Source organism: Lysinibacillus sp. IITD104 (genome assembly GCF_036698265.2).
In the GTDB taxonomy this organism is placed as follows: Bacteria; Bacillota; Bacilli; order Bacillales_A; family Planococcaceae; genus Lysinibacillus; species Lysinibacillus boronitolerans.
On sequence record NZ_JBAHYH020000001.1, the window covers coordinates 2135532 to 2193202 of the forward strand.

Below are 57671 nucleotides of genomic sequence, written 5' to 3' on the forward strand. Positions count from 1 at the left end.
AGGTACATTCCTACTTGGCGTGAAAACTGTTATCGCACAATCTTACGAGCGTATCCACCGTTCTAACCTAGTAATGATGGGTGTTCTTCCACTTCAATTTATGCCAGGTGAATCTGCTGATACATTAGGCTTAACTGGTAAAGAAGAAATCTCTGTTAACATTACTGACAACGTAAAACCACGTGAAATCTTAACAGTAACTGCTAAATCTGAAGACGGCACAGTTAAAACTTTCCAAGCTTTAGCTCGTTTCGACTCAGAAGTAGAAGTAGACTACTACCGTCATGGTGGTATCCTACAAATGGTTCTACGCGCAAAAGCTGCTGAGTAATCATCATCATAAAAACCGATCTCTTAGGAGGTCGGTTTTTTTATTTGATTCATTAAAATGGTGGATAGACCAAACCAAATGACGGATATAATGGATAATTATAATTTAATTTCCAACTTACCTAGCATTTTCCCCGTTCTTTCGATAAAATTAATAGGCAAGCATTAAATTTACATAAACGGGGGACGATTGATTATGACAAAGAAGAAACATAAGCTTTATACAGCGGCTACAGCTGCAATGGCGGTTACTGCTGTGGCGGTAGTACCTGTTTCGGCGGCTAGTCCATTTTCAGATGTGAGTGAAGATTATGCGCATTTTAACAGTATTTCCACATTGCATGCAGCAGATATCATTAATGGTTTTCCAGATGGTACATTTAAGCCTTCAAAGGATGTAACACGTGGACAGGCAGCGAAGATGATAGCAAGTGCTTTTCATCTAACTACAACGGATATGACTGTCGAGAATCCGAATTTTAAGGATGTCGACTCATCTAGCCCATACTATAAAGCGATTGTTACATTAGTTAATCTTGGCGTTGTACAAGGCTATGAGGATGATACATTCCGTCCAAATGATACAATTACTCGTGGTCAAATGGCGGTAATGGTAGCTGAGGCTGCAGGTTTAACAGCGGAAGGTAAAAGTCCATTTACAGATGTACAGCAAAATAGTCCATTTGCAGATGCAGTAACAGCCCTGTATGAGGCAGGCATTGCGAAGGGTGTTACTGCCACAGAATTTGGTGTAGATAAAAATGTTACACGTGGTCAGTTAGCAACATTTATTGTGAACGCATTAGGTTTAGCTGAGGATACACAGCCTACAACGGAAGAAAAAGAGGAGCAAGTAACAGAAGAACAGCCTACTACATCAAAGGATAGTGCTTTGTTAGAGGAAGTATTTACGAAAACATTAGCCAAGCAAAAAGAGCTAAAAAGCATGAAGGCTACCATGACGATCTCTCAGACAGTAGAGGCAAACGATGGTAAGGAAACCATGAAAATGGAGTCTAAAGGCAACATGAAGATGGAAATTGTTACAGAGCCAATGCAATTCTTTGCTGATGGAACAATGGCTTTAACAGATCCAACAAGTGGTGAAGCGATTAATTTGCCGATTAAAATGTATATGACGGCTAAAGATGGTATGTATATGTATGAGGCAGAACAAAAGGCCTGGGTAAAGTTCCCGAAACAATTATTTGAGGATGTACTGAGCCAAACAGGGATGCAGCCAGATGCAACTGAACAATTGGAGATGCTACAAGCATTTGCCGAAGATTTCTCATTAGTAGAAACAGCAAACCGTTATGAATTAACATTAAAGGGCTCTGGCGAAAAATTCACAGAGCTAGTGAAGCAGCAGCTTGGCGCTATGGATTTAGGAATGGAAGCCGATTTAGAGGCGCAAATGGGTAATATTTCCTTTGATGGTCTCACATATAAATTATTGATTAATAAAGAAACATTCGATGTAGAAGAAATTGCTATGGACATGACATTAAAGATGCAAGTAGAAGGCAATTCGATCAAAACAAGACAGCAAACAACGATCAAATATCATGATTTCAATGCGGTAACGACAATTACGATTCCAAAAGATGTGCTAGACAATGCAAAGGAAATGGATTTGAGTGCATCAGAAACAGCACCAGTAAGTAAATAATACAAAAAGTAGGTTTATGCCAAGTATATTGGCGTAAACCTACTTTTTTATGCCTTAGTGGAAGCCCATTAATTCTTTTACTTTCGCTGTGTTTGAAGCGGATGTCAGTGTTTCTAGTAAGCGAAAGGCAACATCAAAGGCTGTTCCTGGATTGGAGGAGGTAATGATATGGTCAGTTTGCACAATGCGCTCGTTGATAATTGCCGCACCATAGCCTTTTAGCTGTGCTAAACGTTTACTTGTTGGATGATTATAGGTTGTTGCTTGACGATGCTGAAGAATTCCACTGTGGCCTAAAATAAGAGAAGCTACACAGATTGTTGCAATCGGTTTTTTCTGTTCATCAAAGTGACGAACGACTGCCTGAAATTCCTCGCTAAACGCATCCTCATAAAAACCGGCTTCCTCAAAGCCTCCAGGAATCGCTAATGCATCAAAATCCTCTAATACAATTTCATGGAGCAATTTTTCAGGAGTGACTTTAAAATTCCAGGTGCATTGCAGCTGTTCATGCAGGCCGACCGTAACCACATCTGTTGTACCATCACCTTCCCACTTATTCCAGCCGAGCACATCAGTAAAGACGCTTGCCTCCACCGCTTCAAAGCCATTTGCTAATAGTAACAATATTTTTTTCATAGTTGTTTTGCCTCCTTTATTGATATTATTGTAAACAAAAGGGAGAAAAGATTACATACGTTGTATAATGGATTTTAAGTAAAAAACCTTATTTGAAAAGGTATTATGTCATAAATAATTGATTTAGAAAGGTGATGGACCATGGATCATATTGATACACAAATTTTACAGCAGTTACAGCAAAATGCCAAAATCTCGATGAAGGAATTAGCTACTACCGTTCATTTATCCTCTCCTGCTGTTATTGAAAGAGTCAAAAAGCTGGAGGAGCAGGGTGTGATTGAAGGCTATCATGCAAAGGTAAATTTGAAAAAGATGGAGCGTACGATTGAAGCTATTATTTTATTTAAATCCATTGATTGTAAAAGTCTTTCTTCATTTTGTAATGCCCATCCTGATGTTTTGGCATGCTATCGGGTGGCAGGAGAAATTAGCTATATTGTTCAACTAGCAACCTATTCAGTAGAAACATTAGAACAATTTATTGATGCGGCTATGCCCTATGGCACACCCTCTACTAATATCGTGTTATCTTCAACGGAAAAACAGGTGATTACCCCATTTGCTGACAATGATTTGGGGTAAATGACAAAAAAAGCAAACCTCGAAACCGTGAGCACCGTTTATAGGGTAGAGAGGAGGAAGAATGTTGCTAATTCATGAACTGGAAAGAATAATGGAACAGCATACAGAGAGGCTTATTCGTCTTGCCTTTTACTATGTTAGAGATTTACAAAGCGCTGAAGATATCGTACAGGATGTCTTTATTAAATTCTATGATAATCAGCAAAACTATGAGGAACGTGGGGAGCTAAAGGCGTATTTATCGAAATTAGTTAGTAATCGAAGTAAAGATTATTTACGCAGCTGGACCTATGGGAAAATTCAAGTGCAACAGAAGATTTTTCCACAGCAAACCGTCATGAGAAGAGATATGCTTGTACAGCAAGATGAACGTACTTTGATTGAAAATGCGATTCTAGCTCTCCCCTTCAAGCAGCGAGAGGTCATTATACATTTTTATTTTGAAGAAATGCCTGTGGTGGACATTGCAGAGCTGTTAACGATTCCTGAAAGCACCGTCAAAACAAGGCTACGTCGTGGACGAGAGTTATTAAAGCTACAATTGCAGCATGTTGAATGGGAGGTGCTTCTGCATGAGTAAAATGGATGCTCGTGTAGTAAGGGATTTATCAGAAAGCAAAAAGCGTGTGATGACAAATGTGGTTCAGCATTTACACCAACGCCATGAAAAAAAACCTGCAAAACGCTGGCCATATGGTGTTTTGGCTATGATTTTAAGTGTCTGCATAGGGCTGTTTATATATCAGCAATATAATGAACAACAACAGCAAGCTTCTACTATTCCACCCGTATTAGATGAGAGGATCTTAGAGCTGTATTTACAACTTGATTCTTTTATGAACGGAAAGAATCGTTTATATAAGGCAAGCTTTGATAATTTTTTATATTTTGAATCGACCTTTGCTTATGCGCAATCGAAAAAACTAGTACCTACACAAGAGCAAATAGATAAGGCACTCGAACAGTTCATGCAAGAGTGGAGCTATGAAAACGATACTCGGCCAACTTATGAGAAGCTTCTGCAAATGTTGCAAGTCACAAACGAAGGGTTTATAGAGAACTATGGCAAGCCAATTGCCTATAAAATGGCTACATTTGACTTATTATGGGAGGCAAGCCAAGCCGATTATAAGGATGTAAGTAATCCCATTCGTACATGGCTTGTCGAGCAAAAAGCCATGAATTATTTAGAACAACATTATCATAAAGACATTGCCTCCTTACGAGAAAAATATAAAATCCCAGAAAAGGACAGCCAAATGAAGCTCATCAGAAGTGGAACGGTCTTAGCGATCAAGGAACATGAATTTTTAGTTGTCTCAGGCGTCTTAGATAGCGAGATTGGTCAAAAATCTGTAGATGAATTAGTGCAGAAACATAGAAATGGTACATGGTTCCCTCTAGTGGATGTCCCGAAAACACTATCAGTTGGTGACCGAGTAGAAGTCCAGTATAGGCAGTCGATTGGGAACGATGACGCTCAGCCATTCATTGATTATAAGGATATCGTAGAGATGAAAATAGTAAAGGAATTTCAATAACAAGAAGCTAGACATTCAATGATTTTAGAATGTCTAGCCTTTTCTTTAAAGTGGGAATCATATACAATAGTTGTAATATTTTTCTAAAATAGAGGTGTTGATTTGGTATTTGCTATATTAGATAATGCGACAGCGTTTTTCCTAAGCTTACCTCTTCTACTGATTTATTTAAAAAGTATGTCACAGGAAGAATCCTTTTGGCGTTGGTCAATGCCCTTATGGCTGTTGAATTACTTTTGCATTCGATATTTTGTCTCGGATGGAGAAATTTTTTGGGTTGTCCTCTTTTGGCAGCTACTATTTTTATGGCCAATTAGTCTAGCAATCTATATCCATTTATACAACAAGGAAAAGAAGTGGGCATTTTATATAGGCTTAAAGAAAAAGCATGTTGTGATTGTGGCAACATTGATGCTGCTATTTGGGAGCTCACTCGTTTATTCACTTTATCAGGCAAATCAGCAGGTGATTGCGTTCCATCAGCAAGTAATGCAGGAGCTTGAGGATAGTTCAGACCGACAGCTTTATTTGATGCACAATACAATGAAGCCTACGACGCTTCTTGAAGTAGCGGATGATATAGCTGATGTGCGAAAGGGGCAGGTGAATGCATTTACCTTTCCTTGGCGCAGTAAGGTGATTGTACACCAAGATAATTGGCAAAAGGAATTTACATATGTCCGTTTTAATGAGAGCTGGAAGTTAGATGGAATATACCGAGAAAGTGAGTATCAAAATAAATAAGCAAAGGGGAGTCAAAGAGTTGATACAAGATGTACTGAAGGAAGAAGAATTAAAGGATCGATTAAAGGCATTAAAAAAGGGACAAGCAACAATGGAGCTAGAAAATCAAGAGCAGCTTGTGCATTCCATGTTAGCACATATCGGTTCTATTGATAGTGAGCTACGAGATATTTATATTTATGGCAGCTTTTATGAATGGATTTTAGAAAAAAACTTGCTAGACCATCGTTCCTTAACGGAGTTATGGGATTATAGCTTAAACCATTTATTAGTTAAGGGAATTGGAGAAAAGGAATCAGATTGGGTCTTTACTCGCTCATTTACATCATTATTAGTAGCGCTTATTTTAGCAAGAGATCTACAGGATAATTTTTTGTCCAAGGCTAGCATAGCGGACTGTCAAACAAAGTTACTAAGCTATGTATCATCTGAAAAGGATGTAAGAGGCTATGTGCCTGGCAAGGGATGGGCACATAGTGTGGCGCATGTTTCAGATGCTATCGATGAACTGGTGAAAAATCCAAAATCATTGAAAACAGCCTATCCGGATATGTTGCATGCATTATGGTCCATCTATTTACAACCGGATTACGTTTTTATCCATGATGAGGATGAACGACTATTAGTGCCTATATTCGCGATGTTGGAGCAGGGGCTGGAACAAAATGAAGTCATCCATATAGTGCAGCAAATGCCATTAACCTTAGCCGTATTAAAGGAAAAGCTGAGTGAGGAACAATACAGAATAGTACTATTCAATAGTAAAACATTGCTAAAGAGCTTTTTGATTCAAACCATTCATCAGCCACAATATGCTGATCTCCATCAAAGTATTGTCACTTGTCTCAACGAAATTTTTTAGGTTGTCCACCGTTGACAGACAATTGGTAATTTGCTAAGATGAAGGACAATAAAAGCATACAAATTCGTTGATGAGAAAGAGTAGTGTTTCACTTTGTTCTACAGAGAGCCGACATTTGGTGGAAGTCGGTGTGCAGGTGTTACATGAAAATCCTCTCTGAGAAGATTAGCTGAATCGAGTAAGTTAATCCGGGTGTCTACCGTTAAAAAGAACACGTATGATTGTACGTTGCTGAGCGCTATTGGCCATCGTGTCAATAGAATTAGGGTGGTATTCGCGGTTAACCCCGTCCCTTTACCTAGGGACGGGGTTTTTTGTATGCCTTTTATACAAATTTGCTTGTATAGGAGGAACTAATATGCAGAAAGTACAAAAGAAGGAAACAACAGTGGAACGAGAAACAAGGATTCGTACATTGTGGGCGCAAGAAGGGACCTTCGCCAAATCCGTAAGTAATCGTGCTGGACAGCAGCCCTTTGTATTTTATGAGGGACCCCCAACAGCGAATGGTTTACCACATGTCGGCCATGCATTTGGTAGAACCATAAAAGATGTGGTGGCACGTTACAAAACGATGCAAGGCTATTTGGTTGAACGAAAAGCTGGTTGGGATACACATGGTTTACCTGTGGAATTAGGGGTAGAAAAGGCATTAGGGATCTCAGGTAAGCAGGAGATTGAGAACTATGGGGTGGAGCCATTTATTCAAGCATGTAAAAAGAGCGTTTTTATCTATGAGCAAAAATGGCGTACTTTTACAGAGCAACTTGGCTACTGGCTCGACATGGATGATCCTTACCTAACACTTAGTAATGACTATATCGAATCAGTGTGGCATATTTTAAGCCATGTTCACAAGGAAAAACTGTTATACAAGGGACATCGCGTTTCACCTTATTGCCCTAGTTGTCAAACTTCCTTAAGCTCTCATGAGGTGGCACAGGGCTATAAGGATGTCAAGGATTTATCCGTTACTGCAATGTTTAAGCTAGAGGATCGAGACGAATATTTCTTAGGCTGGACAACGACGCCTTGGACATTACCAGCCAATGTAGCCTTAGCTATGAATCCTACTCTTCGATATGTCCGTGTAAGGCATGCAAACAGCATCTATATACTAGCCAAATCGTTGGTAGCAAAGGTTTTTTCAGAGCCTGTTGAGATATTAAGTGAGCATGACGGTCAGGATTTTGCAGGTGTTTCCTATCGATCGCCATTTTCCTATCTAGCCGTCGATAAAGGGCATATCGTTGTCATGGCAGATTATGTGACAGAGCAAAGTGGCACAGGAATTGTACACATAGCACCTGCTTATGGAGAGGACGATTATAAAACGATGCAGCAACATGGCTTGTCCTTTGTCAATGTAGTTGATCTTAAAGGCTGTTATACAGAAGCGGTACCTGAGCTTGTTGGACGATTTGTAAAGGACTGTGATGTCGACATCATTAAAATGCTTGCAGCAAAAGAGCTTTTATTTACTAAAGAAAAATATGAGCATAGCTACCCACATTGCTGGCGCTGTGATTCACCATTATTGTACTATGCAACAGATAGCTGGTTTATCAAAATGTCGGCAGTAAAAGAGCAGCTTTTACAAAATAATCAGCAGGTGACATGGTACCCTAGCCATATCAAAGATGGACGATTTGGCAACTTCCTAGAAAACTTAGTGGATTGGAATATTAGTCGTAATCGTTATTGGGGGACACCACTCAATGTGTGGGTCTGTCAGGATTGCAGTCATGAGGAGGCACCTAACAGTGTTGCAGCACTCCAACAATTAGCCAAAGGAGCTGTCGATGAACAATTAGAGCTGCATAAGCCATTTATAGATGACATTGTCTGTACCTGTCCTGTCTGCCAGGGCGACATGAGACGTACGCCTGAAGTTATTGATGTTTGGTTTGACAGTGGCTCGATGCCATTTGCCCAACAGCATTATCCTTTTGAAGATGTTGCGAACTTTCATCATCAATTTCCAGCAGATGTGGTCATTGAGGGGATCGACCAAACGCGAGGATTTTACTATAGCTTATTAGCAGTATCGACCTTGTTTACAGGAAAACCACCTTATAAAAATGTGCTATCGCTAGGGCATGTACTCGATGAGCATGGACAGAAGATGTCCAAAAGTAAAGGCAATGCATTAGAGCCTGTTGAGTTAATCGAGGAGTATGGAGCAGATGCTCTACGTTGGGCATTTTTAGTGGATAGCTCACCATGGAATCCAAAGCGTTTTTCTAAGAAAATTGTCTTAGATGCGAAATCTAAGCTGGTGGATACACTCGACAATACGTTTACATTTTATGACATGTATGCCAAGATCGATGGCTTTACGTATGATGCTACAAATACAGGTACACGTTCACAGCTAGATCATTGGATATTGTCTCGCTTACATCACACTATCCAGCTTGTCACAACTTCTATGGATGATTATCAATTTACACAGGCTACACGGGAAATTGGTCAATTGGTGGAAGAATTAAGCAACTGGTATATCCGTCGTTCACGTGCTAGATTTTGGGCAAATGGAATGACAGCAGATAAACGGGGTGCATTTAGTACACTATACGAGGTACTGACATCCATTTGTCAATTAGTAGCTCCGTTTACGCCGTTTATAGCAGAGGATATTTACCGTCAATTATGTGGGAAAAGTGTTCATCTTGAGAAATACCCATTATTCGACGATCAACTAGTGGATGTGAAGCTTGAACAAGGAATGGCAACAGTCTTAACAGTTGTGGAACTTGGACGTAGCATTCGCAATAGTCAGGGAATAAAGGTCAAGCAGCCTTTAAGTGAACTCATTGTTGCCTTAAAAGGTGAACTGTCGGATTACCAAGCCTATAGCGAGCTCATTCAGGATGAGTTAAACATCAAAGCCTGTAGATGGTCACATGATTTTTCAGCCTATGAACGCGTGCATTATAAATTGAACTTTAAAACAGCGGGAGCGGCATTTGGTCCAAAGGTTAATCAAGTAAAAGAATATGTGTTGACATTAACAGAGGAAGAGAAACAAAAGCTACAACATCATGAAACTGTGGATCTCATGATGGATGGTCAACAGCTAACATTATTAAGGGAACATGTAATAGCTGAATCAATCGTCAAGGACCATTATATTTTAGCGGAGGATAGCACCTGCCGTGTCTTGATGAATGTACAACTAACGGAGTGCCTACTACAAGAAGGGCAAATGCGAGAATTGATTCGTACAATACAAGATGCACGGAAAAAATGGCAGCTACCAGTGACGCAATATGTATCGATTGCCTTTAATGGTAGTCCAAAGGTACTTTCCATCATTCAGCAGCACGAAGCTTTATTACAAGCCAATGTATTAGTCAAAGCTATTCATTATGGTGAGGTATGGCCTCATGCAAAATCCATTGAGACGGCATTGTTTACTGAAAAGCTCACTTTATTTGTCTCTCTATAAAAGAAATGCTCAGGGAATCCCTGAGCATTTTCTATGTACGCTATAATAAGCCACTTGCGAGATAACATGCTGTTGCCCAAATAAAGATGGCGGAGCATTTATTAAATAGTCGCATCAACTTTCCAGAGCCGTCTAGTTTTTTGAACGAGGCGCCAGTCAATGTGAGACCGAAAAACCATAGCCAGGAAATGAACACACAAGCAACGGTGAACATCATTTGCTCGGTTCCACTATATTTTAATGCGCTCGTACCAATGACACCGATTGTATCTAAAATAGCATGTGGGTTGAGCAGTGACACAGAGAGTGCGAAGAGAATTTGTTTTTTTATAGGCAATGCTTCGCTATTTTCAGTGTTTACTGGATTTGAACGCCAAATGCTATAGCCCATATAAAGTAAAAAAATGATACCTATAGTCATTAAAGTGATACGCAGCCACTCAAACTGTAGAACTATTAATGACAGACCGAATACCGCAAGTAGAATAAGCAGTGTATCACAGATCGCAGCTGTCACACCTGCTGGCAAAGCGCGCAATAAAGTTGGTTGTGTAGCACCTTGTGAAAAAACAAAAACATTTTGTACGCCTAATGGCAAAATAAGTCCAAATGCTAAAATGATTCCATGAAGAAAAGCTTCCAACGATCATACCTCCTTTCTTTACTCATTTTAGATATGGTATAACTAAAAGAAAACGACCAATTGGATGGTTTTTTATCCACCCAATTTTATAGTGGAAGGAGAAGGAACATGAGCTGGCAGCCGAATAGACGAAGTGATAATACATTACAGCAGCAGATTGTACAGTGGATAACAGCCAATGTGGAACGAGGAGACTGGGCTGCAGGGACAAAACTACCTACCCAAAGACAGTTGGCCATGCAGTTCGATGTGAATCGTAGCACGGTTCAGCAGGCTTTGGAGGAATTAAAAGCAATGGGCATTCTTGAAGCAAAAGTAGGCTCTGGTGTTTATGTTACGCACAATTCCTGGCATGCATTAATCCAACAAACACAGCCGAATTGGCAAACCTATATCGAAACAAGCATCCATAAGCCAAACTACCACACTATCCAATTAATTAATGAATACGAACAGCGTGATGATGTAATTCGTTTAGGAACAGGAGAGCTAGCACCTTGCTTGTTGCCCACCAAGGAAATAGAAGCTTCACTGCGAGAGCTATCCTTTCAATCCAAAGCATTAGGCTACTCTTCGCCACAAGGCAATGATCAGCTTCGTAAAGCTATTTGTAAATATGTCCAAAAAAGAGGCATTACTGCTGAGCCTCAAAACGTCTGTATAGTCTCAGGTGCTCTTCAGGCACTTCAATTGATTGCTGTTGGCTTATTAGAGCAGGGGTCCATTGTGTTCCAGGAGCCAACCTCCTATTTAAATTCTGTCCATCCATTTCAGTCAGTCGGCATGCAAATGATTAGTATTGATCGTGATGAACAACTTGTCCAAACATTGACGCAAAGGAAACGAAAGAAACAAGCCGTGTTTTATGCCATACCTACTTTACATAATCCTACAGGTCATGTGTGGACAGGACGGGAAAAAGAACAGCTATATGAAGCATGTCAGGCATCACGCATTCCAATTATAGAGGATGATGTCTACCATGAATTGCTTTTTGAAGAGACGTCACCGCCGATTAAGGCCATGGATAATAGTGGACAAGTTCTTTATATTGGCAGCGTCTCGAAAACCTTAAGCCCTGGGCTACGAATTGGCTGGCTCATTGGTCCAACCACTGTCATTGAGCGATTAGCCGATATAAAAATGCAAACAGACTATGGCTCAAGTGCCATTTCACAAGAAATTGTCCTTCATTGGCTGCAATCAGGAAAATATGAAAAGCATCTTGCTGGATTGCGTCAACAATTAAAGGAGCGAGCCGATTTTACGGAACAGCTGTTAACGGAGAAATTTACAGAGGTGGCGAATTGGAGCAAACCAAAGGGAGGTTTTTATATTTGGCTTAAGTTTCATGAGTCGCTTGTAGATAAAGACTTTTTTATGAAGCTATTGCAGCAACAAATATTAATCAATCCAGGCTATATCTACGATCCACACGATCATCACCATATTCGGCTATCCTATGCCTATGCAACCTTTGAAGAATTACAAGAAGGCTTACGAATCCTGCATGAATGTGTGGTTGCGGCTATGGTACGAAAGAGTAAGTAAGGACTTTCTGAGGTTAGGGAAACGTGGAAGTGAGGAGGTCGCTCTAAATAAGGTGAGAAGTGATCTAAAAAGAGAGGAATCCGCTCCAAAGTGATTGAGAAGTGATCAAAAAAGTGAGGCCCCCGTTCTAAAGTGAGTGAGAGGTGATCCAAAAAGCGAGGCCCCTGCTCCGAATTCAGTGAGAAGCGATCAAAAAAGTAAGAAACCCGCTCCAAAGTGAATGAAAAGTGATCATAAAGATGAAGACCCCGCTCCAAAGTGGTTGAGAGGTGATCAAAAAAGTGAGGCCCCCGTTCTAAAGTGAGTGAGAGGTGATCCAAAAAGCGAGGCCCCTGCTCCAAATTCAGTGAGAAGCGATCAAAAAAGTAAGAAACCCGCTCCAAAGTGAATGAAAAGTGATCATAAAGATGAAGACCCCGCTCCAAAGTGGTTGAGAGGTGATCAAAAAAGTAAGGTCCCCGCTCCAAAGAAAGTGAGAAGCGATCAAAAAAGTAAGAAACCCGCTCCAAAGTGAGTAAGAGGTGATCCAAAAGAGAGGAATCCGCTCTAAAGTAATTGAAAAGTGATCAAAAAAGTGAGGCATCCGCTCCAAAGTGATTGAAAAGTGATCAAAAAATGAGGCCCCCGCTCCAAAGAAAGTGAGAAGCGATCAAAAAAGTAAGAAACCCGCTCCAAATTCAGTGAGAAGTGATCAACATAGCAAGCCCTCTCTTAATCAAGTATCCACGCTCAGTCACTCATCTCAACAGCAGAAAAGAAAGTGAATAATCCGAGCATTGTATCCATACATTTTAGAAGAATAGAAGTATTTTAGTTTGATTACGAACATAAAGAGGTGAACGATTGGAGAATTTGCCACCGGGTTATTTTCAGGTGCCTCAGCCTATTCGAGGTGATGGGGCTGGAGGGGTGGATAAGGGGCCACGGGATGTTATGAGGGATTTAGAAAATCCTGATATGCTGGTGCCACCAACGACCGATGCGGGTTTGATTCCAAATTTGCGTTTCTCGTTTTCCGACACGCATATGACCTTAAATCAAGGTGGATGGTCTCGGGAAATTACGGTTCGTGAATTGCCGATTGCTACGACTTTGGCGGGTGTGAATATGAGTTTGACACCGGGGGGCGTACGTGAGCTACACTGGCATCAGCAGGCGGAGTGGTCGTATATGCTGCTTGGTCATGCTCGTATTACTGCTGTCGATCAGAATGGTTGTAACTTTATAGCGGATGTGGGGCCAGGCGATTTATGGTATTTTCCACCTGGCATACCTCATTCCATTCAAGGGCTTGAGGACGGCTGCGAATTTTTATTAGTATTTGATGATGGGCATTTCTCTGATCTGAATACACTGTCTATCTCGGATTGGTTTGCTCATACGCCAAAAGAAGTGTTATCAGCGAATTTTGGAGTTCCTATTCATGCTTTCGATCACATTCCGGGTGAACAAGTGTATATTTATCAGGATCGAGTGCCAGGTCCTATCGAATCACAGAAAGTGCAATCTCCTTATGGGGAGGTTCCGCAAACCTTTAAACATCGTCTCTTGGCACAGCCACCATTGAAAACACCTGGAGGAAGTGTGCGCATTGTCGATTCGACTAATTTCCCAATCTCTAAAAATATCGCGGCTGCACTGGTGGAAATTGAGCCAGGGGCGATGCGGGAGTTGCATTGGCATCCGAACAACGATGAATGGCAATATTATCTGCAAGGAAAAGGACGTATGACAGTTTTCACAGGAAATGGAACGGCTCGAACATTTGATTATCGGGCGGGAGATGTTGGCTATGTACCATTTGCCACGGGACATTATATTGAAAATACTGGAACAGAGCCATTATGGTTTTTAGAAATGTTTAAAAGTGATCGATTCCAAGATGTGTCCTTAAATCAATGGATGGCCTTAACTCCGACAGAATTGGTGCAAAGTAATTTGCAGGTCGGTCCTGAGCTGCTAGAGGCACTCAGAAAAGAAAAATGGCCAGTAGTGAAATATCCTGGTTTTTCCTATTATCCGAAATAATCAAAGCAGGTGAGGATGTTCTCGCCTGCTTTTAGTTTAATATTGATATTTTTTGCGTGTCAGGAGCAAAATAGCGATGGCTGGTATTGTACAAATGAGCATGGCTGCGAAGGACAGACCTGGCGATATTTCGTATAAATAGCCACCTAAAAACGTCAGGATGGCGGTACTTAAGCCCATAGCTAATGCAGAGTATAACCCCTGTGCATTGGGGATTTGTTCCTTTGGTAGCGCTTTTGTTAAGTAGCGAATAAAGGCAAAATGTGCTAAAGCAAAGGATAATGCATGCAAGGTTTGCGAAGCGATAAATACCCAGACATTTGGGAACATAAAGATAAGTAACCAACGTAAGGAAGAGCCGCTCGCTGCTAAGAGTAATAAGGATGATGAGCGCCATTTCGTCAATAACGTATCAGCCTTCATAAAGTAAAGAATTTCGCAAATAACAGCGATATTAATAATCATACCCATATAGAATGGATCAACCTGTAAATCTTCTAAATAAATATAACCGTAGCTATAATAGGAGGCATGTGCTCCCTGTAGCAAGATCACGATGAATAAAACAATCGGGAAGCCTTTGATCGTCCATAGTGTTTTCATCGACAATGATTTTGCACGCTGTTCTTTTGTTGGTACTACGAGTAATTCCTTTGGTGTTGCTAATTGCTGCATAAGTAACATGCCCATCAACCCTATAATCATGCTCCAAAAGATGATGTTCTTTCCAAAAACGCCTGTTAGCATACTAATAATTAATACAGCGATGACAAAGCCAAATGAACCATAGGAACGGCTTTTACCATAATGAATATTACCATATTGGACAAGCGTAGCTGCACTGCTTTCCACAGCAGGTAATAGCGCTGGGTAAAAAACACTAAATAAAATAGTCACAATTAATAATGCTGTAAAGCCTGTACTTGGAATATAGAGCAAGGCTGTAAGCAGCGAGCCTATTGCTAAAATTGTAATGAGTCGTTTATTGTGTACATATTTTGCAAGTGTTGGGAAGAAGAAAAGATTGGATGTGGCACGAGCTAGTAGCCCACAGCCCATCACTACACTTGCCTGCGAGACGGTTAGATGTTTGGCATCCACCAGCCAACCTGTCCAGTAGGGTAAGAAAATGCCCCACGTGATAAAAAATGTAAAGAAATTCTGAGAAAGCCATCGTTGATTGTTCATATAATTTTCGTACCTCCATTAACTATGTTGAATAATAGCATGTTCATCGCTACAATAATGTGAGATATCTCATATTTTTTATAGGAGAGAGAGAAAAAAATGCATATTTTAACAGCTGAAGCTCGTACCCATTATCTTGAAAAATATCCGATCGATGATTTTTTCTCATTTGATATCAATCCCTATTTAGAAGTCCGTCAGTTTGACAAGGGTGAGTGGATCTTCCAGGAAGGCTCCTTTCCAGACACAGTGTATTACATGATAGAAGGAAAGGCGAAGCTCTATATGACACATAAAAATGGGAAGGTTTCGCTTATTGAATACCTAGAAGCTCCTCTTTTTATGGGGGAAATTGAATTATTAAATGAGGCTAGGTATACAAAGGGGATACAAACCGTCACCAAAACAATTTGCTATTCAATTACACAGTCATGTAAGGAGAAGTTACTTGCAGATGCCTTGTTTTTACGTAGACTTTGTGTATTTTTAGGGGAAAAAGCGACAAAAATGACATCTAAATATACACAAAATCAGGCCTATCCGTTGGAAAATCGCTTAGCAGCCTTTATCCAATTATCTGCCGACCAAGGTGTCTACAAGGAAAAGCATACGGAAATCTGTGAGTATTTAGGGGTCTCCTATCGCCATTTGTTATATGTCTTGGCACAGTTTTGTGAAGAGAGGATTTTGGAAAAGCGTAAGACGGGCTATCAAATTATTGATAAAACCCGTCTAGCCCAGCTTGCACAGGAAATACTATGAAAATAACCATTCCATAAAGGTTTCCTATTTTAATTTTTTCACGGTGTTTCCTATTTTTAGTTATGACAGCTAAGAAACACATGGCTACAGTTTTATAAGGAAAATGGATTTGACTTCTTTAGATGAAGTCAAATCCATTTTTGTTGTATTCACTTTTTTTAATTAACCAGCGAGCGATATCCTTACCACTATGGTAAAAGTCCACTTCATTTACCTTGTTTTTTTGGATGGAGAGGTTAGGGATGTTTTCTAAAACGTCAAAAGGTAAAACACCGATACATAAATGATTATTTGATGGAAAATCTCCTTGCGGCTTATTGCCACTTTGTATTGCTTTACTATGCTTGTTCATTGAGTTTTGTGTCATATGGAATGCAAGTAGTTCTCCTTGTGCCAATGCAGTGCTTGATGAGTAACCAGTACCTTTCATTCAACATGCCCCCTTTTGTCGTTACATTTATTGTACAAGACTAGATGGGAAAATAGCCGTTATTTACAAGGCTTTTACAATAACTTTAAGGTTCATGGAAGATTTAGTAATTTGTAACCGTATTCATACCATTATGGAATAAAAACCATAGAAAACTGATATATATTCTTTTAAAAAAACTCATACACAAACTATTGTGAATTTTTCTAACACGAAGTATTATTGTAATTAGATTTAACGTGAAAGTTTTCACAAAGTCGCGAAATCGTTAGGAGGAATTTTTAATGAGTGCAATTCGAGTAGGTATTGTAGGATATGGAAATTTAGGACGTGGTGTGGAGTATGCCATTTCACAAAATCCAGATATGGAATTAGTAGCGGTGTTCACACGACGTGATCCTTCGACAGTAAACGTAGCAAGCAATGCGAGCGTATATTTAGTAGATGACGCTGAAAAATTCCAAAACGACATTGATGTTATGATTTTATGTGGTGGTTCTGCAACAGATTTACCAGAGCAAGGTCCACATTTTGCACAATGGTTTAATACAATTGATAGCTTCGATACACATGCGAAAATTCCTGAATTTTTCGATGCTGTAGATGCAGCGGCACAAAAATCTGGTAAAGTATCTGTTATCTCAGTTGGTTGGGATCCAGGTCTATTCTCTTTAAATCGTCTATTAGGAGAATCAGTATTACCAGTTGGTACAACATATACATTCTGGGGCGATGGCTTAAGTCAAGGACACTCAGATGCTGTCCGTCGTATCGAAGGTGTTAAAAATGCTGTTCAATACACATTACCGATTAAAGAAGCGGTGGAGCGAGTTCGTAACGGTGAAAACCCTGAATTAACAACACGTGAAAAACATGCACGTGAATGTTGGGTTGTGCTAGAAGAAGGTGCAGATGCAACAAAGGTTGAACAAGAAATTGTCACAATGCCTAACTATTTCGATGAATATAACACAACAGTGAACTTTATTTCGGAAGATGAATTTAAAGCAAATCATACGGGTATGCCACATGGTGGTTTTGTCATTCGCAGTGGTGACAGTGGTGCAAACGATAAACAAATTCTCGAATTCTCATTAAAACTGGAAAGTAATCCAAACTTTACATCTAGCGTATTAGTGGCTTATGCACGTGCAGCACACCGTTTAAGTCAAGCGGGTGATAAAGGGGCGAAAACAGTATTTGATATCCCATTCAGCCTACTTTCGCCAAAATCAGCTGCTGAATTACGTAAAGAATTATTATAATCTTAACGAATGATCCCGATTATCATAGAGTTGATAATCGGGAATTTTTTAAGCCTAAGTGTTTGCCAATGAAACGGTACAGTTGTGGAATGATGTTTTGTCCATTGTAAAAATTCATCTACATGTCGAATACCAAATTCTAAGACAGCTTGATAAATAAAAATGGAGGCGTATTGTATAGGAAGATGTATCATTGCTTCCTTTATATCGAGAATAGCTTTTCTAGTTTCCTCTGTTAAGTGGTTTTTCATAAAGGGTACTAAGTCTTTAGAAATGGCCCCTTTTTGGCTATTTGAAAATAACCACATATCAATATTCCACTCAACTTCCTCCGCTCGGTAAAGCAGTTTAAAATAATGTCCATTAAAATCGGAACTCGTATAATCTCTATATTTAAGTTCAATGACGTTCTTGTTCAGTGTAAGCATGGCTAATTCGCTCATTATGATGGTGAGTTCGAGGCACATCACAAAGTGTTTCGAGGTCAATATCTCAAATTATAGACAGCTGCTCCTATTAAAAGGATTACTAAAATTAGACAGAAAATGCAAACTAATTTCTACTTCTATTCCCATAACAAAAAATAGTGAGGGATTAAACCTATAAAAATACATAAAAAATATGGTAAACTGTCAATAATTTAATAATCTGAATTTTTGTAGAAATCTTTGTAACCTTACAAAATATGGAGGTTATGTTTATATGACAGCAGATATTATTATTCAATCAAAATGTATGGCCCCCAATCCATCGACGCATTGTATTAATAGAGCAACACTAATGCGAACGTTAAAGAAAAGTCATCATCATACTTGTACTTTCTTGCATAGTGGTGCAGGGTACGGTAAAACAACCATTCTAACTCAATTTCTTGCAACCGAATCAAGTACGTTTTCTTGGTATAGTATTTCTGATGAAGATGATAATTTATTACCCTTTTTGAGGCACCTCTTTTTTAGTATACAGCGCGTCGTACCGAATTTTGGTCATACATTTGATGGGTGGAATCAATTATCGCGCTTTCCAAAAATGGATGAGCTCAATCGATGGTATAAGCTTTTTGTCAATTGCCTCTGCGATATAGACGAGCCTCTTCTCATCGTGATTGACGACTTTCACCTAGTAGATCATGTTTTTCCTATTAATTATTTCATGGAAAAAATCATTGAATTTGCTCCACCCAGCATTCATTTTATTTTGGCTTCCAGAACACTACCCAATTGGGATATTATGAGGAAATTAAAGCTACAAAAAAGATGGCTCGTTATAAAAGAGGACGAACTGGCATTTTCAACTGAGGAGATTGCAGTGTTTTTTGAAGAATATGTAGATGTACATTTATCCGAGGCTGAAATGAAAAAAGTATTAGAGATCACTGAAGGGTGGGCCATTAGCATTTCCTTATTGGCAGAGCAATGGCATCATGCTTCGCTAGATCATTGGCTGACGATTCCCACAAATGAGCTATTCACCTATTTATCAGAGGAAGTTTATAGTAGGATGACTGCTACTGAGCAGGAGACGATCTTAAAATTAGCGATTTTTCCGACCTTTTCTGCGGAGCTATTGGAAGCGTTTTATGGCGCTGAGATTGCGCAAATGCTGAATGCATTAACTCAGCGTCATTTATTTATCCAACCTGTGACAACAGATGGCTTCTATCGTTTTCATGCATTGTTTAGTCGATTTTTAGAAATGAAATGGCGACAGTATCCAACACAACATGCGGACCTTCATAAACAAGCAGCATTGTATTATGTAGAACATCAAAATATTCAAGCTGTCCTGTATCATGCCTTTAAAACGAATGATCATCATTTTTGCGGAGAGCTCCTACAGCTTCATGCAGAATCAATCGTACGGGCTGGTCAATTTGAATGGTTGCTAGATAAAATCAATCGATTCACTGTACAGGAAAAAGATAAATTTTATAAATTAAATTATTTTGAAGGTGAATGTCATCGCTACCGAGCTTATTATGAAAAAGCGAAACAATCCTATGAAAAATGTGCAATCCTCGCACAGAAGCAGCGGGATCACCTATTTATGACAAAGTCTCAAGCTGGGATAGCTCATATTTACTTAGACACCATTCAACCTGCTTTAGCAGAGCCATACCTCGAGAAAGCATTAGAGCTAGCGAAACATACACCATTGCGCAAAGAGGAATTACTAGAACTTCAACGGCAATACGCTGAAAATTTAGTGAATCTAGGGAAGGCCAAGGGTGCACAGCTCTTTATAGAGGACGTCGCATTGCCAGCGGATGTCATACAGCGAGCAAATGTTGATGTACGTGTTTTACTACGAACAGGACAACTACGGGAGGCCAAGGAGTTATTAGCGCAGCGACTTGAATTACCGCCTCAGCTTGTTTCAACCCATCGAGAAAGTGAACTGCTGGCAGCTTTCGTTTATGCACTGTTAGGTCAAGGCAAAGAAGCCTGGTATGCTGCCCAGCATGGCATTCGAAGAGGATTAAAAGAGAAGTCTATTTTCATAGAGGCGGTTGGCTATATCAGAAAGGCTCATGCCCTGCTGTTAATGGATTTCCCAGATCATTATGGGGCATGTCAAGCCTATGAAAAAGCGTTGACCCTCATGAATGCTATTAATATTTCTCGTGTGAAGGCGGAGCCATATATGGGGTTAGCCATTGTCAAACATTTGTTAGGTGATATGGTAGCGGCTAAGAAATATTTAGCACTGGGCTTACAGGAAACGGAGCAAGTTCAAGATGCTTGGATGACTGCGCTTATTCTTTTAGCAGAAGTAAAAATTATACTTTCTGAGCAAGAAATAGGGCGAGCAAAGCAATTATTAAAGAAGACACAGCAACTATTTCAGGAGTGCGGTGATCGCAATGGCTTGATGCACGTAGTATTTTATCAATCAGTAATTGCCATGCAAGAGTGTAATAAGAAGCCGTTTCAGCAGTATTTTCAACAGTTTGCACAACTAGTTGTTTCAAATGGCTATGAATACTTCTTACAAAGGCCAACGATACTGGGTCCGAGCAATCGAATGATTTTTTACGAGCTATTGCAATTTAGTCAAAAATGCCAAATGGAGCATCCGTCTATCATAGCATTGCAAAGTTATTTTCAGGTCGAGGATGGCATCAGTTATCCGCATGATGAAGTACAGATGAATCTTTTTGGGAGTTTAAATTTAATTCGTACACAACGAAAGCTGGAAGACAAAGAATGGCAACGTGATAAATCGAAGGAATTATTCGTGTACCTCTACTGTCATCGCCATCGCTTTACTCCAAAGGAAGAAATTGCACAGGCATTATGGCCCGATCGCAGTGTCGAGTCCTTAGATCGAGATTTTAAGGTGGTGTTAAATACGTTACTTAAAGTATTGGAGCCACAACGTCATGCAAGACAAGATAGCTTTTTCATACAGCGGAAAAATAATATGTATCAATTACAAAATCTTGCTTTTCTTCAAATTGATGTTGAACGCTTTCACTATTATTACAGCTTAGGAATGGAGGAATTTGATCCACAGCTGTCCAATGAGTGGCTCTTATTAGCGGAAGCGAGCTATACGGATGCGCTCTATGCGGAAAAAAAGCAAATCGATTGGCTAACGCAGGACCGTGAAAAGCTACAATTTTTATATATCGAAGTCTTGGAACGACTAGCACAAAATGCAACAAGACAACAGCAATATAAAAAAGCCATTTTTTTCGCAGAAAAGATGTTACGCGAAGATGCACTCTGGGAGGAAGCGTATCGCCTGCTCATGTACAGCCACTACCAACTCCAAAACCGCTCCCTGGCCTTAAAATGGTATGAAAAATGTGTCCAACAATTACAACAGGAGCTAAACACAACCCCGATGGAATCCACCATGACGGTCTATGATTTGATAATGGGTTAGCCGATGTTGTTTAGGCTAAGCGAAGTGATTCAACTGCTCCTAAGTAATATAAAAGTGCTCCTATTGAGGGGAGGACCGCTCCTAAGAGTAGACAAAGCGCTCTAACTAAGGGAAGAGCCGCTCCTAAGAAAAGATAAAGCGCTCTAACTATGAGTAGAGTCGCTCCTAAGTGAAGACAAAGCGCTCTAACTATGAGTAGAGTCGCTCCTAAGTGAAGACAAAGCGCTCAAACTGAGAGTAGAGCTGCTCCTAAGTAGCGTCAAAGTGGGCAACCCGCTCCAACAGTGGCGTAGTCTATATAAACTATAAAAAAATGTAACCTATCTGGAGGAACAACAATGCCATTTTGTCAGACGAAAAAAGCGAATATTTACTATGAAATAATTGGAACAGGGATACCTATCATCATGCTACATGGTTTTTCTCCTGATCATCGTTTGATGAAGGGCTGTATGGAGCCTGTTTTTAAAGAACGTGAAGGGTGGAAACGTATTTATCTGGATCTTCCGGGAATGGGAAAGACAACAGACTATTCATCAATTCAAAACTCGGATGAAATGCTAGAAGCGATTACCGAATTGATACACACAATCATTCCACAAGAATCGTACCTGTTGGTTGGTGAATCTTATGGTGGCTATTTAGCGCGCGGTATTATGAGGAAATCAGTGGATCAACTTTTAGGTACTGCCTTTATTTGTCCCCTCATCATTCCTGAAAAAGAACAACGTACGGTGCCACCGCATTGTATTGTACAAGCAGACACTGCTTTTTTATCAACATTAAGTCAGCAGGAGCAAGATGATTTTATGTCTCATCAAGTTGTCTTAGATGCCTATAATTGGGAGCGTTATTCAACAGAGGTGTTGGCAGGGTGTAATCTAGCGGATCAGGCATTTTTAGAAAAAATTCAACAAAGCTACGGATTTTCATTTGCCGTTGACGAAAAATCCTTTGATAAGCCAAGTCTCTTTTTGCTTGGTAAACAAGATTCTGTTGTTGGCTATAAGGACGCCTTTTCCATTCTAGAGAAGTTCCCCAGAGCAACCTTTGCAATCTTAGATAGTGCTGGTCACAATTTGCAGATCGAACAACCTGAATTGTTTACCGAGCTGATGAATGAATGGTTGAATCGTGTAGAGGGAGAGATGAATTAAAATGATACTTGCAAATGATATATTATTTTTAAGAGAATTCAGGCAGCAAGACTGGGTTGATGTACATAAATATGCCTCCCAGAAGGTTGTTTGCAGGTATCAAACATGGGGACCAAATTCAGAAGAGGATACAAAAGAATTTATTCAGGATGCTCTCGAAGAAGCAACTCAAACACCAAGGGAAAGATATGTTTTTGCTATTATTTATCAAGATACGTTAATAGGTGCGGTCGAAATCATGATTAGGGATTTTGCAAATGAAGTCGGGGAAATTGGCTATATTGTGAATCCTGATTATTGGGGAAAGGGAATAGCAACGCAGAGTGCGAAATTGGTGATGACTTTCGGCTTTGAAACATTAAAGCTCCATCGTATTTATGCAACCTGCGACCCTCGAAATATTGGGTCATCCAAAGTATTAGAGAAAATAGGAATGTCAAAGGAAGGAATATTACGTGAAAACATGCTAATGAAAGATGGCGTTTGGCGAGATTCATTATTGTATAGTATGTTGAAACAGGAATGGCCATCATAAAGCGTACGATTTTAGGGGTACAGCTATGCAGTATTCCATCTTAAATGGATATGTTGAAGGAATTTTTTTGTAAATTGGCCGAATCCGCAAACACATCTACAATTGTCGGAAAAAAGCAATTTGGATGTATCAATGCAATTAAATGTAGCTAAGAATTAGAAGCGAATTATAAGAAAAAATAAATGTGGACTCTAAAAAAGCAAGAATGTTGATTTCTAAACATTCTTGCTTTTTGTTTTGAGAAATATTGTTTAGTTGCCGTTCTGCTTCGCTATCTTGGATGATAGAAATAGATTTGGTTTCCCACTTTTATCACTTTCGGGACAGAGCCAGGTGGTTCATATTTGAGCCATCTAGCTTGTAACTAATTTGTAACTGGACTTTTATATAGTGTTGTCATAGCAAGAAAGCGCTTTCTAGGGAGCTTATTTTAAAGGGGGATATGGGATGAGGAAGCAGTGGTATTGGTTGCTTTTAGTGATGTTGGCTGTGGTGTTGGTGGCTTGTAATGGGGAAACGAAAGAGGGTGCAACGGAAGCGGATTCTTCTGATGGAGAGACGAAGGCGGTCACTGCGGAAGGCGGCACAATTAAGATTGGTGTGCTTGCCTCGTTAACTGGGGCGCTTGAGTCATATGGGAAGCAGACGCAGCGAGGATTTGATTTAGGAATTGAGTATGCAACAGGCGGCACGATGGAGGTCAATGGTAAGAAAATAGAAATTGTATATGAGGATACGGAGACAAAGCCAGAGGTGGCTGTGCAAAAAGCGACAAAGCTTTTAGAAGATGATCAGGTTGATTTTTTAGTCGGCTCTTCAAGCTCGGGTGATACGCTCGCTGTTCTACCACTTGCCGAGGAGTATGAAAAAATTATGGTGGTAGAGCCTGCAGTGGCTGACAGTATTACAGGTTCAGAGTTCAATGAGTATATTTTCCGTACGGGGCGTAATTCATCACAGGATGCCTATGCGGCAGCAGCGGCTATTGCAGGCAAAGGTGTAAAGATTGCTACCTTTGCGCCAGATTATTCGTTTGGCTGGGATGGTGTGAATGCCTTTAAAACGGCAGCGGAGAAATTAGGGGCTGAAATTGTACTAGAGGAGTATGCCGATCCTGCGGCAACAGACTTTACTTCTAATTTGCAAAAGGTGATTGATGCGAAGCCAGACTATTTGTTTGTGGTCTGGGCAGGGGCGAATTCACCATGGAATCAAATTGCAGATCTTAAAATTCAAGAAAAGGGCATTAAAATTTCGACGGGTGCACCGGATATTATTGCGCTTCAATTTATGAATCCATTGGTTGGGATGGAAGGCTTCTCGGTGTATTATCATACACTTCCTCAAAATGATGTCAATCAATGGTTAGTAGATGAACATCAAAAGCGTTTCAATGAAGTGCCCGATTTATTTACGCCTGGCGGCATGTCTGCGGCGATTGCGATTGTGGAGGCATTGAAACAATCAGATGGGGATGCAGACGCAAACAAGTTAATTGACGTTATGGAGGGTATGTCCTTTGAAACACCAAAAGGGAAGATGACATTCCGTGAAGAGGATCACCAGGCTCTACAATCCATGTATTCGATTCGCTTAGAGCAACAAGATGGTGTGGATTATCCCGTACCAGTACTTATTCGGGAGCTTAGCCCTGAAGAAACAGCACCTCCCGTTATGAATTAAAGAATTGAGAGGCAGCATGGCTGTCTCTCTACATAAACGTGAGAAGGAAGGGAGTAGAGAATGGAGTCTATATTATATACAGATAATTTAACAATTCGTTTTGGGGGACATACGGCTGTGGATGGCGTTAATTTTCAAATGCCTGAGAAGCATTTAAAGTCCATTATTGGGCCGAATGGTGCTGGGAAAACAACCTTCTTTAATTTGATTAGTGGAGAGCTAAAGCCAACTGCGGGTGATGTTTATTTTAAAGGGCAATCACTTGCCCAAAAATCGGCCATTGAAAGAACTCGAATGGGATTGGGACGATCTTTTCAGATTACCAATGTTTTTCCAAACTTAACAGTTCTCGAAAATGTTCGTTTAGCCGTCCAATCCAAGGAGAGAATTCGGTATCAGCTATTCCGCCATTATAAAAGCTATCAGGCGATTACGGACAAAGCGGAGGAGTTATTGGCACTTGTGTTACTCGACAATAAACGAGATGCCCTGACAACAATGCTATCCCACGGCGAGAAAAGAAAGCTTGAGATTGCCATGCTACTCGCGTTAGATACAGAAATTCTACTGCTCGATGAACCAACTGCAGGGATGTCATTAGAGGAAGTACCTACGATTTTAGAAATTATTCGAAGCATAAAACAGCAGGGGGATAAAACCATTTTGCTCATTGAACACAAAATGGATATGATTTTGGATTTATCGGATTCTATTATGGTGTTGTTCAATGGTCAACTATTAGCAGATGGCTCACCAGAGGAAATTATGAATAATGATACCGTGCAACATGCATATTTAGGAGGGCTGTACGATGACCACCTTACTGACATTAAATGAGGTGCACACGCATATTGGTCAATATCATATTTTGCAGGGCGTTAATTTTGAAGCGAAGGAGGGGCAGGTTACTGTTCTGCTCGGACGCAATGGCGCAGGGAAAACGACCACCCTGAAAACAATAATAGGTTTAACGCCTGCAACAAAGGGTGACATTGCCTTTCGCTCCCAATCGATTAAAAAAAGCCCTACCTATAAGGTGGCGAAATTAGGAATCGGCTATGTACCTGAAAATCAAGGGATTTTTGCAGATTTAACGGTAGAGGAAAACATGAAGGTAGCGATGCGCAAGGAGGATACAGCCACATTAGAGCGACAGCAATATGTGCTAGAGCTGTTTCCTGACTTAAAGAAGTTTTGGAAAAAGGCTGGTGGGCATTTATCGGGTGGTCAAAAGCAAATGCTGTCCATGGCAAGAGCCTTTATCAATGATAGCCAATTAATCTTGATAGATGAACCTTCCAAGGGACTTGCACCTATTGTGGTAGAAAAAGTGATGGAAGCGATTGTGGAAATGAAAAAGAAAACGTCCATTGTTCTAGTGGAGCAAAACTTTATAATGGCTAGTCGAATTGGTGATACCTATACATTAATCGATGATGGTAGAACAGTAAATTCAGGCAGTATGCAGGATTTGATTTATGATGAAGAGCTAAAACGCAAGTATCTTGGCATTGGATAGAGGGGGTGACTATCATTGGAGCTATTGGTCAATTTAATCATTAATGGCTTGGCCACTGGGATGTTAATTTTTCTACTAGCAGCTGGCTTGACATTAATTTTCGGTTTAATGGATGTATTAAATTTTGCACATGGTGGGTTATTTGTTTGGGGGGCCTATGCGGGCATCTTTACCTATATGTTGACAGAAAGTTTTATCGTTGGGATTATAGGCGCGATTGTGACTGGAGCGTTGCTTGGACTGCTGACAGAGAAATTCATTATTACACCTGTTTACGGCAATCATATTCAGCAAATTTTAATTACCTTAGGGCTAATGCTCGTTTTACAGGAGCTTATTAAGGTGGTCTTTGGCCCAAATGGGGTGGCAGTGAAAACACCGAGTTATTTAGCAGGAAGCTGGGAAATTGGTGATGTGATCATCATTAAATATCGTTTATTTATTATTGTCATAGGGTTTGTGATTTTTGGCATTTTCCAATACATGCTGAAGCGCACAAAGATTGGCTTGATCGTTCGCGCTGGTGTGCAGGATAAGGAAATGGCGCAGGCTCTCGGTATTCATATTAAGCGTGTTTTTTTATACGTCTTTATGGTGGGTGCAGCTTTGGCGGCACTAAGTGGAATGCTGATGGCTCCCTATTCAGGTGTGATCTATGCAGAAATGGGCATGGAGTATGCTATTTTAGGCTTTATTGTCGTGGTAATTGGCGGCATGGGTAGCTTTTCTGGCTCCTTGCTTGCAGCGATTTTAGTGGGGCTTGCAGGTAGCTTTATGGCTTATTATGTCCCTGTGCTGTCACTGGCGGTCAATATGATTTTAATGGCCATCGTTTTAATTTTCCGTCCACAGGGGCTGTTTGCGATGCGAAGGGAGCGAACATCATGAATAAGAAAATATCCTTACGCTCTTTCGCATTTTTCCTGTTACTTGCCATTTTTATTATCCTTCCTTTTGTCAATGATTCAAGAACACTACTTATTTTACTCACACAAATCTTTATATTTGGGATATTGGCAATGAGCTATGATATTTTACTAGGCTATACAGGCATCGTCTCCTTTGGGCACGCCATGTTTTTCGGCATTGGTGCCTATACAACAGCAGTCATGCTTAAGCAGATGGATAACACTCTCTTGATCTTTGTACTGTCTATCGTGATTGGCATGATACTAGCAGGCTTCATTAGTTTTTTAGTAGGTTTATTGACCTTGCGCTTAAAAAGTCATTTTTTTGCGATGCTGACGCTAGCCTTCTCGGGGTTATTTTTAGTATTAGCTGAAAAGTGGCGCTCTGTCACACATGGCAATGATGGCTTTACATTCAGAGCACCTGATTTATTTAGAGATCGAATGACCTTCTATTTCTTTGTGCTAGCAAGCTTAGTTGTTATCTTTTTAGCGCTCTATCGCTTTGTTCATTCGCCTACAGGTCGTATTTTAATTGCCGTTCGTGAAAATGAACAAAGGACGAAATCCTTAGGCTTTAATACGTTGCACTACAAAGTCATTGCCTCTGTTGTGGCAGGCATTGTAGCGAGTTTTGCAGGCTCCTTATATGCAGTATCATTACGCTTCGTCAACACAAGTGTCATGGCAATGGATATTACGCTGGATGCATTGTTAATGACGATTATCGGTGGGGTTGGTACTTTAGTGGGACCGCTATTAGGCTCGGCAGTCATCGAATATGCGCAGCATGCACTGTCAGGGCTTGCACGAGATTATCCTATTTTCGAACGTTGGATTATCTTCTTTGGGATTCTCTATATTTTAGCTGTTATCTTCTTCCCAAAAGGTATTATTGGCTCACTAAGACTGCTCTTTTGGAAGTGGCGAGGAAGGCTAAAGCAACAAAAAACGACAGGTCCCCAGCCACAGGAAAAGGAGCGATTTGAATGACAGTTGGTATTGTTAGTACAGGTATTTATCTACCTCAACAAAAGATGACATCGCAGGACATTGCGGCTCTTTCCAATATTCCTGAGGACATTATCCGTCAAAAAATGGGCATCCATGAAAAGCCAATCCCTGATAAGTCTGATCATACAGTGCAAATGGGTATCTGGGCAGCACAGGAGGCGATTCAAAAGGCAAATATAGACCCCAAGGATATTGATGTTGTCATTTATATGGGGGAGGAGCATAAGGAATATCCACTCTGGACAGCCTCCATTAAAATGCAGGAGGAGCTAGGTGCAGTTAATGCTTGGGCATTTGATGTGCAATTACGCTGTGGCACAACAATCATGGCATTGAAGGTGGCGAAAAGCTTAATGGCCTCAGATGACAAGATACAAACCATTCTGTTAGCAGGTGGTTATCGCAATGTTGATTTTATTGATTACAGCAATCCACGAACGCGTTTTATGTACAATTTGGGCGCAGGTGGAGGCGCCATGTTATTACAAAAAAACTATGAAAAAAATCTGCTACTAGAGGCAGATATTATAACGGATGGTTCTTTCTCAGAGGATGTAGTCGTCCCAGTTGGAGGAACGAAAAATCCATTAACTCCATCTCATTTAACCGAAAATTTATATAAGCTTGACGTTTTGGACCCCATTGGGATGAAGGAGCGGCTAGAACAAAAATCTTTAAGTAATTTCTTGAAGGTCATTCGCAGTTCTTTAGCGAAAAGTGGATACAGTGAGGAACAGCTCAATTATTTAGTGATGCTGCATATGAAACGATCTGCACATGATTATATTTTAGCGGAGCTTGGCTTACAGCAGGAGCAGTCTATTTATTTGCAAGACTATGGACATATTGGTCAGATCGATCAAATTTTGTCTCTACAGCTAGCACAGGAGCAACATCAACTGCAAGCAGGCGATATTGTGACGCTTGTTAGTGCCGGCATTGGCTATGTATGGGGAGCTATCACAATACGTTGGGGATAAGGGGGAAATGGCATGGTAAAAACGATTCAACTAGCAAATGGAGAAACAATGGCCTATCGCAAGCGATCAGGTGGAGGTCATCCTTTAGTGTTGGTACATGGCAATATGACATCTTCTAAGCATTGGGATATTCTGATGGATGCTTTAGACGAGAAATATACCATTTACGCGCTAGATTTACGTGGTTTTGGTGAATCATCCTATCTTAAGCCAATCACTGCGATTAAAGATTTTAGTGATGATGTCAAGCTATTTGTGGATGCACTCCAACTGCAAAGCTTTGATATGATTGGCTGGTCAACAGGTGGAGCTGTCTGTATGCAGTTTGCAGCAAATTATCCAGGACACTGTCAACGGCTGATTTTACTTGCGTCTGCTTCTACACGTGGCTATCCATTTTACACGGATTTAGGAACAGGCAATCCAGCCTCCTTTAAGCGAGCCTATCATTATGAGGAGGTATTGGTGGATACATCCAAAACAAAGCTTATTCAAGGCTACTACGATGCAAAAAATGCGGAAGGCTTACAGTCTATATGGAATGCATTAATTTATACGCACCATCGACCAAACGAGGGAAAATATCAAGAATATGTAGAGGATATGCTTACACAGCGCAATTTAGCAGAAGTATATCATGCGCTCAATACATTTAATATAAGTGCTGTTGACAATGATGTGGTAAAAGGCTCTCGGGAGGCCATGTTGCTTCATATCCCAATTTTAGTGCTACGAGGGGATCGTGATTTGGTGATTACGGAGGAAATGAATGCAGAGTTATTACATGATTTGGGCAAAACAGCACAGTTTGTAAGCCTAAAAGATTGTGGGCATTCACCGTTGATCGATGATTTAGCACAATTAACAGCTGAAATTGAAGCCTTTTTAGAAATTGGAGGAAGACAGTATGCGTTTGAACAATAAAGTGGCTATCATTACAGGCGCTGCAAATGGTATTGGCTATGCGGCTGCTGAGCGTTTTATTGAGGAGGGGGCATCGGTGTTTATCGCCGATTTTGATGACAAAGCAGGCAATCTTGCAGCACAACAACTAGGTGAAAATGCTGTATTTATACAAGTAGATGTTGCAAGTAGAGAGAGCGTTAAACAGCTGGTGAAGGCAGTGATCGAACAGGCAGGACGCATTGATATTTTAGTGAATAATGCGGGGATTACACGAGACGCCATGCTGACAAAAATGACGGAGGATCAATTTCAGCAGGTGCTAGATGTCAATTTGACAGGAGTCTTTCATTGTACACAGGAGGTCATTCCCTATATGGTAGCGGCTGGTGAAGGGAAAATTATAAATACATCCTCAGTTAGTGGGGTATATGGCAATGTTGGTCAAACCAATTATGCAGCGACAAAAGCAGCGATTGTTGGTATGACAAAAACATGGGCGAAGGAGTTAGGGCGTAAGGGCATTAATGTTAATGCAGTGGCACCTGGCTTTACAGAAACAGATATGGTCAAAAAAATGCCTGAAAATATTTTGGCTCAAATGCGATCAATCGTCCCCCTACAACGCTTAGGGACACCACGAGATATTGCCAATGCCTATTTATTTTTAGCATCTGAGGAAGCCTCCTACGTTCATGGGCATACTCTGCATGTGGATGGCGCGATTATGATGTGATAGGGGGTAGTCAAGATGTTTGTTGAGCAAGAATGGATTTTAAAACGTGCAGCTTTAACACCTCACCATATCGCCTTGATTAATCTAACGTCAAAGGAACAATGGACCTACCAGCAATTATCTGAGGAAATTGGCAAATGGAGTCAATTTTTCGAACGGCAGCAGCTACAAAAAGGAAGTAGAGTCGCTGTTTTTGCGAGAAATCATATCCAATTGTTTGCTGTTTTATTCGCCTGTGGGCTACGTGGGCTTATTTATGTGCCGTTAAATTGGCGCTTAAGTATGGAGGAGCTAACACAAATTGTAGAGGATGCGACCCCTGCCATCCTATTATACGACAAGGCTAGTCATTGTCCTCTAGTATTAGAAAAAATGTTTTCACTTCATGTGAGCCAGCATGAAAAGGAGATACAACCAAGTAGGCAAGACGTAGATGTGAATGATCCATGGTTAATGATTTATACAGGAGGTACGACGGGGCGTCCAAAGGGGGTAGTGCTATCCTTTCAGTCGGTTAATTGGAATGCCATGAATACAATTATTAGCTGGGGTTTACATGCTCAAGATCGGACATTAAATTATATGCCGATGTTTCATACTGGTGGCTTAAATGCTTTATGTATTCCCTTACTTATGGCGGGAGGAACCGTCATTATTGGCGATAAATTTGATGCAGAGGAGGCACTACAAGCAACGAACCAATATCAAACAACAATTTCCCTTTTTGTGCCGACGATGTATCAAGCGATGATTGCAACGAAGTATTTTCAGGAAAATCAATTTCCTTCCATGAATGTATTTTTATCTGGCGGTGCCCCGTGCCCTCATCCTATTTACGATGCTTTTTATAATAAGGGATTATTTTTTAAAGAGGGATATGGCTTAACAGAAGCAGGGCCAAATAATTTCTATATTGACCGAGAGCGTGCCTATGCGAAAAAAGGGGCTGTCGGGAAAAGCATGCAATTCAATGAAGCGAAAATCATCAATCTTACAGGACAAAGCTGTGCACCTGGAGAAGTAGGAGAGCTATTGGTAAAAGGAAAGCATATGTTTCGCTTTTACTGGAATAACAAGCAAGAAACCGCCAATATCCTGCAAGATGGGTGGTTGAAAACAGGGGATTTAGCAATGATGGATGAGGATGGCGATTTTTATATTGTTGGGCGTAGTAAAGAAATGATTATCTCTGGTGGTGAAAATATCTATCCTCAGGAAGTAGAGCAATGTCTACTACGGCATCCAGATGTGCGGGAGGTGGCCGTAATTGGTGTTGGTGATGCCTATTGGGGTGAGATCGTGACAGCCTTTATTGTCTGTCCCCACCCAGTAGCCTCCATATTAGATGATCTTAACGAGCTATGTCATCAACAATTAGGACGTTATAAGATGCCAAAACAAATGATATTCTTAGACGAACTACCAAAAACAAGCGTTGGTAAAATCGATAAAAAGGCATTGTATAAGCTTGTCGACTCATCTATCTGTTAAGTATGATAATGACAAGGAGGACACGCTCGTCTTTCTAAAATACGAAATAAGAGAGGGACACATAAATGGCCCACGCATTAGTTATTGGTGGAACAGGGATGTTAGCTGACACATCACTTTGGTTAGTGAATAATGGCTATCATGTCTCAGTAATTGGACGTAGTGCTCATCGAATGGAAGACTTGCGAAATAGAACAAAAAATCCCTCCCTTCTAACACCGATTTTAGTTGATTATTGTGATGTCGTCTTATTAAAAGAGAAGCTAGAAGAAACACTTGCGCATAATGGGCCCATTGAATTGGTCGTTGCTTGGATTCATTCCTATGCGGACACGTCATTAGAGAACATCTCCAATGTAATTTCGATAGAGAATAACGGGGAATGGAAACTATTTCATGTGTTGGGGAGTAAGGCGAATTTAAGTGAAGTTCAAGAGCAATTGAAGCTCCATGCTCGTACGCAATACAGGCAAATCCAGCTAGGTTTTATGATGGAAGAAGGTCATGCGAGATGGCTGACCCATGAGGAAATATCGCAAGGTGTCGTTGCTGCTATTCAACAGGATCGACCTATTCATATCGTTGGGACGCTGCAGCCTTGGGAAAAGCGACCGTTCTAACTAACTAACCTTCGTCTAATTATATGGACGAAGGTTTTTACTTATTGGCCATTATTATTAGATGTTTACATATTTGTGAGGGATAGTTAGGTTTGTTACTTAGTATAGCAAAATCATTTCCATATAACTTATCCTTATTTACTCACATCTCTTCCCATCAGACCGACATATCAGTAAAATAGAGTAGGTTAGGGGGATTACATGTGAAAGATCAACGCTTTAAAATAGCGCATCGAGAGGCGCTAATCGGAATTGGACTCGTCCTTGTCAACTTTGCGATTTGGTTTGGCTTTGCCTATGGACTAGGTTCAGGCGATCCAAGAAATTATACGTATGTATTTGGTTTTCCTGCCTGGTTTTTCTATAGCTGTATCGCTGGGACAGGCTTTATGATCCTTCTTATCTGGATTGTGATGAAACTCTTTTTCAAAGAGGTACCATTTGATGATGAGGAGGTGGATCGCTAATGCATTGGCAAGTTGTATTTCCATTGCTATTATTTTTAATTATTATATTTGGAATTGGTATTTGGGCCAATAAGCATGTCCGCTCCTCTAATTCATTCCTACAGGAGTATTTCCTTGGTGGTCGTGAAATGGGTGGTTTTATCCTTGCGATGACGATGATTGCTACATACGGCAGTGCGAGTAGTTTTATCGGAGGACCAGGTGTGGCTTATACAAAAGGACTTGGGTGGGTATTACTGGCTATGGCTCAGCTACCAGCAGGCTATTTTGTGCTCATGATTTTAGGGAAAAAATTCGCTATTATTGCCCGTCGTTACCAGGCCATTACGTTAATCGACTTTTTACGCGAGCGCTACAAAAGCCATGTCATTGTTATTTTATCAGCCATTAGCATCATTGTTTTCTTATTTTCGGCTATGATGGCTCAATGGGTTGGGGGTGCACGCTTAATTGAGTCATTAACTGGCTTAAACTACACAGCAGCACTGTTTATTTTTGCGATTTCCGTGTTAGTATATGTGATTATTGGTGGTTTCCGTGCGGTTGCGCTAACAGATACGGTCCAAGGTTCAATTATGGTGATTGGTACAATTATTTTATTAATCGGCACCATTGTGGCAGGTGGGGGCATCGACAATATAATGGCCTCACTGGTCGCTGAAAATCCTGACTTTGTGTCACCATTTGGCGCACAAGGAGATTTAACGCCTCTGTATGTCTCGACATTTTGGATTCTCATTGGTGTAGGGGTTGTTGGACTTCCACAAATTGCGGTTCGTGCGATGAGCTATAAGGATTCGAAAAGTATGCATCAAGCGATTCTTATTGGCACGATTGCCATAGGGACAATCATGTTTGGCATGCATTTAATTGGGGTGTTAGCCCGACCTGTCTTACCAGGCATTGAGATTGGGGATAAAGTCATGCCGCTTCTGACATTGAAGGTATTACCGCCATTTTTAGCAGGAATCGTTTTAGCTGCACCAATGGCTGCCACAATGTCAACGGTTAATGCTTTACTAATGCTTGTCAGCTCTACAGTTGTCAAAGACATCTATTTAAATTATATGAAGCCGAAAGCTAGTGATGCAGAGATTAAGCGTGCAAGCTTTATTGTAACAACAGTCATTGGCCTAGCCGTTGTCATCTTTGCACTCCATCCACCTGATTTATTAGTATGGTTGAACTTATTTGCCTTCGGTGGACTAGAGGCTGTCTTTATTTGGACAGTAGTCTTAGGTTTGTATTGGAAAAAAGCGAATAAATACGGAGCGATTGCGTCGATGATTTCAGGTATGTTGTTGTATATTATAATTGATCGGTTTTATCCTTCTGTCTTTGGTATGCATACAGTCACAATACCAATTGTCGCATCCTTCTTCATTTTTGTGATTGTTAGTTTGTTCACTAGTCATAAATTTAAAAACGAAAAGCTTATGATTTAACGCCAAAACGCCACAGATTTCAAATTCTGTGGCGTTTATTTTAATGCATCATAAAATCATAGGCATTTTTCGCAAGTAATGTCATTGTCACGACAATAAATAGCGTACGGACAAAGCCACTTCCTTTTTTGATCGCCATGCGCGAGCCAAGCATAGCCCCACCAATTTGCGCAATGCCCATTACTAAACCATAAACATAATGTATTTGGCCTAAGTAAGCAAACATACAAACGCCAGCCACATTACTCGCCAAATTTAAAAACTTCGCATTACCAGCCGCCTTTAAAAAATCAAAGCCTACCAGTAGGAAGCTAAAGATTAAAAAGGAGCCTGTTCCAGGACCAAGAAATCCATCATAAAAACCAATAGCAAATAATAGCAGCATAAATAAAAATAAATGGGTTTTAGATAGATTTTTTACAGTAGCAACAGCGCCCCAATCCTTTTTAAAGATCGTATAAATCCCAACAGCTGCCAGCATAACAAGCATTAATGGCTTAAGTAATGCTGGATTGATTAGATGTACAGTCCATGCTCCACATAAGGATCCGATAAATGCTAGTGGAAAATATTTGAGGACAGAGCGAATGTCCAGCTGACCAGAACGATAGAAGGAAATCGAGGAAGTGAGCGAGCCCATAGCTCCTGCTAGTTTGTTCGTGGCAACAGCAGCGGCTGGATTGAGGCCGACAAATAGTAGGGCTGGTAGTGAAATTAACCCGCCCCCTCCCACGACTGAGTCAATAAAAGCCGCCAGAAATCCAAATGAAATTAACAGTATCAAAATATGTACATCGACTTCAAACAACATATTACACCTCTTTGAAATTAGTTACTACTGAAATAGTAACTAATTTTATTTGCGCTGTAAACCCTTATTTTTTCATTGGCAAATCTTCACAAAGGTAGCCTATAATAAAGATAATGGAGGGATTACATGGAGGAATTAATCACCCAGTTGAAAGAAATGGGTTTTACAGAATATGAAGCAAAGGCCTATACGGCACTTGTTCAGCAAAGTCATGTTAGCGCCTATCAGGTTAGTAAAAATTCTGGCATACCTCGTGCAAGAGTGTATGATATTTTAAATAACCTTGTAGAAAAGGGTATCGTGTTAAAAGAAGAGACTGCAGAACAAACAACCTATTCGGCGATGCCTGTGTCTGTATTCTTACAGCAAATGCAACAGCGCTGGGAGTCGAATTTTACGTCAATAAGCGGGAAATTAGAAAAACTAGAGGAAAAAGTGCAGGAAGCTGAGCCTAAAGTGGTCATGCTAAAGGGCAAGGAATCCATTATCAACTATTGTCAGTCACTTCTAAAGAAGGCGAAGAAAAAAGTGATGCTGTCGATGTGGGAAGATATGTATGATGCCTTACGTGGAGATTTGCAAGAGGTGGCGCTGCATGTTCCTGTTCATGGCATTACCTTGTATGTAGGAGAACATCTAGCCTCGATTGACCAGCATAGAGCCACACATTATACAAAAAAAGCGTCTACACCGCATTGGTTTATCCTATCGGTAGATGGTCAGGAAATGATTTATGGTCATTCTCCATCTACGCAAGAGACGGCCTTTATCACCAATGATCCCGTTCATATTTATTTGTTAGAGGATTATATATGGCATGATGTGCTCATCAATCGATTAGTAAAACGTGATGATCAGGAGTTAGAAGACTGGATTGCTAAGGAGCGTAAAGCTTTTTTCTTAGAATAGGGAAGGGGAGTAACTTGAAAAAATTCGTGTTGCTAGGTTTAATGAGCTTACTAATGCTAGGAGCCTGTAATGCTACACCACCTACCGATCCACCAACGATTCATGAGCTAACTGTTGTCCCAGACATTGTCCAAAAGAATATTGTAGCTACTGATCGAATTCAATTATTGCATGAAAATGATACACCATATTATCTCGTTTATTATTCAAAGGGAAATGTATTGGCAGATATTACGGCTGAGGGAAATAGGCTTATCATCCAGTTAGAAGAAGGCAGCGAGCAAAGGAAAGAGGCACATCCCTATGTTTTTCAAATCACCGTCAAGAATCCTGAGCTGGATACCATTGATTTGCGAATAAACGGTCACAGTACACCGATTGATCGTATGACCATTATGTGATAAAAGAAACCGAAATCCCTCGATGAGATTTCGGTTTCTTTGCGTGATGTCTAATAAAAGACCTTGTCTACGTTATATTTAGAGCGGAAAGTATTAATCGCATATGTTTCGTAAATTTCACGTTCCATTGGATCTTCCACTTCATAGACTTCAATTTTGAACACTTCATCACGATGGTTTTTCATCGGAGATACATTATCCTCGAAATGTTTTTTAATACGTTGACGAATTTTACGTGCTTTCCCAACAAACAATAGCTCATTCTTGTCATTATAGAATAAGAAAATGCCGCCTTTATCACGTGTAATTTTATGGAAGTCAATAAAACCGAAGTAAGGTGTGATTGGCACATCACCTGGTTTTAAATCTTGTTCACGTTGACGGATTACTAGATCTGGTTTTGGAAATTCAATTTTAATCAAACTATTCACGTTCCTCTCTCTTACTAAAAGTATATGGTAACATAATTACGGCATGTTTACCATAAATTTTAAATGTAGAAACACCACATATAGCAAGCTTAGTGTACATCAAATGAGCAAGGAACATGCACATGAATCACAAAATATTCTATGAATTATTGATATTCTAACTAGTTCGTGTTACAATTCAAGATAATTAAATAATCTTATCAAGAGAAGCCCAATAAAAACTTTTAAAATTTCGGTAATGACATGGGTTCAGCACACTTGTTAAGATGTGGAGTAAAATACATTATATTTGTTATCAATAATACACTTCTTATTGTCTATTAATTTAGATGAAAAGGGGTGTATTTTTTTATGCTTTTAAAGTTTGCGTTCGATGATTTTATTGCTGATAGACGATTTAATAATACAAGTGAATCAAATATCAAAAGTTATAAATACATGATTAAACCTTTCATTGACTATTGCATTGAAGAAGGGGCAGTTAATGTTGAGGACGTAACAAGAAGTCATTTCAAGAATTATTTAATAATGGCACAGAAACAAAATAGGAAACCCAATACAATCAACACTATTATTTTGCGTGGTAAAGCGTTCTTTAATTATTGCGTTGAAGAGGGGTATATCACTGAAAATATTGCGAAGAAGATAAAAACTCAAAAAGTAGATTTGAAGATTGATACTTTTACGGATCAACAAATTAATCAAATGTTAGCGTATTATCGTTCTCAACGAAAGAGACATCAATCATATAGTAGTTACCGCAACTATCTAATTATTTTAGTATTACTTGGTACTGGGATTAGAAGAAAAGAATTGATTATGTTGAAGTGGGATGATGTGGATTTTACAAATCAAACATTTCAAGTACATGGAAAAAGCAGAAAATACGAAACAGTATTTTTAACAGATAAATTGACTAGAGAGTTACTAGCATTCAAGACGTTTTCATCTAATTTTTTAAAAAATGAAAGTGAGTATGTATTTGTTACTAATAAAAATGAAGCATTCACAATTAATACGATTGATTATGTGTTCCGTGAATTAAAAGAGAAGATGAATTTTAAGGATACTAGAGTTTCGCCACACACTTTTAGGCACACTTTTTGTAGAAATCTTGTCCAATCAAATGTAAACAGTTTTACCATAATGAAATTAATGCGCCATGAAAATATAGTAACGACACAACGTTATGTAAATTTATGGGGCAGTCACTTGAAAAAGGAGAATGATAAGCACAATCCGTTAAATAATTTTGATTTTTAAGCATTAGAAAAGGGAGGATGCGCTAACATCTTCCCTTAACTAAATATTACTACACTAAAATGCTTGGTAGCGATAGTGTATTACTGGGGTTCATTATATCGAAAAAAATTCGATGATGCAACTCTTATTAAGTAATGCCTTTTTAGTGAAGTACGTCTTGGTTGCCCACTAACAGGACGTTAAATAAAACATGGTCAGGTTTGTCGTACCGATGCAAAAAAGCGACTAGGATACTGCACAACTCTTTTCTTGTTTAGAGTGTATCTAAAATAGTGAGAGCGACTATTAACGGCTAGGGGGATTACAGGCATGTTACGGCATGGGTAATCATAATCACGCTAGAATCAATTGCAAATAGCACATAATGGACTGTAATGTTATGAGATTATGAAAAGTGAAAACTTTCTACAAAACAAGACGATACAGAAACCTCAGACACGACATGACGGTGTAATCGGTAGTTACTTATTATCTATTACTCTAATTTGAGTTTTTAGATAGTAGGTAACAACTTTGCAAATATTTCCTAGAGCATCAGCCATTCTGGTGTAATGGGGGTTCAGTTGTCAAGCTAAATCGTTACATGGATTACTATTTTACTCTATCAAAGCTATAACACGCTCTATTCAGCTTAAAACACGCTTATACGATGCATTTGGAATATAAATAATATTAATTATGCCAAGGCATAGCAGACAAGGGTGTAAAAATTGTTTACTACCTTCTCTTTATCGTCTGTGTTACGCAGTGTCCCAGAGCAGGTCACGTTTAAAGTGAGTCACTCTGTGTGGCTGAGAGCAACACTATCAGGTTACTCAATTAGTAAGTCCATGAAAAGGACTGAGAAGGACTAGCTATTTGCTAATCCTCATTTTAATTGGATAACCGTGTAAATAAAAAAAAAGAACTATTACGATTTGTAATAGTTAAGAATGACTTTTTTTCCTCACCGTCTACCAAACGAAAGAAGAATAGTCGTCGAAAGTAAGTCGGAGGGGATTTATCCCCCTTCCATATTGATAATATAGTATCACGATCCATTTCTTTATGCAATGTAAAGGGGCATGTAAATTCGTGTACCTTTTATAGTTGCTTAATTGGTATGTCTAACTGTGACAAATACCCCTGCGATAGTATCGCTATGGTTAACAGACATAATTTCTGAATTGTTACTTCAGGTTCCACTCAGGAATCAAATTACCGATGATGGGTAATTAGCTTTAAAGTATTAAAAGGGACTAAGCAGTGTGAATATTGTGGAATTAGGATTGAAGTGGTAAATAATAAAGTTAAGTATTGTGATGATTGTGCAAAAACTATAAAAAACAATCAAAATAAAGCATATTATCATTTAGGAAAATAGAAACACTACAAACCATTGATACACCAACAATGTATTCATATTTGAATAAGCATGAAGTGTTGTAAATAGCGTCATATCAACGTTTATAAGCACTTTTCAAGAATATTTGTTAAAGGAATAAAAAACATCCATTTTTGCACGAAAATCTCGGCAAAATTACCGTTAAACGTTGATATAACAATATTCTTAGTGTCACCTATAGGAAGGGTTAAAACGTTCGAAATAGAAACGTTCTTAACCGTTGATGCACCAATAACATACTCATATTTGAAAGAGTACAATGTCATGCAAACAGCGTCATATCAACGTTTGTTAGCGTTTTTCAAGAATTGTCTACAAAGGAACAAAAAACGTCATTTTTGCATGAAAACCTTCGCAAAAGTATCTGCAAACGTTGATATATTAGCATTTCGAGAGTTCCCTATAGGAAGGGTTAAAAAATTAAGAACACTTAGAACTTATTTATCACAGTGGATACAAGTTGAACATTTGTCAAATCTAAAAAGTAGACAAGCTAACAAACGCTTAAACCTTACTCGCTCTAAGTGTTCGAGATTATGCGTCTAATTACATATATGAAGAAAACGAAGTGTGAAGTAGTTGTATGGTATTTATCACAGTGGATACAAGTTATAAAAATCAAGCACTCTAAACCATTGATACATCAACAACTAAGTCAGATTTGAAAAACTGCATTACCTTACAAATGGCTTCGTATCAACGTTTATAAGCACTTTTCAAGAATATTTGTTAAAGGAACAAAAAGAATACAGAAATAAATAATGTGTATATTCAGAAGTGTAGCGCAATCGTTACTCTCCCAACGGTTTCAAGAGTCGATGACAAATCGTATATATGAAAGAAAGAATAAAATACACAAAATAAGTTATATTATTATTTAGGAAAGTTGATTAATTATCAAAAGCATAAAGATAAATACAACAATCAAAAACTAGCTAGCAAATTAAGCTAACTCTTATTTATCACGGTGGATACAGGTAGAAATAATAAGTATTGTTATGAATGTTCATATAATAAAAGATTAATCACACATAAGAAATATAACAAAAAAAGATAACGACATTTTAGAATTCATATAAATATTGATATATCAACGATTGTGAGATGTTGAGTCCAAATAGATATATGATAGAGAGTATAAAATAAAGCACTTGATCTTATAGATTGAGTGTTTTTATTATGCTTTTAATTGTCTAAGCCATTTGGCAATTTCCTTTAATTTAGAGGGTAGATTAATTTCTACTCTCTATTTTTTTTTAAGCAAATATTTAACTTAAAATTTAATTCATACGAATTGATTTAAGCGTGTTTAGCATTAAAATGATAAATACTATTAGATTATATTTAAAACGTCTGTACGATTACGTTAGCTATCTTAAAATGTATGCTAGTGTGATTTTACATATAAAAAATAACAGAAAGTAGGTAATTTAATGCCAGAGGAACAAACAAAAGTAATTGAGCAAGTTGCGGAAGTCGAAAAAGTAGATGCTCAAAAAAGAGCAGAAGTTGAAAAACTGGAGGAAACAGAATCCCTCGAAGAACGAGTTGCTAAGATGCAAGCAGAAAATCAAAAGTTGCAAGAGGAAGTAGAAGTAATGCAGGAGCAAGCAGAAAAGAATAATCTTATTGCAACATTAAATGCGGAAGGATTATCTCATTTTGTCGGTTTATTTGATTTAACAACTACAGAGGAACGTGTAGCATTCCTTAAAAATGCAGTTAACTCTATTTTAGTAGCCAATGCATACCAACCTAAGCAACAAGCCAAGCAAGAGGCATACGAGCAAGCTATTAACGATGGTGATGTTAATTCAGCAATTAAATTTAAATTATCAAAGTTTTTCGGTAAATGATGACTGGGGATATTAATTCTCTAGTCATTTTTTAATACAAAAAAACTATAACAAACAGAAAGTAGGAATTTAATAATGATTACAAGTCAAAACGGATTTACAGCAACAGAAAGTATTTCGCTAAGCAAGGAATTAGCATTACTAGGAGTACAAGACACACCATTCTCATCCTTACTGCTATCAAAAGGTGTAGAGAAAGCCATGTCTACGGTACACACTTGGAAGGAAAAAACACTTGCTACAGATGGTGAAACAGATGCTGTTGAAGGTGCTGATACAGTTACTTTCCAACAATCTTCAAAACGAGAAATTTCCAACCATCTTCAAATTTTTAAACGTGGTGTAAGTATTTCTGATACTGCAACATCAATGCAAAATGGTAAGTTTAGTGAAGAGGTAAGCGATCGCCTTTTAGAATTAAAACAGAAATTAGAATCTGTACTAATTAATGGACTTAAAAAAGACGGTTCTAAAACACCATTTATTCGTCAAATGAGTGGCTTAATTGAGTTTGCAGATAATACTAATGCTAAATCTAATACAGACGTTGAAGCATTAATTAAAGACGGTATGCGTCAACTTTGGAACAACAAATTAACGTCAGGTACATACTATGCATTTGTTAATGCAGATGTAAAAGACAAAATTGACGCTATTTACAAAGATAAGTATTCATACACACACAAAGAAACGAATTTCGGATTATTAGTTGAGTCGATCAATACGAATTTTGGAACAGTTAACGTTGTATTAAGTCGTGATATTCCAACAGATAAGATTGTTCTATTCAACGATGCATACGTGAATATGGCTGATTTACGTCCTGTAACGTTTACACCATTAGCAAAAACTGGAGATAGTACTAAAGGTCACATTGTGTGTGAGTCAACTTTGGTTGTACGCAGTCCTAAAGCAGTAGCAGTTTTAACAGTTGAACAATAATTAAATACATAACTAATTGAGGTTTCCCCACTTCGGGGATTCCTCTTTTTTATTAATTTGAGGATATATAGGGGGAGCAATAAGGATGTCAAAGGATGATTTATATGTAATGCGTAAACGTAAAAAAATTAAATTAAAAGATTTATCAGCACATATGGGTATTAGTATCAGTTTACTAAGTCGATACGAAAACAATCTATACCACTTTACAGAACGTAATCAAAAAATGTATGAGGACTACATTATTAACAAAAAATTAAACTAAAAAATTTAAACGAAAGTGAGTTGAAAAGGTTGGTTATTAATTTAAACTACTTCTCCTTGATTCCGCTCTAATGTTTTTAAAGGATTTTTACAATAAAAATAATAGAAAGTTAAAAAAACAATCAATAAATTGTTAATTTAACTGCAATGTATATTGTATTTAATACTAGATATACGTTGCTTTGAGGATATAAGGAGGAGATTTAATGATGATGAAACAAGAAGTAGAGGTGGTTGTTATTAACACAATCGCTATTAAATGGATAAAATTATTAAGGATATGTTCCCTGCATGGGTTAATCAAAAACAACAAGGACACTACACAATATATGGCAATGATGTAGATAGTGCCTACAGCAATACAATTATACATAATTTATTTGGATATACGGCTAATGCTTATGTAGACCGCAAAGGTTTTTACATTGCAGATAAGTCAATTAAGCAATACATAGGAATTGATTTAGCGGTCATAAGTAAAGATATGAAAACTTGGGATAATCATGTGACAATGCTTGACAATAATAGTCATGTTAACCCGAACAGTGCAAATATAAATAGTATCTTACAAATTACTCATGATAGCTACTTTAAAAAGTGTGCATTAAGTACAGCATTACAAATGATTGCCTATTATGATTTACCACTACCATCAACAATTGAAGGAAAACGAGCATTACTTGCTATTGATGGAGCACATGCAGGGTTCTATAGTAAGAAGTTTAAAAATACATACATAAGTTACATGAAAATGCTTGGATTAGATGAGTTATTAGATGTATTGGATCAATCTAAAGAAAGTGAATTCAAAACGGCTTTACCATGTGAAGGGTTAATATTTAAGGATGGTAGGGTTTCATTTCCAAGTATTGAACATCAAGAAGAAGTAGAGAAGCTACTTGAAACAAAGTTATACATACCGCAACAAGAATTTAAATTATCAGTTAAGTTTCATAATCACTATTTGGATAAAAGTAGATACAAACAACTTAAAACTGATATTACACGTACCAAAGCAGTATTCAGTATTGCAGCATTAAATAAAAATAAAATAAGTTTCAGTGAGATGACAAAAATAGTTTCATGACTGTCAGATTGAATAAAATACTATTATTATTATTATTAGAATACAAAATGTAAACAAGAAAGGGAAATTATAACATGAATAAATTAAACGATAAAAACTTTTATTATTGCTATGACGCAAAGATGTCTAGGTATTTATCAGAAAATAATATCAATTACATTGTAAAGGCTAAATCATTAAAAGATGGTCGTATATTTACTATGTATCAACGAAATAAAGAGTTTTACGATGTGCTACACGATTATTCATTAATTACAAAAGCACAATAAATTTGAATACATAAGGCATGATTCAAATTTGAGTTGTGCCTTTCTATATAAAATACATAAAAAAGAAGGTAACTAAGAGATGGGATTAAAAGAAAACTTACAACAGTACAATTTATCAGTAGCAATGCCAACTGAATTATTTAAGCAACTATTGCAGATGAAAGAAGATGGGGAATTAAAGTCAGTGCATATCGGATTTACATACAGTTATATCTATCTACAAACATACATGTACCGTTATTCAACTTATAGCACATATGTACCAAATGGTAAAGAAATCAAAGAATTACTTACATATACACCATCTAATAAAGCAGTTGATTACATAATTAAAAAGAACGGCTTACTTGAGCAAAAGGATATTCTTACAACTACAAATAATTTCCCTGTAATTAATGAAATGGAAGATGATGATTTTGGCAATCGAGTACCAAAAATCACAACAATTTATGAGTTTTGTAATGAATGTCAGCATGAGACAGTGGATGAGTGGAGAAAACAAATGAAGATCACTCGTGCAACAAAATGTAAATATCCTGTATTCGGATTTGAACGTGAATATGATGATGGATATGTAGAAGGTACATTCTTTGATATTTCAGATACAACTCTAATTGACATGAATACTTTCTTATTCTGTATGTCTACAGATGATATTGGAGTAAACGGATTTTATGTATATGCCTATTTATTAGATAAAAGTAATAAATTTAATAATGATTTTAAAGCTACACATAAACGTATTGCTAAAGAAACAGGATTATCTGAAAAGACTATACAACGTGTAATGGATGCATTACGATCCCATAATTTAATCACTACAGTGCATAATATGGAATATTTCAGTTTTGCTATTAGTAAGGATAACCGTAAGGCATCTACTCATAAAGTTAATAATAGTGCTGACTTTTCAGCCGACAAGATTGAATATGAGAAATTAAAATTTGTATCAAATAAGGTACATGAAAAGAAGATGGATGAAAAATTCACATATGGTAAAGTTGAAATTAATATTGAGGATTTACCATTTTAATAATCTATTTTTCTAAAAACGGTATTTTTGACTATATATATAATATATATAATATATATAATTTTTATACTTATATTTAATAATTAATATATAAATAAATGGTATATATATTATATATAAGGTCAATTTTACCGTTTTTAGAAATTTAATTTATAGGGTGCGTCAAATTTGAGGCAGGGTCGTAATAATATTATTATCCCTGTGATGGACATTTTTGTCTAAAAGCCAACTGACGAACTTCGGTAGTTGGGAACAAACTGGAGGTAGAGATGTTTTATTCTAAAACCATACAATTTGACTGTAATTATAATATACAATTACATAATTATATTTAATTTTACTATTAGATTTATAATAATTATAAATAATTTAGAGTTAAATATTTAATGAGAAAATAAATTATAATTATAGTCAAAACGTATGGTTTTAGAAATATAGATTGTTATATAGACAATTTTGTCGATTAGTTATCTTTCTCAAGTATAACAAAATTCGATATGTACTGAGTGGCAGAGCGAAATTGGGTAGTCAAATTTGAAGCTTCCCCTCAAATTTAAGGGGAAGGTTAGCGATAGTATCACTAGGGTTATCCATGATGGATAATCTTTTTTAATTAAGGAGGAAATTAAACATGAATATATATGAAGCATTAAACAAGTTGACATGGAAGAAAAAAGAGTATTTCTTATGGAAGCATAATTTACATGTATTGCGTACAGAGCCATTGTCAGAAGAAGAAATATGCAATAAGATCAAATCTAAAAGTTTATCTTACATGAAGAAGTGGGAGAAAACAGAGCAATATCACAACTTAGTCAATATTATGATTGAGTCACAAGCAGGTAAAGATTTAGAGGATATTTACGCTATTGTAAAGGAAAAAGCATTGACAGGTGATGAAAAGTCCATAAAGTTATTGTTAGATTTACAGAAACAAGTACAGGCATATAACAAGCAAGTAAACAAAGGGAAGCATTCCAATAATACATATGATGATTTGGAGTTAGATTAAGATGGATGCAAAGATAAAAAAAGTTTTTGATAGTTTCCCATTGTTTGCAAAGAATTTTATATACATAACAGATAATAACAATGATGTAGTTAAATTTGAATTGAATGATGCTCAGATAGAGATTGAAGAATTAATGCTGCGGAACAGATTTATTATTGTAGGTAAAGCAAGGCAATCTGGTATTTCTACATTCACATTAGGTCGTGCATTATGGAGAGCATTAACCAAAGAAAATGAAAATATATTAATCGTTTCATATAAATTAGATAGTGCAAAGGCTTTATTCGAGAAGTTGAAACAGATGAACGATTACATACCTAGAGATAGGTATCCTGACTTGTTCGCAAAGGTTAAAAGGGACAATCGAGATGAACTTGTATTCTCAAACGGCTCTAAAATCAAATCAGTAACAGCAGGTAATAAAGACGTTGGTCGAGGATCAACATATACATATATTCACCTTTCAGAATATGCCTTCTATGGCAATCAAGAAAAGCAATTATTGAGCGTAGAGCAGTCACTTGCAAAAGGTAGTGAGAGTCAATTAACAATTGAAACAACGTCTAATGGTACAGGAAATCATTTCTATCGTCTATACATGCAAGCCATGAAGAATAAATCTAAGTATGTTGCCTATTTTGTACCTTTCTATCACAAATTATACGCTAAACAATTTGCACATGATTATATGGAAGCTGTTGAATGGTATAAGGCTAATAATAATGGTGAAAAGTTAACTGAAAATGACTTAGATGAGGAAGAACAAGCATTACATAAGTTAGGTGCTACACTTACTCAATTGACATGGCGAAGATGGAAGATGTTAGACCTTGATTCAGAGAGTGACTTTTATCAGGAGTATCCTTCCAATCCATTAGAGTCATTTATTTCTACAGGTAATAGCGTATTCAATCAAACTAAGGTATTAAACCGATTATCCTATGCAAAAGAGCCAATTAATAAAAATGAAGTACGCTCACAGTTACCTGAGACGATTCGACAATGGGCAAGTAAGGGAATTGTATTGTTCGATTACCCTAAAGTAGGCAAAAAATATTACTTTGGAGTAGATACAGCCAGTGGATCAGGTGGAAATAATGACTCATCTACAGTTATTGGCTTTGACGATGATGGACAACAAGTATTAACCTTTCAATCAAATAAAATAAGTGTATATGAATTTGCGGAGTTGATTGACGTTTTAGGACGTTGGTATAACTACGCTTTTTTAGTTGTCGAGAGAAATAGTTATGGCTTACCTGTAATTGAACGTCTACGCAAAGAATGTGGATATGAAAATATGTATAAGCAAAAAATGTTTGATGAGAGAGGTAAGAAGAAACTTCAACTAGGTTGGACTACTACTCAATCAAATAAAGCAATTTTCATTTCTGACTTTAAAGAGCAATTTGAGAAGGGCTTAATCAATATTGAATGTAAGCAACTTTTACAACAGATGCAGATGTTTGTTGAGAATAATGGGAAGTTAGGTAATAAGCGAGGAAATACTGAAAAGAATCACGATGATTTAGTTATTGCTGCAGCATTATCTATTCAAGGTATGAAAGCAAGTAAATGGTATGTGTAGATATAGGAAAGGAAGGATATAAATGAATCTTGAGCAATATGTAAATGCAAAATATAAAGGGAAGAGTACATGGTTTGTTGATGAAACGACTACATATGAAAATCAGAGCCGTATACTGAATGTATCAGGTATTCGAGATTATTTGGATGGAAAGCATGAAATATTAAAACGTCCAAATTATAAATATAACGGTGAGAATGTAGAGCCAAGACGTATTGTAATTCAGTTGGCTAAGACCATTTTAAACTTTAAGGCACAATATTTACTTAAAAATCCTGTCAATTTGATAGGTGATGAAACAATGGTTAAAGAGTTTAATAAGGTAAATAAACTAGGTAGATTTGATGATGTAAATGTACAAATTCTTTTAAATCTCCTTAAATTTGGTGAAGTATCAGAGTACTTATATATTGATGGTAATGGTCGTATCCAATCAAAATTAATTGCTGCTGATAATGGTATTCCAGTGTATAACAATTACAATGAAATGATAGCATTTATAGAGCATTATACCTTTGATGGAATCACTTATTATAATTTATATAATGATGTTAGTGTGCAGGAATGGTCTAATGAAGGTGGAAAGATTACTAAGGTTGGGGAAAGTCCAAGTTTGAGTGGTCTACCTATACATTATAAAACTTTGCATGAGTTAAGTGATAGGATTGGTAAATCAGAATTAGATGACTATCAAAATATTTTAGATAATATGGAGGATGTGCTTAGTAAGTATATTGATAGTATGTATAAGTTTATTAATCCAATTCCAGTCGTAACAGGTCAACAATTAACTAATACACCTATTCCGTCTGAGATTGTAGGTACAGGATTAACATTGGATGATGGTAGTGATTTCAAACTTGTAAATGGATCATTAGATAGTAAGTCATTTGATTTAGTATATAAGACGCTAATGCAAACCTTACTTGATGTATCGTCAACTCCTGCTGTAAGTATGAATAAAACAGATATCTCGAATTTGTCTGAGGTAAGTATCAAACTTTTATTTAGTTTAGCGGATACACAAGCAGGAGTGAACGAAACTTACTTAAGAGAAGGCTTCTATCAAAGATGGGAGAAGGTACAGCGTTTATTGAAATATAAAGGTATACATATTACAGATGATGAGATGATTTCGCTTGAGTTTAATTTTGTATACAATACTCCAAGTAACCATAAGGAAATCCTAGATAATATGAAAACACAATTCGATATGAATGCTATATCATTAGAGACGATTATTGAACAGTCACCATATGTCAATGATACATTGAGAGAGATGAGTCGTTTAAAAGGTGTAGAGTATGATGTACATAATAGTAATGATACAGTTGGTACAGTTTAGTTATAAATGAATAACACAGAATAACATAGAAGCGTAGTGTAGAAAAGTGGGAAATAGGTGTGTACGAGTTGAGTTAAAATGTAGTAGTGTCAAGGGAATATGCTTTATAGTTGATATGCTACATTTCTCACACCCTGTTATATATGGTACGCCCCCCCACTACACTACCAATTATATTAATAGTGAAGGATGATAGATAATTATGACAATAGAACAGTTATCACAAGTAGCATTGTCCCCAGCAGTTTGGGCTATGTGCTGCATTGTATTAGTCGGCTTCATTCTTAAAAGAGTGTATGAACAGAACGATAAGCAAGAAGATAGATTAACTACTTTGCATGATGAATATAGAGCAGAATCTAAGGAACGTGAGAATAAGTTAATGGAGCATCTATCCGAATCAAATAAGATACAGGAACAAACTTCTAAATCATTATTACAAGTGGAGAAGTCATTAGTTTCATTAGAACAAGGATTAAATTCATTAGATGATCGAGTAACTAATATTGAAAGAAATAGTAAGTAAACGTTTATATTTATTCATCAATATACAATAGAGGTAACGACTACATCACCGTTAAATATAACTATGGAGAAGTAGTGTGAATGCAGTGGTATCAAGGGTTTGTGGTGTGAAAATTAGTTTTAGTTTACATAAGATAGGTTATGGGCAGTTATTGATATATCAACGTTTGTGGGGTGTTTATATATGAGTCGTACAAATTGATTATTTATGCAGTATAAAACAGTGTATAAAATGTTGAATAATGAAAGGATGAGAGCATGAATATTACAAACTTACAGCGATTAAAGATGGACATAAATGGTATTGAATTAGATGATACACAACTTACCGTATACCTTGCAGAAAACGGACTACAAGCGACTGCACAATATAATACAGATGATACGTCTAACTTGAAAGGTATCTATGCTACTGCTCTATCAGTGTTAGAAGGACTGGCTAACAACCCTACAATGATGAAGGCTATTAAACTTGATGATATGACGGTCAGTGAGTTCAGTGACAACATAATGAAACGTATAGACCAACTAGACAATAAGATTAGACAGATTAAAGTAAATAATACTAATAGTAGTACATTCCTTTTATACAATTGAGAGGTGATTAAATGAAATTATTTGATGATAAATTAATTAAAGATACGATAAAAGCTATCCAATCACCATACCAATTTAATATTTTTGAGAAAAATCCATTTACGATCAATGCAGTAATTAGTAACGCTACATTTTCACCTAACTCTACGTTTCATATTCATTCATTAGACGTTTTTAATTGCGGGGACTATACAACTATCAATAATCCTAATAACGTGTATATGGTTACGTCAGACGTTTTAACAATGCGTGGTGGTAAATACAAGGCAACCTTAGAGTATTGCAACTATTCAATTGTAGAATGGAAAACAGAAAAAGTTTTAATAGGCAAAGATTCTTTAGGTAGACCTGTATATGAAGAACAACAAGTAAAAGTTGGGGAGATACCATGTATTTTACGATATAAAGACATGACGTATACAACCAATGATAGCATTAATCTAACTAAACCTATTTATCAGATTACAGTTAGGGACAGTGACGCAAGCCGTAAAAATTTTAAATTGAATGAAAATACATATGGCGATGTAAAAATTTATGATACAACCTATCGTATTATTGACGTAGATTACAGTAAAAAGGGAATTATCAATATCCGATTAGAAAAACGTTGACAAATGCACGATACCCCAAATTGTTTATTTCGCTTGCTACCTTATCATATTTCACACGCCCATAAAAATAGTTGTTCCCTTATACCTCTTTTATTAGTAATATGTAACTAAAATAGATAATATGGGGTGTTAGATTAAATGTGGCCATTAATATTATTGGTAATTTTAATAATTTTATTTATTATATGGTATATCACAATATTTTCTAAGGGGAAAAATGAAGTTAAAGAGATAGAAAATAATATAAGAATGACGCTTGATGAAGTTGGTATAAAAGATGATGCTTACTGGTCAAGTCGTGATTTATTAGTTGATAGGATGGTACTTTCAATTAATGAAATTACAGAAGAAGTAATCATTGTGAAAATACCTAAATTATCGAAAGAGTACAGGCAACCTGATGTACAAAAAATAAAATTTCAAGAAATTATAGAGGTAAAAGTTATTTCTAACTCTAATACAGTAACGTCAACGTCTAGGGTATCACAGGTAGGCGGTGCATTAGTTGGTGGCGTATTAGCGGGTGGTGTTGGTGCATTAATAGGTGGATTGAGTGGACAAACAAAGTCTAAAGAAACTATTAAGGATATAAAACTTGAAATTGTGGTAAATAATATTTCAAATCCTATTATTGAAGTTCCGTTTTATGAGACAAAAATATCTGAATTAAAATCAGGAACACCGAAGTATGAGCAAATTATCAAAGAAATTAATCTTTGGTATAGGAAGTTTACAGTGATATTACACAAACAATCTACACTAAAATGATTAGGTTGTTTATTTAATAAAATTGATTGATTTTGATATTTATAGGCGTTACTATTAAATGGATAATGTGCTTAATTTTCACTGTTTCAACTTCTTTCCTTTTTGTGGAATAGAAATGAAATGACTACAGTATTTTGCTGTAGTCTTTTTTTCTTTCATGAAATAAATATCCTTTTTTTACTTAAATTAAAAATTTTAACTTAATTTATTTATATACACTTCTTTTTTTCAGAAGTATGAGTTATAATGAAGATTACATAGATTTTATAAGAAGTGGAATAAACAAATAGGCAAATGTAATACTCCCATACTAAAACTAGTTAGATTCATACAATATTTCATAATTACGGCATGTTTACCATAAATTTTAAATGTAGAAACACCACATATAGCAAGCTTAGTGTACATCAAATGAGCAAGGAACATGCACATGAATCACAAAATATTCTATGAATTATTGATATTCTAACTAGTTCGTGTTACAATTCAAGATAATTAAATAATCTTATCAAGAGAAGCTGAGGGATTTGGCCCGATGACGCTTCAGCAACCTCTAACAATTGTTAGAAAGGTGCTAATTCCAGCAAAGGATTTTTTCCTTTGAGAGATAAGAGTGGACGTGAAAAAATCCTTCTCATTCTATCTCGTATGGAATGAGGAGGATTTTTTAATTTCGTTGCATTCTACGCAAGCAAGGTTTGCTAAAAGAGAGTGATTATAGAGAGGGGAAAGCAAGATGCCAATTAATATTCCGAAAAATTTACCAGCTGGAGAACATTTACGTGAGGAAAAAATCTTCGTCATGGAAGAGGATCGTGCGAAAACACAGCAAATCCGTCCATTAAATATATTAATTTTAAATTTAATGCCTGAAAAAGAAAAAACAGAGCTCCAATTACTACGTTTATTAGGAAATACACCATTACAGGTGAATATTACCTTTTTAAATACGGCCACACATGAGTCGAAAAATGTGAGTAAATCCCATTTGCAGCTATTTTACACAACGTTTAACCAGATTCGTCATCGACGCTATGATGGTATGATAATTACTGGTGCGCCAGTAGAGAAAATGGCTTTTGAAGAGGTTAACTATTGGCAGGAAATTTCAGAAATTATGGATTGGTCTAAAAAGAATGTGACATCCGTGCTACATATTTGTTGGGGGGCACAGGCTGCATTGTATCACCATTATGGCATTGGGAAGGTCGAGCTTTCTGCTAAATGCTCAGGCGTCTACTCCCATGTGATTACAGATTTAACAGTGGATTTGGTACGAGGCTTTAGTGATTTATTTACTGCGCCGCACTCTCGCTATACATCTGTTTCGATTGACGAGGTTCGCAATCATCCCGATCTACGACTATTATCTTACTCAGAGGATGCAGGGGTATTTATTGTACAATCAAAAGATAATAAAAATATTATGATTACGGGGCATCTAGAGTATGATGCGACAACACTAGCCGATGAATACAGTCGCGATGTGGCGAAGGGCATAGATATCGCCGTTCCTGTAAACTACTTCCCGAATGACGATCCAACACAAGTGCCGATGAATACATGGCGTGCCCATACCCATTTATTATTCTCTAACTGGTTGAACTACTATGTTTACCAAGAAACACCATATGAATGGGATTTTGTAGATGAAATCGAATATCATATTTAATTAATAAAAAGTCTAATTTCTTTTCTAGCGTAGAAGAAATTAGACTTTTTGATTGTCATTTTTTGTTTCCTGCTGAGGTGTTTCATTATTTTGAGCCTTGGACTTGCGGTTTCGAATGACTGCTACAATCAGCAAAAGTATAGGTAATAAAATGGTGAAAATAAAGGAAAAGATTGGCCAAATTTCATTATTATAATTAGTGGAATGCACAATATCTGGATGTACTATTTGGGAAAGTCCAATGACAATGATACCCATCGGTAAAATAAGTGGACGATGATCCTTGATTTTCAAAATTTGTGCAAGGCCCACAACGGTCGTATAGAAGTACATAAATGTACGAATATAAATGGAAGATATCCACATAAATGCCATGATAATTTCAATACGCTGCAAAAAGTTCCCTATAGATATTCTTTGCGCTAAGGCATAGCTAGGAAATGTTCTAGCCGCAGTATTTTCAGGCCCTAGTACAAGAATTGATAGGACAATCAACGTAATTAAGACGACTCCGCCAAGGATGGTCCCGATATATAGCCCTTTCTGCGAAGCTTGTTGTACATTGACGCTAGCAGGATATAGCATCAATAGCACAAGTAAAGGAAAGGAAAAGATACTCATAAAGCGTGTAATACTATAAAGCATAGATGTTTTCGTTGCTTCTAGCAGTGGCTGAATATTCTCAAATGTAATTTGAGGGCTAATACTAATGATGAAAAAAATAAATATAAAAATAAACATTGGAAAAAGAATTTCTGCCGAACGGGCAAAGGTCTCAATCCCTAAATAAGCGGCATACATAATAATGTTACTGAACAGTAGGGCAAATGCTAATGTCGGTGTCTCTGGCATAACTTCCGTTTTCATGAAAATACCGATAAAATAGAGTAATTCTCCAGCAGAAAGAAAGGTCATAATCAGGAAACAAATCGCTGTGATTTTCCCAAAAAAACGCCCGAGAATTTTTTCGTTGGCCTCGATAAAATTTAGGGACGGTGTTTGATTGGCAAGTGTTAAAAATAATTTTACAAGCAATAAACTAAGCAGAACACCAATGCTTGCCGCAATCCAGGCATCTTGCTTAGCAGCACCAGTAATACTCGAAGGGATAATTAAAATCGCTGTACCGATAGAATAGAGGAAGGTAACGATTGTAAACTGTCTAGAACTAATGATCTCTTTTTCCATCTAGCTACCCTCCGTTTCAAATTCCATTCATCTATTTTGTAAATGAAACAATGTAATCTCTAATAGGTGTAAAGATAAAGGTGATCAAATCTAAAGGGCTCGGTATATGGACTTTCAGGGCAATGCCCATATTTAAAGCAGTTCCAATGAGTAGTAAAATGGTGAATACGACAACGGCTCTTCTATCCTGTTGCTTTTTTAACTTTGGAATAAAAATAAGTGCAACAATGATTGCGATAATCAGGAAAGCTACGGCTAGCACCATTCCATTACTCCTCCTTTGGCTTGCTTAATAATGAATTTTGCAACGTGCCCAAACCTTGTGTTGTTACCTTCACGTGAACAGCCACTGCTAAATCTGGAAAAATGGAAGTCCACTCATCCTTGATTTTTTTCCATTGCTTTGGATTTGCACGATGTAGGGCATCACCAAAACCAAAGACATCGACTTCATATTGCTGTTGGATTTTCTCTAATGTTTTTTCAACGCGTTCATCGATACCTTGGGCTGTTTTTTTATTAACATAATCAATCGATTTATTTTTGGTAAGATCGATATCACATTCGACCTCTCCAACATTCTGCTCTACATTAATATGAACATCAATTTTGGGTTTCCCGTTTTTAAAGGACCCTTTCACTTTTGTAGTGGATTGAGTGATTTCAGTAGATAAGGTCCCTTTATTAGGACAGGCGATGATTTCAATCGTACTTTGAATTTTGTCATTAAGAAAACTAATACTTTTGCTTTCGCTCTCTGTCAATAGCCCCATATATTTATCACCTTTAAAGACTGCTAATCCCGCATATTGTAACAGCACAGGTGTTTTAACACGTTGTACATTTGTTTGATCTACCCCTAATTTCTTATCGCCATGAATTTCAATAGCAGAAATTAACGCCCCTTTCTGCTTATTGCTTAGCGTATTGACTAATTCATCAATATTAACAGCTATTGTGGAGCCCCAAGCTTTTTCAGAGACATCGAGAGAATTTAACAATTTATTAGCAGGAACCTTTTCGATGGGTGTAAGTACATTTAACACTTCTTTCGCGGTTGCTTCGTGAGACATGATAACGTCGAAATCCTTACGAAATTCATGGTCCCTTACAATTAAATCAAGTGCATCACTAATTCCTTCTTCGGCAAGGTCCTCCCCAAGCACAACCACTTGGAGGTGGGCAAAATAGGGTTTTCGAGCAGCGATGGTCGTCATTTTGCGAATGGCCTCAAAGATAGTCTCGCCTCTCGAATGATAGCTAACGACAGGAGAGCGTTGAGTGGAAGCTTGGCGCATTGAAATTTCACCAGGATCGACAATTTGAACTGTAATTTCATAGTCCTCATCTATTTTGTCAATGCCCAATGCTACGACAATGGCCAATTCATTTAATTCACGCTTACTCCAGCAGCCACTTAACAGTATTGTGAGGATACATAGTAAGCAAATCCAGTTTAATTTTGCCATATTCCATTCCTCATTTATCCAGTTGTTATTTTCTGTTTTTTACATTGATATAGTTATGTCCTCTAACAATATTTTTTTGATTGACTAAACGAGGTCGTGTAAGTAATTTTCTACGCGGGAACAGCACAAAGGCATCCTTCTGATCCTGTAATACCAAAGGTGCAAATGGACTTAAATATGGTACACCAAATGAACGAATGCTACATAAATGGAGAATAATCACCATAATGCCAAACATTACACCGAATAAACCAAACATTGCAGCCAAAATCATTAATGGGAAACGTAGCACACGAATCGTATTCGATAAGCCATAGGCAGGGAATAGGAAGCTACAAATCGCCGTTAGGGCCACAATAATTACCATTACAGCGGAGACAACGCCCGCATCAACAGCAGCTTGCCCAATAACTAAAGTTCCTACAATGGACACCGCAGGCCCGATTGTTCTTGGCATCCGTAATCCAGCTTCCCTTAGTACCTCAAAGGCTATTTCCATAATGAGGGCCTCAACAACAGCAGGGAAGGGTACACCTTCTCTTTGCGATGCAATACTAATTAACATGGGTGTTGGAAGCATTTCTTGGTGAAAGGTAGTAATCGCCACATACAAGGATGGTGCTACTAACGCTAGACTGATACCAAAGAAACGCAGGATACGTATAAGCGAGCTAATCATCCAATGCTGATAATAATCTTCTGCTGATTGTAAAAAGGATGTAAATAGCGCTGGTACGACTAAGACAAAAGGTGTGCCGTCAACGAGAATCGCCACTTTGCCATCTAATAATTCACCAGCGATAACATCAGGACGTTCAGAGTTGTAGACGGTTGGAAACATCGAGTTTTTTGAGTCCTGAATAAAATCCTCAATATAGCCGCTTTCCAGTATGCCATCGATATTAATACGATCTAATCGAGCCAATACTTCAGCTACAATTTTGTCACTCGCTATACCGTTTATATACATTACTGCTACGTCCGTTTGCGTCACATCCCCGATAACACGTGACTTTATCCAGAGATTCGGACTTTTTATTTTGCGACGGATAAGCGCAGTATTGGTCCTTATTGTTTCGGTAAAGGATTCCCTCGGTCCGCGAATAACGGATTCAGTCGATGGCTCTGTGACAGCTCGATCCTTGGCACTTCTTGTACTTGTCACAATCCCCTCAGCGAAGCCATCCAATAAAATAACCGTTT

Annotated in this window: 55 protein-coding genes, 1 riboswitch and 1 other annotated feature (2 of these 57 cut by a window edge); of the genes, 44 read left to right on the top strand and 11 right to left on the bottom strand. The window is 37.7% G+C overall.

All coding sequences use genetic code 11. The features are described 5' to 3' along the window. Both acnA and V1L66_RS10870 read left to right on the top strand, forming a co-directional pair. Positions 1-331, top strand: the 3' end of a protein-coding gene (acnA, locus tag V1L66_RS10865) for an aconitate hydratase AcnA (protein ID WP_016994223.1). 2375 nt of this gene lie to the left of the window's left edge; 331 of the gene's 2706 nt are visible here — the last part of the coding sequence; its start codon lies beyond the left edge, outside the window; it ends in the stop codon at positions 329-331. Between the two features lie 195 nt (positions 332-526). After that, a complete protein-coding gene (locus tag V1L66_RS10870; RefSeq protein WP_333004228.1) occupies positions 527-2002 on the top strand; it encodes an S-layer homology domain-containing protein in 1476 nt (491 codons plus the stop codon). Positions 2003-2056: 54 nt separating this feature from the next. Here V1L66_RS10870 and V1L66_RS10875 read toward each other — a convergent pair whose 3' ends face one another. Then, positions 2057-2641, bottom strand: coding sequence for a DJ-1/PfpI family protein (locus V1L66_RS10875; protein WP_333004229.1), 585 nt, complete (start codon positions 2639-2641; stop codon positions 2057-2059). A 141-nt stretch (positions 2642-2782) separates the two neighbouring features. Between V1L66_RS10875 and V1L66_RS10880 the strand changes: the two genes are divergently transcribed. The 6 genes from V1L66_RS10880 (at position 2783) to ileS (ending at position 9824) form a co-directional block, all read left to right on the top strand. Beyond that, positions 2783-3226: an Lrp/AsnC family transcriptional regulator gene (locus V1L66_RS10880; RefSeq protein ID WP_016994226.1), complete on the top strand. Its 444-nt coding sequence runs from the start codon at positions 2783-2785 to the stop codon at positions 3224-3226. A gap of 61 nt (positions 3227-3287) precedes the next feature. Continuing rightward, a complete protein-coding gene (locus V1L66_RS10885) occupies positions 3288-3806 on the top strand; it encodes a sigma-70 family RNA polymerase sigma factor (protein ID WP_376747986.1) in 519 nt (172 codons plus the stop codon). Beyond that, positions 3799-4767, top strand: coding sequence for a DUF3221 domain-containing protein (locus tag V1L66_RS10890; protein WP_333004232.1), 969 nt, complete (start codon positions 3799-3801; stop codon positions 4765-4767). The genes V1L66_RS10885 and V1L66_RS10890 overlap by 8 nt, the downstream gene beginning before the upstream one ends. A gap of 102 nt (positions 4768-4869) precedes the next feature. Then, the gene (locus V1L66_RS10895; protein ID WP_333004233.1) at positions 4870-5511 is read left to right on the top strand and encodes a hypothetical protein; all 642 of its coding nucleotides are present in this window, start codon (positions 4870-4872) and stop codon (positions 5509-5511) included. 19 nt (positions 5512-5530) lie between these two features. Continuing rightward, on the top strand, positions 5531-6373 hold the full coding sequence (locus V1L66_RS10900; protein WP_333004234.1) for a DUF2785 domain-containing protein: 843 nt from the start codon (positions 5531-5533) through the stop codon (positions 6371-6373). A gap of 58 nt (positions 6374-6431) precedes the next feature. After that, positions 6432-6670 (top strand) — a binding site (T-box leader). A gap of 61 nt (positions 6671-6731) precedes the next feature. Continuing rightward, positions 6732-9824, top strand: coding sequence for an isoleucine--tRNA ligase (ileS, locus tag V1L66_RS10905; RefSeq protein WP_333004235.1), 3093 nt, complete (start codon positions 6732-6734; stop codon positions 9822-9824). 40 nt (positions 9825-9864) lie between these two features. On the opposite strand, the gene V1L66_RS10910 is transcribed toward ileS, so the two are convergent. Next, complete coding sequence (locus tag V1L66_RS10910) at positions 9865-10467, bottom strand: LysE/ArgO family amino acid transporter (protein ID WP_333004237.1); 603 nt, start codon at positions 10465-10467, stop codon at positions 9865-9867. Positions 10468-10575: 108 nt separating this feature from the next. Between V1L66_RS10910 and V1L66_RS10915 the strand changes: the two genes are divergently transcribed. Together V1L66_RS10915 and V1L66_RS10920 are read left to right on the top strand one after the other, a co-directional pair. Next, complete coding sequence (locus tag V1L66_RS10915; RefSeq protein WP_333004239.1) at positions 10576-12018, top strand: PLP-dependent aminotransferase family protein; 1443 nt, start codon at positions 10576-10578, stop codon at positions 12016-12018. An 843-nt stretch (positions 12019-12861) separates the two neighbouring features. After that, complete coding sequence (locus tag V1L66_RS10920) at positions 12862-14046, top strand: oxalate decarboxylase family bicupin (protein WP_258859631.1); 1185 nt, start codon at positions 12862-12864, stop codon at positions 14044-14046. Between the two features lie 36 nt (positions 14047-14082). Here the strand turns inward: V1L66_RS10920 and V1L66_RS10925 are convergent, their stop codons facing one another. Further along, positions 14083-15234: an MFS transporter gene (locus V1L66_RS10925; RefSeq protein WP_258859632.1), complete on the bottom strand. Its 1152-nt coding sequence runs from the start codon at positions 15232-15234 to the stop codon at positions 14083-14085. A gap of 99 nt (positions 15235-15333) precedes the next feature. Here V1L66_RS10925 and yeiL point away from each other — a divergent pair, with 99 nt between their 5' ends. Then, complete coding sequence (yeiL, locus tag V1L66_RS10930; RefSeq protein WP_216486804.1) at positions 15334-15996, top strand: transcriptional regulator YeiL; 663 nt, start codon at positions 15334-15336, stop codon at positions 15994-15996. Between the two features lie 118 nt (positions 15997-16114). On the opposite strand, the gene V1L66_RS10935 is transcribed toward yeiL, so the two are convergent. Further along, positions 16115-16426, bottom strand: coding sequence for a hypothetical protein (locus V1L66_RS10935; RefSeq protein WP_333004243.1), 312 nt, complete (start codon positions 16424-16426; stop codon positions 16115-16117). A gap of 284 nt (positions 16427-16710) precedes the next feature. On the opposite strand from V1L66_RS10935, the gene V1L66_RS10940 reads away from it, so the two are divergent. Beyond that, positions 16711-17691 (top strand): diaminopimelate dehydrogenase, encoded by a 981-nt coding sequence (locus tag V1L66_RS10940; protein WP_036079320.1) that lies wholly within the window; start codon positions 16711-16713, stop codon positions 17689-17691. Between the two features lie 2 nt (positions 17692-17693). Here the strand turns inward: V1L66_RS10940 and V1L66_RS10945 are convergent, their stop codons facing one another. Continuing rightward, entirely contained in the window at positions 17694-18119 is a 426-nt protein-coding gene (locus tag V1L66_RS10945; RefSeq protein WP_333004244.1) for a hypothetical protein, read from the bottom strand. A gap of 274 nt (positions 18120-18393) precedes the next feature. Between V1L66_RS10945 and V1L66_RS10950 the strand changes: the two genes are divergently transcribed. The 15 genes from V1L66_RS10950 to panF all read left to right on the top strand — a co-directional run bounded on the left by V1L66_RS10950 (position 18394) and on the right by panF (position 35040). Further along, a complete protein-coding gene (locus V1L66_RS10950; RefSeq protein WP_333004246.1) occupies positions 18394-21582 on the top strand; it encodes a BTAD domain-containing putative transcriptional regulator in 3189 nt (1062 codons plus the stop codon). Between the two features lie 338 nt (positions 21583-21920). Then, a complete protein-coding gene (locus tag V1L66_RS10955; protein ID WP_036079317.1) occupies positions 21921-22739 on the top strand; it encodes an alpha/beta fold hydrolase in 819 nt (272 codons plus the stop codon). Between the two features lies 1 nt (position 22740). Next, positions 22741-23274 carry a GNAT family N-acetyltransferase gene (locus tag V1L66_RS10960; RefSeq protein ID WP_333004248.1) on the top strand — a complete coding sequence of 178 codons (534 nt, stop codon included), beginning with the start codon at positions 22741-22743 and terminating at the stop codon, positions 23272-23274. Between the two features lie 447 nt (positions 23275-23721). After that, positions 23722-24957, top strand: coding sequence for a substrate-binding domain-containing protein (locus V1L66_RS10965; RefSeq protein ID WP_333004252.1), 1236 nt, complete (start codon positions 23722-23724; stop codon positions 24955-24957). A 60-nt stretch (positions 24958-25017) separates the two neighbouring features. Beyond that, the gene (locus V1L66_RS10970; protein WP_258859639.1) at positions 25018-25794 is read left to right on the top strand and encodes an ABC transporter ATP-binding protein; all 777 of its coding nucleotides are present in this window, start codon (positions 25018-25020) and stop codon (positions 25792-25794) included. Further along, positions 25769-26476, top strand: coding sequence for an ABC transporter ATP-binding protein (locus V1L66_RS10975; RefSeq protein WP_258859640.1), 708 nt, complete (start codon positions 25769-25771; stop codon positions 26474-26476). The genes V1L66_RS10970 and V1L66_RS10975 overlap by 26 nt, the downstream gene beginning before the upstream one ends. A 15-nt stretch (positions 26477-26491) precedes the next feature. After that, a complete protein-coding gene (locus V1L66_RS10980; RefSeq protein ID WP_258859641.1) occupies positions 26492-27364 on the top strand; it encodes a branched-chain amino acid ABC transporter permease in 873 nt (290 codons plus the stop codon). Next, the gene (locus tag V1L66_RS10985) at positions 27361-28377 is read left to right on the top strand and encodes a branched-chain amino acid ABC transporter permease (RefSeq protein WP_258859642.1); all 1017 of its coding nucleotides are present in this window, start codon (positions 27361-27363) and stop codon (positions 28375-28377) included. The genes V1L66_RS10980 and V1L66_RS10985 overlap by 4 nt, the downstream gene beginning before the upstream one ends. Next, entirely contained in the window at positions 28374-29378 is a 1005-nt protein-coding gene (locus tag V1L66_RS10990) for a 3-oxoacyl-ACP synthase (RefSeq protein ID WP_258859643.1), read from the top strand. The genes V1L66_RS10985 and V1L66_RS10990 overlap by 4 nt, the downstream gene beginning before the upstream one ends. 12 nt (positions 29379-29390) lie before the next feature. Next, on the top strand, positions 29391-30302 hold the full coding sequence (locus V1L66_RS10995; protein ID WP_016992703.1) for an alpha/beta fold hydrolase: 912 nt from the start codon (positions 29391-29393) through the stop codon (positions 30300-30302). Next, positions 30286-31017 carry a 3-oxoacyl-ACP reductase FabG gene (fabG, locus tag V1L66_RS11000; protein ID WP_258859644.1) on the top strand — a complete coding sequence of 244 codons (732 nt, stop codon included), beginning with the start codon at positions 30286-30288 and terminating at the stop codon, positions 31015-31017. The genes V1L66_RS10995 and fabG overlap by 17 nt, the downstream gene beginning before the upstream one ends. Before the next feature lie 15 nt (positions 31018-31032). Then, positions 31033-32508, top strand: coding sequence for a class I adenylate-forming enzyme family protein (locus tag V1L66_RS11005; RefSeq protein ID WP_258859645.1), 1476 nt, complete (start codon positions 31033-31035; stop codon positions 32506-32508). A 65-nt stretch (positions 32509-32573) separates the two neighbouring features. After that, positions 32574-33128, top strand: a complete 555-nt coding sequence (locus tag V1L66_RS11010; RefSeq protein WP_036079297.1) for a short-chain dehydrogenase — start codon at positions 32574-32576, stop codon at positions 33126-33128. A gap of 203 nt (positions 33129-33331) precedes the next feature. Then, entirely contained in the window at positions 33332-33595 is a 264-nt protein-coding gene (locus tag V1L66_RS11015) for a YhdT family protein (RefSeq protein WP_004227902.1), read from the top strand. Beyond that, positions 33595-35040, top strand: a complete 1446-nt coding sequence (panF, locus tag V1L66_RS11020) for a sodium/pantothenate symporter (RefSeq protein ID WP_016992700.1) — start codon at positions 33595-33597, stop codon at positions 35038-35040. Before V1L66_RS11015 ends, panF begins: the two co-directional genes overlap by 1 nt. A 40-nt stretch (positions 35041-35080) precedes the next feature. On the opposite strand, the gene V1L66_RS11025 is transcribed toward panF, so the two are convergent. Next, positions 35081-35851, bottom strand: coding sequence for a TSUP family transporter (locus V1L66_RS11025; protein ID WP_036079292.1), 771 nt, complete (start codon positions 35849-35851; stop codon positions 35081-35083). Positions 35852-35977: 126 nt separating this feature from the next. Between V1L66_RS11025 and V1L66_RS11030 the strand changes: the two genes are divergently transcribed. Together V1L66_RS11030 and V1L66_RS11035 are read left to right on the top strand one after the other, a co-directional pair. Beyond that, complete coding sequence (locus V1L66_RS11030; RefSeq protein WP_036079291.1) at positions 35978-36760, top strand: TrmB family transcriptional regulator; 783 nt, start codon at positions 35978-35980, stop codon at positions 36758-36760. A gap of 14 nt (positions 36761-36774) precedes the next feature. Then, a complete protein-coding gene (locus tag V1L66_RS11035) occupies positions 36775-37161 on the top strand; it encodes a hypothetical protein (protein WP_333004266.1) in 387 nt (128 codons plus the stop codon). Between the two features lie 50 nt (positions 37162-37211). Here V1L66_RS11035 and V1L66_RS11040 read toward each other — a convergent pair whose 3' ends face one another. Then, complete coding sequence (locus V1L66_RS11040; protein ID WP_004227912.1) at positions 37212-37583, bottom strand: nucleotide excision repair endonuclease; 372 nt, start codon at positions 37581-37583, stop codon at positions 37212-37214. 360 nt (positions 37584-37943) lie between these two features. Between V1L66_RS11040 and V1L66_RS11045 the strand changes: the two genes are divergently transcribed. The 15 genes from V1L66_RS11045 to metA all read left to right on the top strand — a co-directional run bounded on the left by V1L66_RS11045 (position 37944) and on the right by metA (position 53811). After that, positions 37944-38855 (top strand): tyrosine-type recombinase/integrase, encoded by a 912-nt coding sequence (locus tag V1L66_RS11045; protein ID WP_333004268.1) that lies wholly within the window; start codon positions 37944-37946, stop codon positions 38853-38855. A 2817-nt stretch (positions 38856-41672) separates the two neighbouring features. After that, positions 41673-42095 (top strand): hypothetical protein, encoded by a 423-nt coding sequence (locus V1L66_RS11050; protein ID WP_333004270.1) that lies wholly within the window; start codon positions 41673-41675, stop codon positions 42093-42095. Between the two features lie 75 nt (positions 42096-42170). Next, positions 42171-43037 carry a DUF5309 family protein gene (locus V1L66_RS11055; RefSeq protein ID WP_333004271.1) on the top strand — a complete coding sequence of 289 codons (867 nt, stop codon included), beginning with the start codon at positions 42171-42173 and terminating at the stop codon, positions 43035-43037. Positions 43038-43122: 85 nt separating this feature from the next. Beyond that, positions 43123-43302, top strand: a complete 180-nt coding sequence (locus V1L66_RS11060; RefSeq protein ID WP_333004273.1) for a helix-turn-helix transcriptional regulator — start codon at positions 43123-43125, stop codon at positions 43300-43302. 258 nt (positions 43303-43560) lie between these two features. Then, entirely contained in the window at positions 43561-44388 is an 828-nt protein-coding gene (locus V1L66_RS11065; RefSeq protein ID WP_333004277.1) for a hypothetical protein, read from the top strand. A gap of 122 nt (positions 44389-44510) precedes the next feature. Beyond that, positions 44511-44657 carry a hypothetical protein gene (locus V1L66_RS11070; protein WP_333004281.1) on the top strand — a complete coding sequence of 49 codons (147 nt, stop codon included), beginning with the start codon at positions 44511-44513 and terminating at the stop codon, positions 44655-44657. A 79-nt stretch (positions 44658-44736) separates the two neighbouring features. Continuing rightward, positions 44737-45690, top strand: coding sequence for a replication/maintenance protein RepL (locus tag V1L66_RS11075; protein WP_333004284.1), 954 nt, complete (start codon positions 44737-44739; stop codon positions 45688-45690). A gap of 631 nt (positions 45691-46321) precedes the next feature. Continuing rightward, positions 46322-46702 (top strand): hypothetical protein, encoded by a 381-nt coding sequence (locus V1L66_RS11080; protein ID WP_333004286.1) that lies wholly within the window; start codon positions 46322-46324, stop codon positions 46700-46702. Between the two features lies 1 nt (position 46703). Then, entirely contained in the window at positions 46704-48290 is a 1587-nt protein-coding gene (locus tag V1L66_RS11085) for a terminase large subunit domain-containing protein (RefSeq protein ID WP_333004289.1), read from the top strand. 22 nt (positions 48291-48312) lie between these two features. Continuing rightward, positions 48313-49635, top strand: a complete 1323-nt coding sequence (locus tag V1L66_RS11090; RefSeq protein ID WP_333004292.1) for a phage portal protein — start codon at positions 48313-48315, stop codon at positions 49633-49635. A gap of 202 nt (positions 49636-49837) precedes the next feature. Next, a complete protein-coding gene (locus V1L66_RS11095) occupies positions 49838-50161 on the top strand; it encodes a hypothetical protein (protein WP_333004295.1) in 324 nt (107 codons plus the stop codon). 257 nt (positions 50162-50418) lie between these two features. Continuing rightward, a complete protein-coding gene (locus tag V1L66_RS11100) occupies positions 50419-50757 on the top strand; it encodes a hypothetical protein (RefSeq protein WP_333004298.1) in 339 nt (112 codons plus the stop codon). An 11-nt stretch (positions 50758-50768) separates the two neighbouring features. Next, positions 50769-51371 (top strand): hypothetical protein, encoded by a 603-nt coding sequence (locus V1L66_RS11105; RefSeq protein ID WP_333004301.1) that lies wholly within the window; start codon positions 50769-50771, stop codon positions 51369-51371. 138 nt (positions 51372-51509) lie between these two features. Beyond that, positions 51510-52139, top strand: coding sequence for a hypothetical protein (locus tag V1L66_RS11110; RefSeq protein WP_333004303.1), 630 nt, complete (start codon positions 51510-51512; stop codon positions 52137-52139). A gap of 502 nt (positions 52140-52641) precedes the next feature. Further along, positions 52642-52753, top strand: a riboswitch (SAM riboswitch). A gap of 122 nt (positions 52754-52875) precedes the next feature. Next, on the top strand, positions 52876-53811 hold the full coding sequence (gene metA, locus V1L66_RS11115; protein WP_004227915.1) for a homoserine O-succinyltransferase: 936 nt from the start codon (positions 52876-52878) through the stop codon (positions 53809-53811). Positions 53812-53850: 39 nt separating this feature from the next. Here the strand turns inward: metA and V1L66_RS11120 are convergent, their stop codons facing one another. The 4 genes in view from V1L66_RS11120 to V1L66_RS11135 are tightly spaced (at most 31 nt apart) and all read right to left on the bottom strand, a layout consistent with a single transcriptional unit that may run on beyond the window. After that, the gene (locus V1L66_RS11120) at positions 53851-54999 is read right to left on the bottom strand and encodes an endospore germination permease (RefSeq protein ID WP_333004309.1); all 1149 of its coding nucleotides are present in this window, start codon (positions 54997-54999) and stop codon (positions 53851-53853) included. A 31-nt stretch (positions 55000-55030) separates the two neighbouring features. After that, entirely contained in the window at positions 55031-55264 is a 234-nt protein-coding gene (locus V1L66_RS11125; RefSeq protein WP_312125288.1) for a hypothetical protein, read from the bottom strand. A 4-nt stretch (positions 55265-55268) separates the two neighbouring features. Continuing rightward, complete coding sequence (locus V1L66_RS11130; protein WP_016993906.1) at positions 55269-56468, bottom strand: Ger(x)C family spore germination protein; 1200 nt, start codon at positions 56466-56468, stop codon at positions 55269-55271. 25 nt (positions 56469-56493) lie between these two features. Beyond that, positions 56494-57671, bottom strand: partial view of a spore germination protein gene (locus V1L66_RS11135; protein ID WP_016993905.1) — the 3' portion only. Its footprint extends 361 nt past the window's final position; the window shows 1178 of its 1539 coding nt (coding positions 362-1539); the start codon falls outside the window, past its right edge — the gene reads right to left on this strand; its stop codon occupies positions 56494-56496.

Coding starts and splice junctions, on each gene's coding strand:
- V1L66_RS10870 (WP_333004228.1), top strand. CDS start 527: ATGACAAAGAAGAAACATAAGCTTTATACAGCGGCTACAGCTGCAATG.
- V1L66_RS10875 (WP_333004229.1), bottom strand. CDS start 2,641: ATGAAAAAAATATTGTTACTATTAGCAAATGGCTTTGAAGCGGTGGAG.
- V1L66_RS10880 (WP_016994226.1), top strand. CDS start 2,783: ATGGATCATATTGATACACAAATTTTACAGCAGTTACAGCAAAATGCC.
- V1L66_RS10885 (WP_376747986.1), top strand. CDS start 3,288: ATGTTGCTAATTCATGAACTGGAAAGAATAATGGAACAGCATACAGAG.
- V1L66_RS10890 (WP_333004232.1), top strand. CDS start 3,799: ATGAGTAAAATGGATGCTCGTGTAGTAAGGGATTTATCAGAAAGCAAA.
- ileS (WP_333004235.1), top strand. CDS start 6,732: ATGCAGAAAGTACAAAAGAAGGAAACAACAGTGGAACGAGAAACAAGG.
- V1L66_RS10915 (WP_333004239.1), top strand. CDS start 10,576: ATGAGCTGGCAGCCGAATAGACGAAGTGATAATACATTACAGCAGCAG.
- V1L66_RS10925 (WP_258859632.1), bottom strand. CDS start 15,234: ATGAACAATCAACGATGGCTTTCTCAGAATTTCTTTACATTTTTTATC.
- yeiL (WP_216486804.1), top strand. CDS start 15,334: ATGCATATTTTAACAGCTGAAGCTCGTACCCATTATCTTGAAAAATAT.
- V1L66_RS10935 (WP_333004243.1), bottom strand. CDS start 16,426: ATGAAAGGTACTGGTTACTCATCAAGCACTGCATTGGCACAAGGAGAA.
- V1L66_RS10940 (WP_036079320.1), top strand. CDS start 16,711: ATGAGTGCAATTCGAGTAGGTATTGTAGGATATGGAAATTTAGGACGT.
- V1L66_RS10945 (WP_333004244.1), bottom strand. CDS start 18,119: ATGCTTACACTGAACAAGAACGTCATTGAACTTAAATATAGAGATTAT.
- V1L66_RS10950 (WP_333004246.1), top strand. CDS start 18,394: ATGACAGCAGATATTATTATTCAATCAAAATGTATGGCCCCCAATCCA.
- V1L66_RS10955 (WP_036079317.1), top strand. CDS start 21,921: ATGCCATTTTGTCAGACGAAAAAAGCGAATATTTACTATGAAATAATT.
- V1L66_RS10960 (WP_333004248.1), top strand. CDS start 22,741: ATGATACTTGCAAATGATATATTATTTTTAAGAGAATTCAGGCAGCAA.
- V1L66_RS10965 (WP_333004252.1), top strand. CDS start 23,722: ATGAGGAAGCAGTGGTATTGGTTGCTTTTAGTGATGTTGGCTGTGGTG.
- V1L66_RS10970 (WP_258859639.1), top strand. CDS start 25,018: ATGGAGTCTATATTATATACAGATAATTTAACAATTCGTTTTGGGGGA.
- V1L66_RS10975 (WP_258859640.1), top strand. CDS start 25,769: ATGACCACCTTACTGACATTAAATGAGGTGCACACGCATATTGGTCAA.
- V1L66_RS10985 (WP_258859642.1), top strand. CDS start 27,361: ATGAATAAGAAAATATCCTTACGCTCTTTCGCATTTTTCCTGTTACTT.
- V1L66_RS10990 (WP_258859643.1), top strand. CDS start 28,374: ATGACAGTTGGTATTGTTAGTACAGGTATTTATCTACCTCAACAAAAG.
- V1L66_RS10995 (WP_016992703.1), top strand. CDS start 29,391: ATGGTAAAAACGATTCAACTAGCAAATGGAGAAACAATGGCCTATCGC.
- fabG (WP_258859644.1), top strand. CDS start 30,286: ATGCGTTTGAACAATAAAGTGGCTATCATTACAGGCGCTGCAAATGGT.
- V1L66_RS11005 (WP_258859645.1), top strand. CDS start 31,033: ATGTTTGTTGAGCAAGAATGGATTTTAAAACGTGCAGCTTTAACACCT.
- V1L66_RS11010 (WP_036079297.1), top strand. CDS start 32,574: ATGGCCCACGCATTAGTTATTGGTGGAACAGGGATGTTAGCTGACACA.
- panF (WP_016992700.1), top strand. CDS start 33,595: ATGCATTGGCAAGTTGTATTTCCATTGCTATTATTTTTAATTATTATA.
- V1L66_RS11025 (WP_036079292.1), bottom strand. CDS start 35,851: ATGTTGTTTGAAGTCGATGTACATATTTTGATACTGTTAATTTCATTT.
- V1L66_RS11030 (WP_036079291.1), top strand. CDS start 35,978: ATGGAGGAATTAATCACCCAGTTGAAAGAAATGGGTTTTACAGAATAT.
- V1L66_RS11045 (WP_333004268.1), top strand. CDS start 37,944: ATGCTTTTAAAGTTTGCGTTCGATGATTTTATTGCTGATAGACGATTT.
- V1L66_RS11050 (WP_333004270.1), top strand. CDS start 41,673: ATGCCAGAGGAACAAACAAAAGTAATTGAGCAAGTTGCGGAAGTCGAA.
- V1L66_RS11055 (WP_333004271.1), top strand. CDS start 42,171: ATGATTACAAGTCAAAACGGATTTACAGCAACAGAAAGTATTTCGCTA.
- V1L66_RS11060 (WP_333004273.1), top strand. CDS start 43,123: ATGTCAAAGGATGATTTATATGTAATGCGTAAACGTAAAAAAATTAAA.
- V1L66_RS11065 (WP_333004277.1), top strand. CDS start 43,561: ATGGATAAAATTATTAAGGATATGTTCCCTGCATGGGTTAATCAAAAA.
- V1L66_RS11070 (WP_333004281.1), top strand. CDS start 44,511: ATGTCTAGGTATTTATCAGAAAATAATATCAATTACATTGTAAAGGCT.
- V1L66_RS11075 (WP_333004284.1), top strand. CDS start 44,737: ATGGGATTAAAAGAAAACTTACAACAGTACAATTTATCAGTAGCAATG.
- V1L66_RS11080 (WP_333004286.1), top strand. CDS start 46,322: ATGAATATATATGAAGCATTAAACAAGTTGACATGGAAGAAAAAAGAG.
- V1L66_RS11085 (WP_333004289.1), top strand. CDS start 46,704: ATGGATGCAAAGATAAAAAAAGTTTTTGATAGTTTCCCATTGTTTGCA.
- V1L66_RS11090 (WP_333004292.1), top strand. CDS start 48,313: ATGAATCTTGAGCAATATGTAAATGCAAAATATAAAGGGAAGAGTACA.
- V1L66_RS11095 (WP_333004295.1), top strand. CDS start 49,838: ATGACAATAGAACAGTTATCACAAGTAGCATTGTCCCCAGCAGTTTGG.
- V1L66_RS11100 (WP_333004298.1), top strand. CDS start 50,419: ATGAATATTACAAACTTACAGCGATTAAAGATGGACATAAATGGTATT.
- V1L66_RS11105 (WP_333004301.1), top strand. CDS start 50,769: ATGAAATTATTTGATGATAAATTAATTAAAGATACGATAAAAGCTATC.
- V1L66_RS11110 (WP_333004303.1), top strand. CDS start 51,510: ATGTGGCCATTAATATTATTGGTAATTTTAATAATTTTATTTATTATA.
- metA (WP_004227915.1), top strand. CDS start 52,876: ATGCCAATTAATATTCCGAAAAATTTACCAGCTGGAGAACATTTACGT.
- V1L66_RS11120 (WP_333004309.1), bottom strand. CDS start 54,999: ATGGAAAAAGAGATCATTAGTTCTAGACAGTTTACAATCGTTACCTTC.
- V1L66_RS11125 (WP_312125288.1), bottom strand. CDS start 55,264: ATGGTGCTAGCCGTAGCTTTCCTGATTATCGCAATCATTGTTGCACTT.
- V1L66_RS11130 (WP_016993906.1), bottom strand. CDS start 56,468: ATGGCAAAATTAAACTGGATTTGCTTACTATGTATCCTCACAATACTG.